The organism is Desulfovibrio diazotrophicus (genome assembly GCF_902498985.2).
Classification (GTDB): Bacteria; Desulfobacterota; Desulfovibrionia; order Desulfovibrionales; family Desulfovibrionaceae; genus Desulfovibrio; species Desulfovibrio legallii.
In genome coordinates, this window is record NZ_OX346397.1 from 679560 (window position 1) to 737230 (window position 57671).

At 62.7% G+C, this 57671-nt stretch carries 47 protein-coding genes and 2 tRNA genes (2 of these 49 cut by a window edge); 13 read left to right on the forward strand and 36 right to left on the reverse strand.

What is annotated here, in order from left to right; all coding sequences use genetic code 11:
- The 5 genes from mutS to xerD all read right to left on the reverse strand — a co-directional run.
- Positions 1-150, reverse strand: the 5' end (the start) of a protein-coding gene (gene mutS, locus J7I12_RS02990) for a DNA mismatch repair protein MutS (protein WP_208360916.1). The gene continues 2637 nt to the left of window position 1, outside the view; the window shows 150 of its 2787 coding nt (coding positions 1-150); its start codon is at positions 148-150; the stop codon falls past the left edge of the window.
- Between the two features lie 208 nt (positions 151-358).
- On the reverse strand, positions 359-823 hold the full coding sequence (locus J7I12_RS02995; protein WP_118228926.1) for a LapA family protein: 465 nt from the start codon (positions 821-823) through the stop codon (positions 359-361).
- Positions 824-1189: 366 nt separating this feature from the next.
- Positions 1190-1705 carry an HIT family protein gene (locus tag J7I12_RS03000; protein WP_118228927.1) on the reverse strand — a complete coding sequence of 172 codons (516 nt, stop codon included), beginning with the start codon at positions 1703-1705 and terminating at the stop codon, positions 1190-1192.
- A gap of 20 nt (positions 1706-1725) precedes the next feature.
- Positions 1726-4404: a CBS domain-containing protein gene (locus J7I12_RS03005; protein WP_417038542.1), complete on the reverse strand. Its 2679-nt coding sequence runs from the start codon at positions 4402-4404 to the stop codon at positions 1726-1728.
- Entirely contained in the window at positions 4401-5327 is a 927-nt protein-coding gene (xerD, locus tag J7I12_RS03010; protein WP_118228928.1) for a site-specific tyrosine recombinase XerD, read from the reverse strand. Before xerD ends, J7I12_RS03005 begins: the two co-directional genes overlap by 4 nt.
- 166 nt (positions 5328-5493) lie before the next feature.
- On the opposite strand from xerD, the gene folK reads away from it, so the two are divergent.
- Together folK and J7I12_RS03020 are read left to right on the forward strand one after the other, a co-directional pair.
- Positions 5494-6009 (forward strand): 2-amino-4-hydroxy-6-hydroxymethyldihydropteridine diphosphokinase, encoded by a 516-nt coding sequence (gene folK / locus J7I12_RS03015; protein ID WP_208360912.1) that lies wholly within the window; start codon positions 5494-5496, stop codon positions 6007-6009.
- Between the two features lie 116 nt (positions 6010-6125).
- Positions 6126-6434 carry a transcriptional regulator gene (locus J7I12_RS03020; protein ID WP_118228930.1) on the forward strand — a complete coding sequence of 103 codons (309 nt, stop codon included), beginning with the start codon at positions 6126-6128 and terminating at the stop codon, positions 6432-6434.
- Positions 6435-6834: 400 nt separating this feature from the next.
- Here J7I12_RS03020 and J7I12_RS03025 read toward each other — a convergent pair whose 3' ends face one another.
- The 5 genes from J7I12_RS03025 to J7I12_RS03045 form a co-directional block, all read right to left on the reverse strand.
- A complete protein-coding gene (locus J7I12_RS03025) occupies positions 6835-7992 on the reverse strand; it encodes an NAD(P)H-dependent flavin oxidoreductase (protein ID WP_118228931.1) in 1158 nt (385 codons plus the stop codon).
- 518 nt (positions 7993-8510) lie between these two features.
- The gene (locus tag J7I12_RS03030) at positions 8511-11576 is read right to left on the reverse strand and encodes a PD-(D/E)XK nuclease family protein (protein WP_208360910.1); all 3066 of its coding nucleotides are present in this window, start codon (positions 11574-11576) and stop codon (positions 8511-8513) included.
- Entirely contained in the window at positions 11573-14986 is a 3414-nt protein-coding gene (locus J7I12_RS03035; protein WP_236031485.1) for a UvrD-helicase domain-containing protein, read from the reverse strand. Before J7I12_RS03035 ends, J7I12_RS03030 begins: the two co-directional genes overlap by 4 nt.
- Positions 14986-16299 carry an ATP-dependent 6-phosphofructokinase gene (locus J7I12_RS03040; protein WP_208360908.1) on the reverse strand — a complete coding sequence of 438 codons (1314 nt, stop codon included), beginning with the start codon at positions 16297-16299 and terminating at the stop codon, positions 14986-14988. The genes J7I12_RS03035 and J7I12_RS03040 overlap by 1 nt, the downstream gene beginning before the upstream one ends.
- Positions 16296-16865, reverse strand: a complete 570-nt coding sequence (locus tag J7I12_RS03045; protein WP_118228934.1) for an HD domain-containing protein — start codon at positions 16863-16865, stop codon at positions 16296-16298. The genes J7I12_RS03040 and J7I12_RS03045 overlap by 4 nt, the downstream gene beginning before the upstream one ends.
- A gap of 148 nt (positions 16866-17013) precedes the next feature.
- Between J7I12_RS03045 and J7I12_RS03050 the strand changes: the two genes are divergently transcribed.
- Positions 17014-18075, forward strand: coding sequence for a PSP1 domain-containing protein (locus J7I12_RS03050; RefSeq protein ID WP_118228935.1), 1062 nt, complete (start codon positions 17014-17016; stop codon positions 18073-18075).
- 23 nt (positions 18076-18098) lie between these two features.
- Positions 18099-20090: a methionine--tRNA ligase gene (gene metG / locus J7I12_RS03055; RefSeq protein WP_208360906.1), complete on the forward strand. Its 1992-nt coding sequence runs from the start codon at positions 18099-18101 to the stop codon at positions 20088-20090.
- Between the two features lie 211 nt (positions 20091-20301).
- Here the strand turns inward: metG and J7I12_RS03060 are convergent, their stop codons facing one another.
- Entirely contained in the window at positions 20302-20493 is a 192-nt protein-coding gene (locus J7I12_RS03060) for a hypothetical protein (protein WP_118228937.1), read from the reverse strand.
- Positions 20494-20625: 132 nt separating this feature from the next.
- Between J7I12_RS03060 and J7I12_RS03065 the strand changes: the two genes are divergently transcribed.
- Complete coding sequence (locus J7I12_RS03065; RefSeq protein WP_118228938.1) at positions 20626-21423, forward strand: undecaprenyl-diphosphate phosphatase; 798 nt, start codon at positions 20626-20628, stop codon at positions 21421-21423.
- Positions 21424-21500: 77 nt separating this feature from the next.
- Positions 21501-21577, forward strand: a tRNA-Met gene (locus J7I12_RS03070).
- A 340-nt stretch (positions 21578-21917) separates the two neighbouring features.
- On the opposite strand, the gene J7I12_RS03075 is transcribed toward J7I12_RS03070, so the two are convergent.
- A tRNA-Sec gene (locus J7I12_RS03075) sits at positions 21918-22011 on the reverse strand.
- A 305-nt stretch (positions 22012-22316) separates the two neighbouring features.
- Here J7I12_RS03075 and ftsH point away from each other — a divergent pair.
- The 5 genes from ftsH to glmM all read left to right on the forward strand — a co-directional run bounded on the left by ftsH (position 22317) and on the right by glmM (position 28343).
- Positions 22317-24323: an ATP-dependent zinc metalloprotease FtsH gene (ftsH, locus tag J7I12_RS03080; RefSeq protein ID WP_208360925.1), complete on the forward strand. Its 2007-nt coding sequence runs from the start codon at positions 22317-22319 to the stop codon at positions 24321-24323.
- Positions 24310-25188 (forward strand): dihydropteroate synthase, encoded by an 879-nt coding sequence (folP, locus tag J7I12_RS03085; RefSeq protein WP_118228939.1) that lies wholly within the window; start codon positions 24310-24312, stop codon positions 25186-25188. The genes ftsH and folP overlap by 14 nt, the downstream gene beginning before the upstream one ends.
- A gap of 106 nt (positions 25189-25294) precedes the next feature.
- Positions 25295-26032, forward strand: a complete 738-nt coding sequence (gene cdaA / locus J7I12_RS03090; RefSeq protein ID WP_118228940.1) for a diadenylate cyclase CdaA — start codon at positions 25295-25297, stop codon at positions 26030-26032.
- Positions 26019-26969, forward strand: coding sequence for a CdaR family protein (locus tag J7I12_RS03095; RefSeq protein ID WP_118228941.1), 951 nt, complete (start codon positions 26019-26021; stop codon positions 26967-26969). Before cdaA ends, J7I12_RS03095 begins: the two co-directional genes overlap by 14 nt.
- 21 nt (positions 26970-26990) lie before the next feature.
- On the forward strand, positions 26991-28343 hold the full coding sequence (glmM, locus tag J7I12_RS03100) for a phosphoglucosamine mutase (protein WP_118228942.1): 1353 nt from the start codon (positions 26991-26993) through the stop codon (positions 28341-28343).
- Between the two features lie 104 nt (positions 28344-28447).
- On the opposite strand, the gene J7I12_RS03105 is transcribed toward glmM, so the two are convergent.
- The 5 genes from J7I12_RS03105 to rdgC are packed head-to-tail and all read right to left on the reverse strand — an operon-like array spanning position 28448 to position 33165.
- A complete protein-coding gene (locus tag J7I12_RS03105) occupies positions 28448-30055 on the reverse strand; it encodes a DNA repair protein RecN (protein ID WP_208360904.1) in 1608 nt (535 codons plus the stop codon).
- Positions 30056-30115: 60 nt separating this feature from the next.
- On the reverse strand, positions 30116-30952 hold the full coding sequence (locus J7I12_RS03110) for an ABC transporter permease (RefSeq protein WP_118228944.1): 837 nt from the start codon (positions 30950-30952) through the stop codon (positions 30116-30118).
- Between the two features lies 1 nt (position 30953).
- The gene (locus J7I12_RS03115) at positions 30954-31991 is read right to left on the reverse strand and encodes an ABC transporter permease (protein WP_118228945.1); all 1038 of its coding nucleotides are present in this window, start codon (positions 31989-31991) and stop codon (positions 30954-30956) included.
- 9 nt (positions 31992-32000) lie between these two features.
- On the reverse strand, positions 32001-32528 hold the full coding sequence (locus J7I12_RS03120) for a hypothetical protein (protein ID WP_118228946.1): 528 nt from the start codon (positions 32526-32528) through the stop codon (positions 32001-32003).
- Between the two features lie 13 nt (positions 32529-32541).
- A complete protein-coding gene (gene rdgC / locus J7I12_RS03125) occupies positions 32542-33165 on the reverse strand; it encodes a recombination-associated protein RdgC (RefSeq protein WP_118228947.1) in 624 nt (207 codons plus the stop codon).
- 1303 nt (positions 33166-34468) lie between these two features.
- Here rdgC and J7I12_RS03130 point away from each other — a divergent pair.
- Complete coding sequence (locus J7I12_RS03130; RefSeq protein ID WP_118229070.1) at positions 34469-35215, forward strand: pseudouridine synthase; 747 nt, start codon at positions 34469-34471, stop codon at positions 35213-35215.
- Positions 35216-35247: 32 nt separating this feature from the next.
- On the opposite strand, the gene J7I12_RS03135 is transcribed toward J7I12_RS03130, so the two are convergent.
- The 7 genes from J7I12_RS03135 to efp all read right to left on the reverse strand — a co-directional run bounded on the left by J7I12_RS03135 (position 35248) and on the right by efp (position 45473).
- The gene (locus J7I12_RS03135; protein ID WP_208360902.1) at positions 35248-36897 is read right to left on the reverse strand and encodes a phosphoglucomutase; all 1650 of its coding nucleotides are present in this window, start codon (positions 36895-36897) and stop codon (positions 35248-35250) included.
- Between the two features lie 82 nt (positions 36898-36979).
- Positions 36980-37924, reverse strand: a complete 945-nt coding sequence (locus tag J7I12_RS03140; RefSeq protein WP_165450851.1) for a glycosyltransferase family protein — start codon at positions 37922-37924, stop codon at positions 36980-36982.
- Positions 37925-38475: 551 nt separating this feature from the next.
- Positions 38476-39903, reverse strand: coding sequence for a DegQ family serine endoprotease (locus tag J7I12_RS03145; RefSeq protein WP_118228950.1), 1428 nt, complete (start codon positions 39901-39903; stop codon positions 38476-38478).
- Between the two features lie 13 nt (positions 39904-39916).
- The gene (locus tag J7I12_RS03150; protein WP_208360898.1) at positions 39917-41401 is read right to left on the reverse strand and encodes a 30S ribosomal protein S1; all 1485 of its coding nucleotides are present in this window, start codon (positions 41399-41401) and stop codon (positions 39917-39919) included.
- Between the two features lie 211 nt (positions 41402-41612).
- Positions 41613-42284, reverse strand: coding sequence for an outer membrane lipoprotein periplasmic chaperone LolA (lolA, locus tag J7I12_RS03155; protein ID WP_208360896.1), 672 nt, complete (start codon positions 42282-42284; stop codon positions 41613-41615).
- Positions 42285-42381: 97 nt separating this feature from the next.
- Entirely contained in the window at positions 42382-44850 is a 2469-nt protein-coding gene (locus J7I12_RS03160; RefSeq protein WP_236031516.1) for a DNA translocase FtsK, read from the reverse strand.
- Positions 44851-44915: 65 nt separating this feature from the next.
- On the reverse strand, positions 44916-45473 hold the full coding sequence (gene efp, locus J7I12_RS03165; RefSeq protein ID WP_118228954.1) for an elongation factor P: 558 nt from the start codon (positions 45471-45473) through the stop codon (positions 44916-44918).
- Positions 45474-45710: 237 nt separating this feature from the next.
- Between efp and yihA the strand changes: the two genes are divergently transcribed.
- Positions 45711-46343, forward strand: coding sequence for a ribosome biogenesis GTP-binding protein YihA/YsxC (yihA, locus tag J7I12_RS03170; protein WP_208360894.1), 633 nt, complete (start codon positions 45711-45713; stop codon positions 46341-46343).
- Between the two features lie 527 nt (positions 46344-46870).
- Here yihA and J7I12_RS03175 read toward each other — a convergent pair.
- From J7I12_RS03175 to J7I12_RS03230, 12 genes are all read right to left on the reverse strand, one after another.
- Entirely contained in the window at positions 46871-48337 is a 1467-nt protein-coding gene (locus tag J7I12_RS03175) for a cation-efflux pump (protein WP_118228956.1), read from the reverse strand.
- Positions 48338-48481: 144 nt separating this feature from the next.
- On the reverse strand, positions 48482-49213 hold the full coding sequence (locus tag J7I12_RS03180; protein WP_118228957.1) for an outer membrane protein assembly factor BamD: 732 nt from the start codon (positions 49211-49213) through the stop codon (positions 48482-48484).
- The gene (gene trxB / locus J7I12_RS03185; protein ID WP_118228958.1) at positions 49206-50132 is read right to left on the reverse strand and encodes a thioredoxin-disulfide reductase; all 927 of its coding nucleotides are present in this window, start codon (positions 50130-50132) and stop codon (positions 49206-49208) included. Before trxB ends, J7I12_RS03180 begins: the two co-directional genes overlap by 8 nt.
- On the reverse strand, positions 50129-50452 hold the full coding sequence (gene trxA, locus J7I12_RS03190; RefSeq protein ID WP_118228959.1) for a thioredoxin: 324 nt from the start codon (positions 50450-50452) through the stop codon (positions 50129-50131). Before trxA ends, trxB begins: the two co-directional genes overlap by 4 nt.
- Positions 50453-50674: 222 nt before the next feature.
- A complete protein-coding gene (gene tsaD / locus J7I12_RS03195; protein WP_130957707.1) occupies positions 50675-51751 on the reverse strand; it encodes a tRNA (adenosine(37)-N6)-threonylcarbamoyltransferase complex transferase subunit TsaD in 1077 nt (358 codons plus the stop codon).
- Between the two features lie 276 nt (positions 51752-52027).
- On the reverse strand, positions 52028-53035 hold the full coding sequence (gene fbp / locus J7I12_RS03200) for a class 1 fructose-bisphosphatase (protein WP_118228961.1): 1008 nt from the start codon (positions 53033-53035) through the stop codon (positions 52028-52030).
- A 178-nt stretch (positions 53036-53213) separates the two neighbouring features.
- On the reverse strand, positions 53214-54755 hold the full coding sequence (locus J7I12_RS03205) for a hypothetical protein (RefSeq protein ID WP_208360893.1): 1542 nt from the start codon (positions 54753-54755) through the stop codon (positions 53214-53216).
- A gap of 149 nt (positions 54756-54904) precedes the next feature.
- Positions 54905-55972 (reverse strand): tetratricopeptide repeat protein, encoded by a 1068-nt coding sequence (locus J7I12_RS03210; RefSeq protein ID WP_208360891.1) that lies wholly within the window; start codon positions 55970-55972, stop codon positions 54905-54907.
- Complete coding sequence (locus J7I12_RS03215; RefSeq protein ID WP_118228964.1) at positions 55969-56280, reverse strand: FtsB family cell division protein; 312 nt, start codon at positions 56278-56280, stop codon at positions 55969-55971. The genes J7I12_RS03210 and J7I12_RS03215 overlap by 4 nt, the downstream gene beginning before the upstream one ends.
- A complete protein-coding gene (locus J7I12_RS03220) occupies positions 56277-56531 on the reverse strand; it encodes a hypothetical protein (RefSeq protein ID WP_118228965.1) in 255 nt (84 codons plus the stop codon). The genes J7I12_RS03215 and J7I12_RS03220 overlap by 4 nt, the downstream gene beginning before the upstream one ends.
- On the reverse strand, positions 56528-57091 hold the full coding sequence (gene pgsA, locus J7I12_RS03225) for a CDP-diacylglycerol--glycerol-3-phosphate 3-phosphatidyltransferase (RefSeq protein ID WP_118228966.1): 564 nt from the start codon (positions 57089-57091) through the stop codon (positions 56528-56530). Before pgsA ends, J7I12_RS03220 begins: the two co-directional genes overlap by 4 nt.
- 180 nt (positions 57092-57271) lie before the next feature.
- Positions 57272-57671 carry the end of an Mrp/NBP35 family ATP-binding protein gene (locus J7I12_RS03230; RefSeq protein WP_118228967.1) on the reverse strand. Its footprint extends 488 nt past the window's final position, so the window shows 400 of its 888 coding nt (coding positions 489-888); its start codon lies beyond the right edge, outside the window; it ends in the stop codon at positions 57272-57274.

Sequence of the window (57671 nt, forward strand, 5' to 3'; positions counted from 1 at the left end):
GCGCAGTTCGCGGGCGGCCGTGCGGGCGTCGTCAAAAAAAAGTTCGTAAAAATCCCCCATGCGGTAAAAGAGCAGGGCATCAGGATGTTCGGCCTTGATGCGCAGGTACTGCTCGAACATGGGGGTCATTTTTACCGGGGCTTCAGGCATGGCTCAAAGGGTAAAAGGTGCAGAAAGACGCGCCCGCAACAGGCGTGGACGCGGCAAACAATGTGAACACGCTGCGCGCCCTGCAGCGCCATAGAACGGCGCAGACACGGAACGCGGCCGACAACTGCGTGCGGGACGTGGCCGCAGACGGCCCGGAGCGCGTGGCGCGTGTTGCCCGTGAGCGCACGGTCAGCACGCAGCGGGGAAATTACGGCCGGTCTGGGTCCGGGGCCAGAGCCGCGCCTTCTGCGGTCAGATCTGCCCCCTGGGGCGCACAGGCAGCTGCATCGGCCTTGCCGCCGGTTTTGGCTTCCAGCGCGGCGGCTTTGTCGGCCTTGCGCAGGAAGGTGGCGCGCGCGGTTTCACTGCCCAGCTTTTTGCGGAGCTTTTCCACTTCGCGCTCCAGACTGCTGATCTGCCACTTGTGCTTCAGCAACCGTGCGGAAAGATTGACCTTGTCCCAGACCAGGAAGCAGAGCGTGAAGAGCGCGCCCAGAGCAAAGGCCGCCACCACCAGGAAATAGAACGGCAGTGGGATGGAGGACATGGGCGGAATGAAAAAGAGGTTGAGCGTAAGAACCAGTTGCTGGGAAAGGGAGGCCTGGTTCTGAAAAAAGAAAACCAGGGACAGAAAAAACACCACGGCAAGCAGCAGAACCTTGACATACCGCATGGGCACACTCCTCACAGGCTAAAAAACGCTGAAATAAACTGTACGCTGCATGGGCTCTTGCGGATGTCGCTTCCCGCCCTGTAGGCGGGTGCGCCTCCCGCCGAGGATTGCCCGGTCCCCGGCCTTGGCGGTCCCGGCGTCGGCGGACCGCCTGACGCGGCATGCGGCACGCGTCGCAAAAAAGTTTGGCTGTCCGCCGTGGTTTGTCGGGGCGGGCAGGGCCTGCGGCCGCACCGGCAAAGGGCACGATGGGGGTCGCGCGGCCGAAAAATTCTTTGGCCGGGTCGCACCAGCGGCGTTCCGGCCGACGTATCCTGCAGTTGCTGCGGCACGCCGCAGCACAGTCGGCACTGCGGGCAGGGGGCGTCAGTCCGTCAGGGCAGCCAGGCGCACGGCCACGGCCTGAGGCGCAAAGTAGGGCCGCAGGGCCGCATAGCTGCAGCTGAGGTGCTGCGGCATGGTGCGTACCTCGTCAAATACGGCCATAAAGGAGGAATCCCCGTTCCAGCGCGGCACCAGATGAAAGTGCAGATGCTCCCGAATGCCGGCGCCCGCGGCCTCGCCTTGGTTCAGGCCGATATTGATGCCCGGACAGGTAAAGTGTTCCTTTAATATAGTGGCGCAGACCTGCAAAAGGTCCATAATTTCATGCGCTTCTCGGCGTGAAAGCTCGGCCAGCAGCATGACGTGGCGGTAGGGGCAGACCATGATGTGCCCGTTATTATACGGGTATTTGTTCATGATCACAAAGCAATGTTCCCCGCGGTAGAGCACGAGCCGCTCCGCGTCTTCTTCCGTGCCTTGGGGCAGGCAGAACACGCAGGTATCGGGTTTCGGGCCCAGAATGTAGTCTATACGCCAAGGCGCCCACAATTGTTTCATAATGTTGAGCTATACACCGCTTAGGGCCGACGGGCAAGGGGGGCCCCGCCGGACGTGCGGCCGTTTTTTGCCAGCAGGCTTTTGACCAGGGCCAGCTGGCTTTCGGCATTGGGAGCCTGGCCGTCCAGCTTGGCGCGCAGCACGGCCGCCAGAATCCGGCTGTAGGCCGGACCGGGGAGAAGCCCCAGGCGCTGCAGATCCTGGCCGGTGATGTCTGCCTTTTCTCTTCGCCATTGGGTAATGTAGCGCGAAATGTTTTTTTGCAGGGGCGCATCGCTGGTTCTGGCCATGAGGTAGAGCAAAAACTCCAGGCGCAAGGGCCGGAGCAGGGCGCAGAGTTCGCTGGGCCGGGCCGATGTTTCTTGCCAGTTGGTCAGCTGGCTGCCCAGGGCGCGCAGACGTTCTCGTTGGGCCAGCACTGTGGCGCGCAGGGCTTCGGGCAGGCCCAGGCGGCGGTAGTGTTCCAGCGTAAGGGCATAATTCAGACCATGGTTGAGGCCCAGAAAATAGACCAGCCAGGGCAGGGGCTGTTCCTCAAAATAGAGCAAACGGTACCAGCCGAGAATTTCCTGCAGCCCCTGCAACAGGGCCTTGCGTGCGGGGATCAGGGCCAGTTGGGGGGCTATGGTCTCCCAGATGCCCAGCTGGTCCATGCGCGTGAAGCAGGCCAGGGGGGCTTCTTCATCACAAATGTGCTTGAATTCGCTGAACAGGCGCTGGGGCGAAAGGCGGTCCATGAGCTTGAGCGACAAGGCGTTTTTGACCAATTTTTCCGTGCCCTGGCCCAGATGGAAGCCGTAACGCTGCTCAAAGCGCACAGCGCGCAGGCAACGGGTGGGGTCTTCCACAAAGCTCAGGGTGTGCAGCACGCGGATGACCTTGTCCTTAATGTCCCGTTGCCCGCCGAAAAAATCCACCAGCAGGCCAAAGGGGTCATCCAGACGCACGGCCAGGGCGTTGATGGAAAAATCTCGCCGGAAGAGGTCCATTTTGAGGGATGAAAGCTCTACTGTGGGCAGGGCGGCCGGGTGTTCGTAGTATTCCAGCCGGGCTGTGGCCACGTCCAGGCGTTGTTCCTGCCCCTGGGCGTCGGGAAAAATGACCATGGAAGTAAGAAATTTGCGGTGCTCCCGCACGCGGCCGCCCAGTTCACGGGCCAGTTCGCGGGCCAGGGCCAGGCCGTCGCCTTCCACCACCAGGTCGATATCCTGATTGGGCCGCTGCAGCAGCAGGTCGCGCACAAAACCGCCCACGGCGTAGACCGGCAGACCGCGGGCCGCGCCCAGACGCCCGGCCAGGTGGAGCAGATCCCGCGTGGACGCGGGCAGGCGGTCCTGGATGAGTTTGGCCAGGGAGCGTTCCTTGCCGCCGCCTTTGTGCTCCGGCAGATGGCCGGAGGCGTTGGCAAAGACGTTGATGAGGTCTGTGCGGGTGACCACGCCCACAACTTTGTTGTCCTCCACAATGGGCGCCAGCCGTTGCCGTCCGCCCACAATGACGTCCGTAAGATCCTGCAGGCTCGCGTGCGGCGGCAGGGTGCGCACATGGCGGGTCATGTATTCCTCTACCCTGGCCACGGCCAGGCCGTGGGCCACGGCGCGCGAGGCCGTCTGCGCGTCCAGCAGCCCCACGCAGGCGCGGCTGCCCGGCGCAAACACGGGCACGGCCTTGAGCCCGAAGTGGAGCATAAGCTCGTCCGCCTCGCGGATGCTGGCCCCGGCCTCAATGCCCACGGCCGGCACAGACATATAATCCCTGGCCGTTTTGTCCGGATGCGCCTGGGCGTAGAGCTCCCGCAATATGGTTTCGCGCACTTCGTGCAGGGTCATGGAACGGATGGAGGCCGAAGCGGCGTAAGCATGCCCGCCGCCGCCCAGCGCAGCGCAGACGTCGCCCACGTTGACCGCCTCGCTGCGGCTGCGGGCCACCACCTGGATGCGGTCTTCCATCCTGCCGACGGCAAAGAGCACCGTGAATTTTTCCATTTCCATCAGGCGGTGCGCCAGGTAGGCAAAATCGCCCAGATAGTGCTCCATGGAGGCCTCGGCCAGAGCCACGCTCACGTCGTTGATGACGTAGGTCTGCACAGACTCCAGCAGACTGTTGAGGGCCTGAACGTGCAGGCTGGTGAGCTGGTGGGCGGCCAAGTCATCTATGCGGTTCACGTCCATGCCCTGACTGAGCAGCCAGGACGCGGCCTGAAAGTCCTCTTCCGTCGTGGAGGAATAGGTGAAGGAACCCGTATCGCCGTAAATGCCCAGGCCCAGCAAGGTGGCTTCTTCCGGGGTAAGGGCAATGCCGCGCTCACGCAGGTGGCGCACCATCAGGCTGGTCAGCGCGCCCACGCGGGCCGTGTAGGCCGCGTCCGCCGTCACGTCGTCGGCAGCGTCGGGGTGGTGGTCCCAGACTTCCAGCCGCAAACCTGGGCGGTCCAGCAGGGGAGCCACATGCCGCACGCGGCCGCGCTGACGGGTGTCTACCAGCACCAGACGGTCAAAGGCGGCCCAGTCCAGGCTGTCGGCGGTGACGAAGTCGTAGGTCTGGGCGTCCAGGCGGGCATAAAGTTTTTGCAGGCCGCGTTCCTGCGTGCCGGGAAAGAGCAGCACGCAGGGAGCATAAAGCCGACGGGCCGCCAGCATGGCCGCAAAAGCGTCGAAATCCGCGTTGGCGTGGCAGGTGACGAGGGTGGCGGGGCTCACACGCGGCTCCGGGGGTGAAACTGGTGGTGCAGGGCGCGCAACCGCTCGGCCTGCACATGGGTGTAGATTTCTGTGGCGCTGATGTCCGCGTGGCCCAGGAGCAGCTGCACGGAGCGCAGATCCGCGCCGCCTTCCAGAAGGTGTGTGGCAAAGGAATGGCGGAAGGTGTGCGGTGAAATGGCGCGGCGGATGCCGGCCTGCAGGGCGTAGTTTTTGACCATCTTCCAGACGTATTGGCGGCTCAGAGCCCGGCCCGAACGGTTGACGAAGAGCTGCCCGCCCGTGGGGCTGAAGGCGGGCCGCCAGTCCTTAAGATAGGTGGCAAGCATCTGCTGCATGGCGTCGTGCAAAGGGACAAGGCGTTCCTTGGCGCCCTTGCCGAAAACGCGCACCAGCCCCCGCTGCAGGTCCAGATCCAGAACGTCCAGATTGCACAGCTCGGAGACGCGCAGCCCCGCCGCGTACAGCATCTCCAGCATACAGCGGTCGCGCGCGCCTGTTTTAACGCCGCAGTCTGGCTGGGCCAGCAAAGCCTCCATTTCATCCTTGCGCAACACCTCCGGCAAATGCAGGGGGAGCTTGGGATTTTCCAGCAGCAGAGCGGGGTTTTTGGTCACCGCGCCCGCGTCCAGGGCAAAGGCAAAAAAAGCCCGCAAGGCCGAAAGCCGCCGCGCCAGGGTGCGCCCCGTGTTCTGGTGCGCCCGCAGCCAGGAGAGGTAGAGGAAAATTTCCTGCTCGTCCGGCGTGGCCGGAAGGCGGCCGCCGCTCAGGGCCAGTTCTTCCTGAAACAGAAAAAAATTTTCCAGGTCTTGGCGGTAGGCCTCCACGGTACGGACGGCCAAACCGCGCTCGGCCAGCAGATGGTCGCACCACTGCGGCAGCAGCGGCGCCAGAGGCGAAGAAAAGGGCGGGCTTTGCGTCATGGGCTCCATGCTAGCCGTCTTGCCTCCGGGGGGCAAGGGGCGGGGATGGCCGCGGCTTTTCCGTCGGGCAAAGCTGTGCTATGCCGTGTCGGCGGCACACGTTCAAGCGCGGTTTTGTTGCAGTGCCCTGCAATTCTGCTGCCGGAAATCCGCAGAAGGAGGCGTTATGCGGTCTGACGAGGCTTTACGGGCCTATGTGGGGCTGGGATCCAACGCGGCCGGGGCTGCGGAGCATCTGGAGCAGGCGCTTGCGGCTTTGGCGGCCCTGCCGGATATGCGGCTGGGCGCGGTTTCGTCCGTCTACGCCACGGAGCCGCAGGACTATGCGGACCAGCCCTGGTTTCTGAACCGGGCGGCGGAGCTCTTGCCCGGAGCGGACTGGGAACCCCACGCCCTGATGGATGCGCTGCTGCAGATTGAGGCGGCCCAGGGACGGGTGCGCAGCCCGGACCCGGCCCTGCGCTACGGACCGCGCGTCATTGACCTGGATTTGCTGCTTTTTGGAGATGTGCAGAGCACACACCCACACTGTCTTTTGCCCCATCCGCGCCTGACGCGGCGGGCCTTTGTACTGGTGCCCCTGCTGGAGGTGGCCCCGCAGATCCGCATCTGCGGTCTGCCTGGCCGCCAGTGGCTGGCGCGTTTGCCCTGGCGGCTGGAAGGGCACAGAATTTTTCAGTGACGGGGCGCGGCCCCTGTGCTACAAATGCTCGGCAGCGGCCAGCGCGCCGCGCGTCATTTTTTGTCAAGCCCCCGGCGCGGTCCCTGCGGCCGCAGTTTGGGTTGGAGGAGCGTTGCATGTGGAAATGGCTGATTCTTATTGTGGCGGGCTATGTGCTGTACCGCCTGTTTGCCAATGACCTGCTCAAAAAGAAAAAAGAACACAAAGAAGACAGCGCCGCCGAAGTAGAGCGTAAAGTGGCCGCCGGCGAGATGGTCAAAGACCCGGAATGCGGGGCCTATGTTTCTACCGAGGGCAATATCTCCGTGCGGGATGGCGAAAAGATTTACCGTTTTTGCAGTTACGAGTGTCGAGACAAATTTTTGCAGCGCCTGCAGGAAGGGGGCCGCGAACTGCCGCCCAGGGATAAGGATACAGAAGAATAGGGCGGCCATACGCGCCGGGACGGCAAGGACCAGCCCCTGGCGCACAGGACGCCATATCTTCGCGGTCGCGGCAGGTCACGGGAAAAAACAGCCCTTGGCGCGTGGGCATGGATAGGCTTGCAGCAGGCTGTGGACGCGCAGGCGGCCGCTCGTCGCAAAGGAACAGGCGTCGTTTGCTCCTTATTGGCCCGTTTGCGACGAGGGACGTTACGGGCAAAGACAGCAGCGCTGGTTACGGAGCAACGTCAGTGGTGCGGATGCGCGGTGCAGCGCTGGAGCGGGCAACCTGCGCAGCCGTACATAGAGAAATTTACGAATACGCAGTTTCGAAAAACGTAACAAATCCCCCTTGGCTATGCAGATCGGCCAAGGGGGATTTTTTCGGCAGTCGGGATCGCGCTTATTTCATGCCGGCCACGCGGCCCAGCATACTCTGAACGTTCTGCACGCTTTTGCTGAGGCTGCTTTTGGCCTCGTCAAATTCTTTCTGCAGGCTGTCCATGAGCTCGCGTACGGAAATAATAGCGTTGACGCGCGCCACATTGGCCCCACAGAAGGCGAAGCCGCGTTCCAGATTGCCGCGCATGGCGTTGATCAGGGCCTGAGCGATGCAGTAGGGCGTTTTTTCCTGCTCGCAGGTTTTGACGCAGTGGAAGATGCATTTGAAGGGCTTTTTGTTGCCCGCGCGGGATTCCTGGATAAATTCGTTTTCCAGAGCGCGTCCGGGCATGCCCACCGGGCTTTTGATAATGGTCACGTCTTCGGGGCGGGCCGCCAGGTAGGACTGTTTGAAGCGTTCGTCGGCATCGCATTCGTGGGTGGCCACAAAGCGGGTGCCCATCTGCACGCCGGAAGCGCCGAGGTTCAGAAACTTCATGATGTCCGCGCCGGAATAGACGCCGCCTGCGGCGATGACGGGCACGGACCGGCCGCACTTGTCTTCCATGGGTTTGACGGCGTCCACCACCTGGGGCACCAGCACTTCCAGGGCGTGGGCGGGGTCGTGCAGCTCTTCCGGCTTAAAACCCAGGTGGCCGCCGGCCTTGGGGCCTTCCACCACAAAGGCGTCCGGGGTGTAGCCGAAATGGGTCACCCATTTTTTGGCAATGACCGTGGCTGCCCTGGCCGAAGACACGATGGGCACCAGCTTGGTCTTGAATTCTTCTTTCTTTTCTTCACACATCTGGAGCAGGTGCCGGGGCATATCCAAAGGCAGTCCTGCGCCGGAAAAGATGATGTCCGCCCTGTTTTCAATGGCCGTACGCACCATCTGCGTAAAAGTGGTGAGAGCCACCATGAGGTTGACGCCGATGATGCCGTCCGTCATCTGGCGGGCTTTGAGTATTTCAGTGCTCAGGGCGCGCAGGTTGGCGGTGAGCGGGTCTTTGGCCACATCGGGTTCTTTCATGCCGATCATGGCTCCGGCAATGACGCCGATGCCGCCCTGATTGGCCACGGCCGACGCCAGACCGGAAAGTGAGATGCCCACGCCCATGCCGCCCTGAATAACAGGGATGCGGGCCGTGAGATTACCTATGCGAAGCGCGGGGAAAGGCATGACAAGACCTCCGTCCTGACGGAAACGGGAAAGCGGGCAGGGCCGCGGATTGACGACCAGATCGTTCCCCGGTGATTTTTGGAATAAATATAAGCGCATTTCTTACGGGGCGCAACAGGGAATTGTTGTCAGAACGCCAACCGGGCGCGGGTATTCAGATTTTTTATGATACGGCAGCCGGGCAGGGCGGTCAGAACCGTATTCGTCTTATGTTATGCTGCTGCCGGAGATGCCGGACGAAAAAAGAAATTTCACGGGGCCATGCCCCTGAACCGCCAAAGGCTTCTGCCGCAACAACCAATGTCCGGGCCAGAGCATTGCAACGTTACAGGGCCCTGGCGCTTGTGTAAGCAGACGTCCGCTGTGGAGGCGCAAGCGTAGCTGCAGCCGTAACGACGCAGAAAGTTACGGGCAAAGACAGCAGCGCTGGCTACAGATACAGACAGCACCGCCTCTGTATTTGCGCGGGTAAGCGACGCAACGGGCATGCCGTAGCTGTTAAAAATACATTTTCTTATCTAAACGGTGCAGAGGCCTGCGTAAGGGCAGTAGCGACAGTGCTTGTCGGGCCGGGCCGCAAAGTGCGGGGCGCGCGTCAGGTGCAGGAGAGTGAGCTCCAGGGCCGTGCGGCAGTAGCCCAGGGCGGCCTGCACGTCCTCACCCACAAGGCCGCCGAACAGGGGGGCCTCCCGGCCCGTGTCGCCAAGGTCCACCAGGGCCGCGTCGCCAAGGGGGCCCAGGCCCGCGGCCTGGGCCATGAGCAGATAGACGGGCAGCTGCAGGCTGCGGAGCCGCTCGCAAAGTCGGCAGAACAGGGCGTCCAGATCCTCCAGGGCTTCCGCAGGGGAGGCGGCTTCGCCGGTCTGGCCATTCAGGCGGTCACAAAGCTGCCCGGCCTGACGGAAAAAGCGTACGTCTGTCCATAGGTCGCCATCTGGCAGTTTGATGCGGCCGGTCTTGTAGTCCAGCACATGGAGCAGGCCGTCCCGTCGGTCCAGACGGTCGCAGACGCCCTTAAAGGCATAGTCGGCCCCGGCCAGGCGTAAAGTGGCGTCCAGAGGCGTTTCCAGAGCGTCGATCAGGGTGGTTTCGGGCTGGTTGTCCAGAAAGCGCTGCAGCCGCATGGGCACGGCTTCCTTAAGAATAAGCAGACTGTCCGGCGGCAGTTGCGCTTCCAGCCCGGAAGAGGCGAGAGCCTGAACAAAGGCGGCCTGTACGGCGGCGGGGCCCAAAGCGCTGCGCCGGACGCTGCGCTGCAGGTACGGGGCATACAGCGCGCGCAGGGTTTCATGAACGCAAATGCCCACCGCAGCCGGGTCGTCGCCCTCGTTGACCTCCTGCGGCGGTTCCAGGGCGCAAAGATACTGGCGGACAAAGCGCAAGGGACATTCCAGATAGACGTCCAACAGAGTGGCGGAAAGGGGACGGCGTAAAAGTCGCCTCAAAGCCGTATCCAGCCCGCCCTGACGTGGCAGGCTTTGGGGGTGCGCGGCAAAGGCGCGCAGGGTGCAGCGGGCCGCCGTGAGCGGCCCCTGGCCGGGTTCGAGCAGGGCCCCCCGACTTTGCTCCTCCTCCCAAAGCAGTTGTTCCACAAAACGGCTGCGACTTTTCTTCCCATCAAAAAGTTCGGAGCGGGTGATGCCCTCCTGCCAGAAAAAACGTACTTCCCGCGCCCCGGCGCAAAGGCGGTAAAGGGTATAGGCGGCGGCCTTTTCGCGCCCACGGGCGTCGGGCAGGCCCAACACGCGGCGCAGGGCATCGGGCAGCAGCGGGTCCGGGGCGGGCGCGCCCGGCAGCTTGTCGTCCGTGGCGTCCACAATGAGCACACGGTCAAAGTGCAGCAGGCGGGTTTCCAGCATGCCCAAGACCTGCAGGCCCGTGAGCGGTTCAGCCTCAAAGGGCACGCGCTCCTGCTCCAGCATGCCACGCAGTACCGCGTGCAACACCGCAGGCTGCAAGGGGGTCTGCGCCAGGCAATTGTCGCGCAGCCGCGGGGCCACATGACGGCTCAGGCGGTAGAGGGCTTCGGCGTCCAGCGGAAAGCGCCGCCAGATGTCCCCGCCGTGCAGCAGCAGAAAGTCACAGATCCGCAACAGACCGCGGGCGGTGTCTTCCAGAGTGGTAGCCGTGCCGAAGCCTGTGGTGCACAGGGTCAGGGTTTCGTGCAGCAGAGCCGCCTGATCTGCGGGGATCTCGGCGGCGCAGGCCGGGACCATGGCAGACAAGTCCACAAAGCGCGCGCCCGTGCGGATGTGGTGCTCCAGACGGCGCAGGGCCTCGCGCAGGGGCGGCCCCGCGACCGCCACAGGAGCGCCATCGCCCCCGACAGCGGCGTCAGGGCCAGCTTGCGGCGTGCGGGGGGCGGCGCGCAGCAGATTAAGGTAAGGGTGGCGCAGACACCGCAGCAGGGCTCGCCAGTAGTAGCGGCCATCCGCATCGCGGGTTTCCTGCAGGCGCAGCAGGGCATCCAGCAAGCGGTAGAGGGGGGAGCGCTCCAGCGGATAGCCCATGGAGACGTTCACATCCTTGTGCGGCAAGTGGTGCAGCACCGGCATAAGCAGGGCGCTGTCCGTCAGTACCACGGCCGTGGCGGCGTCTGTGGCAACAGCCTGCTCCGGACTGGGGGGCGGGTCCGGCGCGTTTGTTAAAACTTCACGCAGTTCTTTAAGTTGTGAATGCAGGTCGTACCCGGCAAAAAAATGATAGTCCGGGCGCGGGGACGGACAGGCCGTGTCCTGATCAGCGGCCTGCGGCAAATTCTGTGCGGCAAAACGCGGCGTTGCCGGAAGGGCCGTGGCGCGCCAGCGGCGGATCCAGGCAGCCAGAGGCTCACAGGACCAGTGGGGCGTGCCCCCTTGCGCCAGGGCCGGGTCCGCGTGCAGGCAGACCTGCGCCCCGGCCTCCCACAGCCGCCGCAGCACGGCTTCCTCCCCGCGCGTCAGCAGAGAAAAGCCCGCAAGCAGTACGGGGCGGCGTTCTGTGGGGCGGAACAGGACCGGGATGTCTGTGGCGTCTGCAGCCACGCTGGCCGTATCCAGGCCCGGCGTAGTCCAGCCTCTGGCCCGCAGTTCCGCCGCATAGGCCGTGCCGATGCGCCCCAGTGCGCCCAGCAGGGCCGCAGCCGGTGCGGCCACCTCCTGCTCCATGTGGGTCAGATCCACGGCCGCCACCTGCTGCTGGAACATGTCTTCAAAAACCTGGGCCAGGCGCAGGCCCCAGGGCAAAAAGCGGCCTACGTCCATATGGGCGAAGCGCGCGGCCAGGGCGCTGTCTTCCTGGGCAACGGCAGCCACAGCCTGCTGCAATGCCGCCACACGGTCCAGGTCGCCCGCCGTGTACAAAGGGACCTGAGCCAGGCGCGCCCGCCATTGGGCCGTCAGATCCGTGAGGGGCAGAACGCGCGGCAGGGGCCCCACATGGCCGGAAGCCGCATAAAGCCGCGCCAGGTAGCGCCAGGGCCGGTGGTGGGGCACCACCACCAGGGCCTGGCCAGGCATATCGCCGCAGAGCCGGTCCAGGTGGGCCTTGAGGTCCGCCAAAAAGGGACGTTGCCAGGGAAAAACCAGAAAGGGCGCGCCGCTCATGCCAAGGCATCCTCCGGGGGCAACAGGCCGTCGCAGTGTTCCTGCAAAGGGGAAACGACCGTATCCGTGACCAGGCGGAAGCGGCGCAGATCCAGATAGACCAGCAGCGCGCGCGCTTCCCGGCTTGTTGTCCCCGGCGCGTGCAGACAGCGCAGATAGGTGCGCACCTGCGCCACGTGCTCTTCCCTGGCCTGACCGCTTTTGTAGTCGAGGACCAGGCTGCCCCAGGCTTCGGGCACCAGCAGGTCCACACGCAGCAGGTTGCCCTGGCCGTCCAGCAGAGAATGCTCCGGCAGACCGTGCGCAAGCCAGCTCGCAGCCTGCGGTTGCGCTGCCAGCCAGGCCAGAGAGGCGGCAAGCTCCTCCCGAAAGCCCGCGTCCTGGGGCACGGGCAGGGCGTACTGGCGCAGGCCGTATTCCAGGGCCGCGCGAGCGTCCGCCTCCGGCTGCCCCGTGGGGCGCAGACGCTCCAGGCAGGCGTGCAGCAAGGTGCCCCGGTCTTCCGCACGAAAGGCCATGCCCGCCAGCGGGTTGCGGTAAATCTTCAGGCGCGGCAGCCACTGCATGGGCCGCCAGGGCGCGGCGTCGGGATCCGCGCTGTGCGAAGCCGCAGGCTGTGCGGCGGGTACGGATGGGTCCTTGCCCGCAGCAAATCTGTCCATTGCGGGCCCGTCCTTTGCACCGGCGCCGGCGCGGGGCCTGTGGTCCACCGCGTCTGCCTCCGAGTCGGACGTGGGGGAGGACGCTGTTGCCTGCGCGTAGCCCCCTGCAGTGGGGGCCACATCGGCCGTTGTCATGTCGGTCTGGGCGGCTACGGGTGCGTCGACAAGGGGCTCCGGCAGTGCGCCCAGGGTATAGGGGGGCTGCAGACCGGCCGCCTCCCAAAGCACGTCCAGGGCGTCGCAGGCGGATTTCTGGCCGCCCACGGGGGCGCCGCGAAACACGTACAGAGCATCCCGCGCGCGGGTAAAGGCCACATAGAGCAGATGCAGGCATTCGCGGGCCTGGCGGACCAGCTCTGCAAAATAAGGAGCGTTGAGGGCCCTGGCGTTGCCCACCACATAGCGCAGGCCGCCAAGGGTGACGGTGCGGGGGTCGGGGTGGACCCGCAGGCGGAAGTCCGTCCAGGGCACCACCACCACGGGGGCTTCCAGACCCTTGGATTTGTGGATGGTCATGATGCGCACGGCGTCCATTTGTTCGGGCATGGGCACCCGCTCGGCGTCGCCTTTATCCCGCCAGTGCTCCAGAAAGGTAGGCAGGGTGGAGAGGCCTTTTTCTTCGGCACTGTGCAGCACTTCCATAAAACGACGCAAAAAGGCTTCGGCTTCGGGGAAGCGTCGGGCCGCCTCCAGGCGGGAGAACCATTCCTGGGTCAGGTCGTAAGGAGTCATGAGCCCGGACTGGTTAAAAAAGGGCTCCAGCAAGGCCTGCCAGACCTGCGGCCAGCGCTGGCGGAACAGGCGGTACAAAGGCCCGCCTCGCGGCCCGCCCGCGCACCAGCCGTGCAGATCTTCCTCCGCCAGGGGCGCGGCCTCAGGGTGGTCGTGAAACAGCACGCCGGTGACAACAGTAAGGAAGGCAATATCGTCTTCGGGATTGTCCAGAAAGCTGAGCAGGGCCGCAGTCTGCGCCACCAGGGGATGCCCGGCGAGGCGCAGGCTGTTTTCCGTAATGACCGGGATGCCCCGGCCCAGCAGGGTATCCGCCACAATGGCGGCCATGCGGTTGGAGCGTACCAGCACCAGCACGTCCGACCAAGGGCGCGTCGGGCCGATGTCTTCTTCCAGCAGGTTGCCCAGGCGTTCCAGGGTCGCGGCTGTGAGGGCCTCAACGTTTTCTGCCTCCAGCACGTCCACTTGCACCAGCCCGCCGGGCTTGCCCTGGGGCGGGCTTTGCTGCGCCGCGCCCGCAAAAGCCTGGGCCAGTTTGGCGGCGGCCTGCGGCAGCCCCTCGGTGGGCGCGGTGCCGGGCAACAGGGCCGTGAGCACGCGCAGGGCCGTTTCGCGGTTTTCCAGAGGGGTGAACAACAGGTTATTGTGCTGCACCACCTCCCGCCGACTGCGCCAGTTGTGGGGCAGGGTGACGCGTTCCCCCTCTGGGACCAGGGCGGTCAGGGACGCATCGCCAAGCACGGCGTCGAACAGGTCCGGGTCGCCCCCGCGCCAGCCGTAGATGGACTGCTTTACGTCGCCCACCCAGGTCAGCGAACCGCCGCGCGAGAGCGCCTCCAGCACCAAGGGGCGCAGGGCGCGCCACTGCTCGGCGCTGGTGTCCTGAAATTCGTCCACCAAAAAATGGGTGAGCCGCGCGCCCAGGCGGCAGAGGGCGTCCGGCACGCCGTGCTCGGCGCGCAGCAGGTCCGCCGCCAGATGGGGGATAAGCAGACCGGGCAGATGGCCTTCTTCAGCCTGATTACTGCGAAAGGCCTCGGCCAAGGTACGGGCCAGTTCCACGGCCGGGGCGTAGCGCAGGCCCAGCTGCAGCAAAGGGGCCTCCTCCAGCCATGTTCCGGCGGCGGCCGCGCAGCGGGTAAAGGATGCCGCCACGGCGGCGGGAACGGTCTGATGTTTGGTGAACAGATCGGCGGCTTCAGGCTTTTTAAAAAAAGCCGAATCCTTCACAGTGCCTGCGGCCATGCTTTCCACAGCGGCATAGGCCTGTTTTTTCCAGGTCAGACTTGCGGCCTCGGCCGCCTCCAGAAGGGCCTGTCCGGCGGAGCGCGCCGCCAGCAGGAGGGTGGTCCAGCGCTGTTCCAGCGCGGCCGGTGGAGAAACGTCCTCCAGCTCGCCCAAAAGCGCTTTATCCATAAAGGGACGCAGTTGCCCCAGGATTTTTTCTCCAGCCAGAAAACCCCGGCTGTTGCCGTGCCAGACCAGGGCGTGACAGACCTGCCGCAGCAGCTCAAGCATGGCCGGGTTCTGCCGCCGGGCTTCTTCCAGCAGTAGGTCCAGGTAGGGCGTCAGAGCCTCCTCGCTGGCGAACACGGGCTGAAACTCCGGGTGCAGGCCCAGGTCCAGAGCCGCCGCGCGGACAATGCTGTGCAGCAGGCTGTCGATAGTGCGTATCTGCAGCGCGCCCATGTCCCGCATGATGGCTGTGACCCAGCGGCCGGCCTCGTCCGCGGCCAGGGGCAGACCTTCGGGCGGATGGCCCAGGGCGGCGTTTTTTAACTGGCGCACCACGCGCTCGCGCATTTCGGCGGCGGCGGCGTTGGTGAAGGTGACGGCCAGGACGTCGCCCCAGCCAGTGGGGCCGGCCGCACTCAGGGCGCAGACGCCCGTGGCGGGTGCGGGCGCGCCGCAGGCCACCACGTGCTGCAAAAAGCAGCGCGTCAGCTCAAAGGTTTTGCCGGACCCGGCCGAAGCCTTGATCTGGCGTAACTGCCGCGAACGGGGCCGAACGTCCATTACAGGGGCGGCAGCATGCCCGCCAACGTGCCTTGCCCGGTGGATTCCAGCACGGCCCGCCAGAGATCGGAATAAATGTTGAGTTTGCGCCGCTTGCGGGTGACCAGCTCCAGCGGCAGATGCACATAGCGGTCCTGAATTTTGCCCACCACCATGTCTGTGCGGCCGGCCATGGCCGCGTGCACGGCGTACTGGCCCAAAAAGCCGCAGTAGACCTTGTCGTTGGCGTTGGCCGGCACGGAGCGGATAATGTAGCTGGGGTCAATGTATTTGATGGAGTGCTCCAGGCCGCGCGCGTTCAGGTATTTGGTCATGGCGCCGCGCAGCAGGGTGGCCACGTCGCCCAGCACGGGGTTGCCCGAGGCGTCTGTGCCGGACTGCTGGTCCAGCAGGTGCTGCCCGGCCCCTTCGGCGGCCACAATGACGGCGTGGCCGCGCCGACGCAGGCGTTCTTCCAGCGCGGGCAGCAGGCCGCCTTGTCCTTCAAGGGCAAAGGGAGCTTCAGGGATGAGGACGAAGTTTACTTCCTTCAGGGCAAGGGCCGCGCGTGCGGCGATGAAGCCCGACTCCCGCCCCATGAGTTTGACCAGACCAATGCCGTTGGGCACGCCGCAGGCTTCAGTATGGGCGCATTCAATGGCCTCTGTGGCCTTGAAGGCGGCGGTTTCAAAGCCAAAGGACTGGGGGATGAAGTTAATGTCGTTGTCAATGGTTTTGGGGATGCCGATGACGGCAATTCTGAGGCCGCGGGTCTGCACTTCGGCGCTGATGGCCTGGGCGGCCTTCATGGTGCCGTCGCCGCCGATGACAAACAATGCGTTGACGTTGCTGCGTTCCAGAGTGTCCACGATTTCTTCGGGCGCCTGCGGCCCGCGCGAAGACCCCAGCATAGTGCCGCCAAAACGGTGAATGTCCGCCACAACGGCGGGGGTCAGCTCCAGGGGAGTGTGGCCGTAGTTAGGGATAAAGCCCTCCAGCCCGTAGGGAATGCCCAGCACCGAGGGCACATGGTAGGCGTGAAAAGCCTCCATAACAATGGCCCGGATGACGTCGTTGATGCCCGGACAGAGACCGCCGCAGGTGACGATGGCGCATTTTGCCCTGGTGGGGTCAAAGTAGAGCTTTTTGCGCGGGCCTGCGGCCTCCAGACAGACGCCGAAAGGGGTCGCGGCTTCATCGGAAAGTTCCTCATCCACAAAAATCCGCACGATTTTGTCGTCGGCCCAGGTGCGGTAGGGTAAGGCGGAATCCAGTTTGCAGGGGCCCAGGGTGCGGATTTCCGTCTGCAGGGCGGCGGCTTCAGGGGACGTCATGGGCGCACCTCCTTGACCAGGCCCAGCTGCGGGGCAATGCCGCGCATGGCTTCAATAGCCAGGCTCAAAAAAGCGTCCAGTTCCAGCCCGGCTTCGGCGCACTGGCGGATGTTGTCACGGCTGACGCTGGCGGCAAAGGCTTTGTCTTTCATCTTTTTTTTGATGCTCTTGGGTTCCATGCCTTCCAGCCCCGTGGGTCGCATGAGCGCCGCGGCGCTGATAAGCCCGGTGACCGTTTCGCCGCAGCGCAGGGCGTAGTCAAAGCGGCTTTGGGGGGCGACGCCGTTCATCTCGCCGTTATGGGCGCGAATAGCTGCAAGGGCGGGTTCGGGCAGGCTGTGGCGCAAGAGCTCCGCGCTGTCCAGACCGTGCCGTTCGGGGGTTTCAACCGTGGCGGGGTAGTCCAGATCGTGGAGCAGACCGGTGAGGCCCCAGAGCTCTTCGTCTTCCCCAAAATGTCGCGCCAGGGCCCGCAAAATGGCCTCCGAGGCCAGGGCGTGCTGCAGCAGGGCGGGCGGGGTGCGGTGTTCCTCCAGCAAGTGCAGGGCAGAATCGCGTGTGATCATGGCTATACCTTCCTCTCCTGCCAGTGTACGGCAGGGGCGGGGTGAAGGCAAGGCGCGGCCCGCGCCGTGAGGGCGGAGTTGACAGCGGGGCGGTAATGGCCGAAAAGAATTGTTTTGGAAATCTTTTAATAAAAGGTGTGCCGTGCCCATGTCCTCGCCCGTGTATGGCGTCCGCTCCCGCCCTTTGGGGCAGACCAGTTACTATCAGGGGCCGTTTGAGCTCAAGGCGGGAGACTACGTGCTTGTTGCTGCGGAACAGGGTTCAGCTCTGGGCCGCGTGGTTTCCGGCCCGGCAGAACTGCCGGAAGGGCGGAGCGACGAAGATCTGCCGCAGATTCTGCGTCAAGCCAGCCCGGAAGATATCTGCCAGGGGGAGGAGAATGACCGTCTGGCCGCTGAAGCCACGGCCTTTTGCCGCCGCTGTATCCGTGAACGCCGCATGGATATGAAGCTGGTAGATGTGGAAGTTTTTTTTGACCGCAGCAAGCTGATTTTTTACTTCACCGCGCCCGCCCGCATTGACTTCCGCGACCTGGTCAAGGATCTGGTGCGCGAATACCGGGCGCGTATTGAGCTGCGCCAGATCGGCGTGCGCCACGAAACCCAGATGGTGGGGGCCGTGGGCAACTGCGGCATGGTCTGCTGCTGCCGCCGCTACCTGCGCAAGTTCGCCCCTGTGACTATCCGTATGGCCAAGGAACAAAACCTTTTTCTGAACCCCGCAAAAATTTCCGGGATCTGCGGTCGCCTGCTCTGCTGCCTGGCCTATGAGCAGGAAAATTACGACAATTTCCATCGCCATTGTCCCCGTCTGGGCAAACGCTATCAGACGGATAAGGGCCCCATGAAGGTCTTGCGGGCCAACCTGTTCCGCAATTCCATAGCGGTGCTGACAGAAAGCGGCGAGGAGCAGGAAATTCATCTGGATGAATGGCAGGCCCTTTCTCCTTTCCGTCCCGAAGCGCCGCAGAATGCCGCCGCGCAGGGGCGACAGCCCGCCAGGCCGCCGCAGGGCGACGGTTTGCTGGTGGTTTCCGTTTCTCCGGAAACTGTGGACAGCGTGGACCATGACTTTGCGCCTGAAGGAGCGGAGTGCGCCCCTGCCGCAACGGGCGACACAAGCGCTGCAGGCGATCCGGCCCAGGCCGGGGTCGGCAAGCCGCGTCGCAAACGCCGCCGCAAACCGCAAACCTCTGAAGCAGATCAATGACGTCACAAGCAACGGAGCCCCCCGTGAACAGCTATTTCATCACCACGCCCATTTACTACGTCAATGCCCGCCCCCATCTGGGGCACGCCTATACCACGGTGGTGGCCGACGCCATGGCCCGCTACCACAAACTGCTGGGCGAGGACACGCTCTTTCTTACCGGCACAGACGAGCACGGCGACAAGATCGTGCAGGCGGCGGAAAAGCTGGGCAAAACGCCCAAGGAGTTTGTAGACGACATCAGCGGCCGCTTCCAGGCCCTCTGGCCCCACCTGGATATAGCCAACGACCGCTTTGTGCGCACCACAGACCCGCAGCACATGGCTGCGGTACAGACCTTTCTGCAACGGGTTTACGACCGGGGCGACATTTACTTCGGCGAGTTCGGCGGGCACTACTGCTACGGCTGCGAACGCTTTTATACGGAAAAAGAGCTGGAAAACGGCCTCTGTCCTCAGCATTTGACCAAGCCGGAATACATCAGCGAAAAAAATTATTTTTTCCGCATGTCCAAGTATCTGCCCTGGCTCAAACAGCACATTGAGGAGAACCCCTCCTTTATCCGGCCGGAGCGCTACCGCTCTGAAGTGCTGGCCATGCTGGAATCAGGCGCACTGGAAGACCTTTGCATCTCGCGGCCCAAATCGCGCCTGACCTGGGGCATAGAGCTGCCCTTTGACAAGGACTACGTCTGTTACGTCTGGTTTGACGCCCTGCTCAACTACATCAGCGCTCTGGGCTGGCCCGACGGCGCAGACTACCCCCGCTACTGGCCCGGCGAACATCTGGTGGCCAAGGATATTCTCAAACCCCACGCCGTGTTCTGGCCCACCATGCTCAAGGCCGCCGGCCTGCCTCTCTACCGCCACCTCAACGTGCACGGTTATTGGCTGGTGCGCGACACCAAGATGTCAAAATCCCTGGGCAATGTGGTGGAGCCGGAGGCCATGAGCGCACGCTTCGGCGCAGACGCTTTCCGCTACTTTCTGCTGCGTGAAATGCACTTCGGTTCCGACGCCAGCTTCAGCGAAGAGGCCCTTACAGGCCGTATCAATGCAGACCTGGCCAACGACCTGGGCAACCTCTTCAGCCGGGTGCTGTCCATGAGCGGCAAATATTTTGGCAGCGTCGTGCCCCGCCCCGCGGCTTTTCAGGAGGCGGATCTGGCCGTTGTGGAGCTCTGCGCCACGGCCATGCGGAATTTTACGCAGCTTTTCGGCAACGTGCAGTTTGCGCAGGGGCTGGAATCCTTGTGGGAACTGGTGCGCGCCTTGAACAAATATGTAGATGTTCAGGCCCCCTGGACTCTGTACAAGCAGGATAATATGGAGCGGCTCGGTACGGTGATGTATGTGCTGCTTTCGGCCATGCGCAAGACGGCCCTCTGCCTCTGGCCGGTCATGCCCACGGCTGCGGCCCGCATGCTGGAGCAGCTGGGGCAGACGGTGCCGCCCAAAGCGCCTCCCGTGCCCCGGCTGGAAGACGAGGTGGACACTTTTGACGGGCTCGCTCCGGGCACAACCCTGGCGGCGACCTCCAACCTCTTTCCGCGCATCGAGGTCAAAAAGGACGTGGTGCAAGCGCCTGCCGACAAAAAAAGTACAGCCAAAGCCGTGCAGGAGACTAAAAAGCCTGCCGACAAAAAAACTCCGGCCACTGTGGCGACCGGAACGGACGGGGCGGGAAAAGAGCTGGTGGAATTCAGCCGGTTTCAGGCTCTGGACCTGCGGGTAGGCACGGTGCTGCGGGCGGAAAAACACCCCAACGCCGACCGCATCCTGAAACTGGAAATAGACTTCGGCGAAGCCGAGCCCCGGCAGATACTCTCCGGCCTGGCGGCGCATTATGCGCCTGAAGCCCTGGTGGGCCGTCAGGTCTGCGCCATCCTCAATCTGCCGCCGCGCACCATCCGTGGGCTGGTTTCTCAGGGAATGGTGCTGACGGCTGGAGACGACGCGACGCTGGCCCTGCTCAGCGTGGATAAGCCCGTGCCCAACGGCGGGCGGATTGCGTAAGGCCTGTGCGCCCGGTGCGAACCTGCCGCGACCGGGCGCCGTTTACGGCCAATAAATGGAGTGCGCCGGAGCCTGACGGGCATTGCCGAAGGCGGCCTCGGCTGTACGGATTCCAAAGGGAGCAGGCCCGGCGATCCGACCTATACTATGCCAACCAGGCCCAGTCTGACCAGGGCCGGGCTTTACATAAGCCCGGTGGAAGCGGCCGTTGCTACCTTTTGTCCTGACAGGACTGGCGAAAGAGCCGCTCCAGGGCGGCGGCGTCCAGCGGGGTGAGGTTGAAACGCATGCCCGCCTCATCCAGAAGCGTGGCCAGGCTTTTGCCGGGATGTGCGGCCCGTTGCTCCGCCAGGTAGGCGGCGGCTTTGCGAACCAGTTCGCCTTGTGGCATGATGCTGCTCATGGAACACTTCCTTTTTCCCCTGACTATAGCCGCCGCAGCGGGATTTGGCAATGCCGATTCCCGGTTGCGGTCTTTTTGCTAAACCGCTGAACCGTGTCGCGCCGCCCTCTGGCGCGACCAGGGAAAATATATATGGACAACCTGCTTACAGCGCTGATTCTGAGTATTGTGGAAGGCATTACGGAATTTTTACCCGTGTCCTCTTCCGGGCATCTCATTCTGGTGGGAAATCTGCTCAATTTTGTGGGCGAAAGGGCCGCTACCTTTGAGGTGGTCATCCAGTTGGGGGCCATTCTGGCTGTAGCGGTGCTGTACCGGCAGCGCTTCTGGGGGCTGCTGCGGCCACAGCCCTACATGCGCTTCGCCGGCATGCGCGGCATTGCTCTACTGATGCTCACTTCGCTGCCCGCCTGCGTCATGGGGCTGCTTGTGCACGATTATATCAAGGAATACCTGTTCCGTCCGGGCACCGTGCTGCTGGCCTTGGTGGTGGGCGCGTTCTGCATGATCTTGGTGGAAAGGCGCAAGTTTCGGCCTACCTGCATCACCCTGGACGATATGACGCCGCGCCTGGCGCTGGGCATCGGCTGCTTCCAGTGTCTGGCCCTGTGGCCGGGCTTTTCACGCTCGGCGGCCACCATCATGGGCGGCATGATGCTGGGGGCCAAGCGGCCGTTGGCGGCGGAGTATTCGTTCATCGCGGCCGTACCCATCATGGTGGCGGCCACGGGCTACGATCTGCTCAAAAGCTGGAGCCTGTTTTCCGCGGCAGACCTGCCTTTTTTTGCTGTGGGCATGATCGGTTCGTTTCTTTCCGCCCTGGTGGCCGTAAAGGCCTTTGTGGCCCTGGTGGGGCGCATGACCCTCATCCCCTTTGCCGTATACCGGCTGGTGCTGGCCCCGCTGGTTTATTTTTTCATGGTCTACTGATTTCTGTAAAAAAATTCTTGCCAGCGGCACGCAAATTTTGTATTGAATGCGTCGCGCCGTTGAACAGCGGCTGACATGGCAAGGTAGCTCAGTTGGTTAGAGCATGCGGTTCATACCCGCAGTGTCGGGGGTTCAAATCCCTCCCTTGCTACCACAAATTTGTCAAAGAGCCCCAAGGTTGTCTAAAAGGCCTTGGGGCTCTTTGTTTTTTGTGCTGCCTGTAGGGGCTCTACACCAAAGACGGGGGCAAGCCGGCTCTACACCAAAGACGGCTCTACACCAAAGACGGGGGCAAGCCCCTTCAACGGGCAGTTTTTCCGACAGAGCTGCGGACCGATTTCCCCCAACCTCAAAGAGAAGCGGTCGCGCTTGTGACGGCCGACAGTGCAGCGAAAAGCGTTGCAAAGAGCGGCAATATAAAAAGCCCCCTCTGCAGCAAGGCCTCAAAGGGGTTAGCTGAAACCGTCCTGGATAATGGCGGCACTGAGCAAACTTGGCGGAGACGTATAGGGGTCGAACCTACCGCAGACGGTAAAGCCTGCCACCGGTTTTGAAGACCGGGCGCCACACCGGTGACGAAACGCCTCCGCGCTGAAGGCAACATAGGCAAAAAAAAGCTGCTGCGCAAGGGGATTAAAGACTGTGCCTGTGGCCCCAGTCGTAGAGGTAGTGCGTACCGAGGCCAAGATGCCTCAGGCCGATTTTTGCAGGATGGCACATTGCCAAACGCTGTTGCGGACTTATATAAGCCCAGGCAACGCCCCTTGGGGGCTGTTCCCCTTTAAAGATATTTGACACCGAGCGCGAACAGGTAGTATTCCGGTATGGGTGCGGGCCGTTTGTCCGGCCTTGGCCGTGCGCCCCCGCGTACGGAAAACGTTACGGAGGCAATGTTGAACCAGATAAGCCGCAACCTGATGCTCTGGGCGATTATCGTCCTGGCTATGGTCATGCTTTTCAATATGTTCCAGCAACCGCAAGGCGTCATGCAGCGGGTGCCGTACTCTGACTTTCTCAGTCAGGTGGACAACGGGCAGGTTATGTCCGTAACCATTCAAGGGCACACCCTCACTGGCAGAACTGCGGACGGCAAGACCGTGCAGACCTATGCGCCTCAGGATCTGGGCCTGGTCAACCGCCTTATTGAGAAAAAAGTTGAAGTTAAGGCTGAGCCGCCGGAAGAACAGCCCTGGTACATGACCTTGCTGGTTTCCTGGTTCCCCATGCTGCTGCTGGTGGGCGTATGGATATTCTTTATGCGTCAGATGCAGAGCGGCGGCGGCAAAGCCATGAGTTTTGGCCGCTCACGCGCCCGCATGCTCAACCAAGAAGGCGCGCGCGTCACCTTTGCCGATGTGGCGGGGGTGGATGAGGCCAAGGAAGAACTGCAGGAAGTGGTGGAGTTTCTCTCCAACCCCAAAAAATTCACGCGGCTGGGTGGTCGTATTCCCAAGGGTGTATTGCTGGTGGGCCCTCCCGGTACGGGCAAAACCCTGCTGGCCCGCGCCGTAGCGGGTGAGGCGGGCGTGCCGTTTTTTTCCATTTCCGGTTCTGATTTTGTGGAGATGTTTGTGGGCGTAGGCGCTTCGCGCGTGCGCGACCTCTTTGTTCAGGGCAAGAAAAACGCTCCGTGTCTTATTTTTATTGATGAAATTGACGCTGTGGGCCGGCAACGCGGTGCGGGCCTGGGCGGCGGCCACGACGAGCGGGAACAAACTCTGAACCAGCTGCTGGTGGAAATGGATGGGTTTGAAAGCAACGAGGGCGTCATCCTTATTGCCGCCACCAACCGCCCGGACGTGCTGGACCCGGCCCTGCTGCGGCCTGGCCGTTTTGACCGTCAGGTGGTGGTGCCCACCCCCGACCTGCGCGGCCGTCGCCGTATCCTTGAAGTGCACACCAAACGCACGCCGCTGGCCGGCGATGTGGATCTGGAAGTCCTGGCCAGGGGCACGCCGGGCTTTTCCGGCGCTGATCTGGAAAACCTGGTCAACGAGGCCGCCCTGCAGGCCGCCAAGCTCAATCAGGACCGTCTGGACATGCGCGATTTTGAGTACGCCAAGGACAAAGTACTCATGGGCCGTGAGCGCCGCAGCCTGATCCTCTCTGAAGAAGAAAAGCGCATCACCGCCTACCATGAAGGCGGCCACGCCCTGTGCGCCCGCCTGCTGCCCGGATCTGACCCGGTGCACAAGGTCACCATCATCCCGCGCGGGCGGGCTCTGGGCGTGACCATGCAGCTGCCGGAGGAAGACCGCCACGGCTATTCCCGCTCCTATTTGCGCAACAATCTTGTAGTGCTGCTGGGCGGTCGCGTAGCCGAAGAAATTATTTTTGACGACATCACCACCGGCGCTTCCAATGACATTGAGCGCGTCACCCGGCTGGCCCGCAAAATGGTCTGCGAATGGGGCATGAGCGAGGCCGTGGGCACGCTCTCCATCGGCGAGACAGGCGAAGAAGTCTTTATCGGCCGGGAATGGGTGCAGAACAAAAACTTCAGTGAAGACACCGCCCGCCTGGTGGATTCTGAAGTCAAACGGATTGTGGAAGAGGCCCATAGCCGTTGCCTTAAACTGCTGCAGGACAACGTGGAGGTGCTCCACCGCATTGCTGCGGCCCTGCTGGAACGCGAAACCATCACGGGCAGCGACCTCGACCTGCTGCTGGAAAACAAGGAGCTGCCCCCTTTGGACAGCAACGGCAAACCCGTCAAACCGACTGCGCCCGAAGGGCAGGGCGGCGACTCTGGCGCCGCCCCCGTCGCAACCGGCCCCACTGATGGCACGGGCGCCGCTGCTCCGTCCGACAAAAATGCGGACTTCACGCTGGAGCCGGATTCCGACGCTCCCGCGCGGCCGGTCGATTCCAAGGATTCACGGGATAATGACAACCACTAGCGGCGCTGCCGCCGCCACGGCTTCGGCCTGGCATATTCTGGGGGGGAGGGCGCTGACCACGCCCGCCCCCTTTGGCGTCATGGGTATCGTCAACCTCACGCCCGATTCGTTCTATGACGGCGGCAGCCACCCGGACGGGCCCCTCGGCCTGGCTCATGCGCTGCGCCTGCATGCCCAGGGGGCAGACATTCTGGACCTGGGCGCGGAATCCTCCCGTCCCGGCGCGGCCGCCTTGGACCCGCAGGCGGAGCTGGCCCGCCTGTTGCCGGTACTGGCTGGCCTGCGCCGTCAGGCCCCGGCCGCCGTGCTTTCTGTAGATACCTACCACGCCGCCACTGCGGCCGCTGTGCTCGCGCAAGGTGTGACCATCATCAATGATATTTCTGCCTGTGCCTTTGATCCGGCCCTGCTGGACGTGCTGGTGCAGTACAAGCCCGGCTATGTGCTCATGCACAGCCAGGGTCGACCAGACACCATGCAGCGCGATCCGCGTTACGACGATGTGCGGCGCGACGTAAGAGCCTTTTTTGAGCGCGAAATGAACCGCCTGGTGCGCGCCGGTCTGCCGGAAGACAGAATCGTGCTGGACCCTGGCATCGGCTTTGGCAAAACCCTGGAGCATAACCTGACCTTGCTGGCCCACCCTGAAGACTGGCTCACGCTGGGGCGGCCCGTGCTCATGGGGCTTTCCATGAAATCCGTATTCGGCGGCCTGCTGGGGCTGCAGCCTGCGGCTCGCGGCACGGCCACAGATACGGCCACAGCCCTGCTGCGGATCCGTGGCGTCTTCTGGCACCGGGTGCACCGGGTGGAAGCAGCCCGGCAGAGTCTGGCCGTGGCGGCCGTCCTGACCGGCCAGCGCTGACCCTGGCCGGCGCACTGCGTCCCAGGCCTCTGGACACGGGCCCGCAGAGCGCGTATGGCAAGCCACGGGACTTTCGGTCCCCGTACTTTTGCAGCAAGGAACATCTATGGGGTTGGAGCACATTGCCTTTGACTGGCGCGATGCCATGGACATTGCCGTGGTCAGCGTGCTGCTCTACCAGGTCATTCAGATGCTGCGCAGCTCACGTGCTCTGGCTGTACTTACGGGCCTTGGGCTGCTGACGGTCCTTTATTTTGTTTCAAATATTCTGGGTCTTTATACCCTGACTTGGCTGCTCCAGCACATTTTTAGTTCCCTGTTTATCCTTATTGTTGTTATTTTTCAGTCTGACATTCGCCAGGCATTGGGCGAAATGGGGGCCAGTCGTCTGTTCCGCAAACGGGGCCTGCAGCAGGACGCGGTGGAAGAGGTGGTAGCCGCCTGCGTGGAAATGGCGCGCCTGCGCGTAGGCGCGCTGATTGTGGTGGAGCGCAGCATGCGCCTGGGTGACATGATTGAACGCGAGGGCGTGCGGGTGGACGCCCAGCTTTCCCGCCGTCTGCTCATGAATATTTTTTACCCCAAGGCTCCGCTGCACGACGGCGCGGTCATTTTGAGCCACGGGAGGATCACAGCGGCCGCCTGCATTCTGCCCTTAGCCGTGGCCAAAGGGCAGAGCTTTGGCACACGCCACCGCGCGGCCCTGGGCATTACCAGAGAAAGCGACGCCGTGGCCATTGTGGTTTCTGAAGAGCGGGGCGAAATTTCTTTGGCCATGAAGGGCGAGCTGGTGCGCGCTCTGGACGCGGCCCGCCTGAGGCAGGTGCTCAATGAAATCGTCTGACCCTTCCCGTCGTCCGCCCCATTTGCTTTCATTTTTACTTTCCGTCCTTATTGCTGTGGGCATGTGGTATATGGTCAGCGTGCGGGACAGGCTGGAAGCCCAGTTTGACGTTAATCTGGACTATTACGGTATCCCGGCCAATCTGGTCATCACCGACGGCCTTATCACCAAGGCCACGGTGCGTCTGCGCGGGCCGGAAACGCTGCTGCGCTCCGTAACCCAACGCAAGCTCATCCAGGCCGTAAACCTCTCCAACATCAAGAAAGGCACGACTGTGGTGCCCCTCACAGCCGAACACCTGGGACCGGGCTTCCGCGCCTTTGAGCTCATCGACGTGCAGCCCCCGCGCATTGTCATCAAGGCGGACAACCTGCTGGAGCGTAGCGTACCCGTGCGGGCCATTGTGGATTCGCCCCTCAAGGGCGGCGCCCTTACAGTGGAAAACGTGAGCGTAACCCCTGCCACTGTGGTTCTGCGCGGGCCGGAAGCCGTAGTGGAAGATATTGCCAATGTGCCCCTGACCATCATGCTGGACCCCAAGGCTGCCGGCACCACCGTGCACCAGACCATCCCTCTGGATACGCCCGGCATGGTCACGGCCAATCCTTCCTCGGTACGGGTGCAGTACACCATTACCAGCGGACGTACAGTGGTGAGCCGCCGCTGCAGAATTGAAATTTCCGGAGAAAACCGTCGCGCTTACACCGTCACGCCCGACGAAGTGACCGTTATGGTGGAAGTGCCCGAAGCCCTGGCAAAAAGCAGCAAATATCTTGGACAGTTGGAGGTCAGCGTCACGCCGCCTGATCTGGATCCGGGCAAAAGCAAGGATGTGGAACTGCGCTTCCGCCTGCCTGAAGGTATGACCCTGCTTAATCCTGTCACCGAAGCGGCAACGGTGACCCGCAATAATCCCGCCGACAAGAAAAAACAGTAGACAGTAATCCAGAGGCAGAATATGGCTGAACGTCTTTTTGGCACGGATGGTCTGCGCGGTACGGTCAACACGGCCCCCATGACCGTGGACGTGGCTTTGCGCCTGGGTCTGGCCGCCGGCGTACGTTTCCGTCGTGGGGAGCATCAGCACAAGGTGGTCATCGGCAAGGATACGCGCCTTTCAGGCTATATGTTTGAGTCGGCGCTTACGGCAGGGCTGTGCGCCGCCGGCATGCATGTGATCATGACCGGTCCTCTGCCCACGCCGGCCATATCCTTTCTTACGCGCAGCATGCGTGCAGATTTGGGCGTGGTCATTTCTGCTTCGCACAATCCTTTTCAGGACAACGGCATCAAGTTCTTTGACGCAGAAGGCTACAAACTGCCCGATGAAACCGAAGACGAAATCGCCCGCATGGTGCTTGCCCCCGACTTCGCTTGGCCGTACCCCGATGCGCGTGGAGTAGGGCGGGCCAGCAAGATAGAAGATGCGGGCGGCCGCTACATCGTGTACACCAAAAGCTGCTTTCCGCCCCAGCTGACCCTCTCCGGCCTGCGTATTGTGGTGGACTGCGCCAACGGCGCCAGCTACAAAGTGGCCCCCCTGGCCCTGGAAGAGCTGGGGGCTGAGGTTTTTCGCCTGGGCACCAATCCCAACGGCACCAACATCAATGAGCACTGCGGCTCTCTGCATCCGGAATTGGTGGCGGCCAAGGTGCGCGAGGTACGCGCCGACGTGGGCCTTGCCCTGGACGGCGACGCTGACCGACTCATCGTAGTGGATGAGCACGGAACCATCCTGGACGGCGATCAGCTTATGGCCATGTGCGCCCAGGCCATGATGGCCAGGGGGGAACTGCCGGGCAACCTGCTGGTGGCCACGGCCATGAGCAATATGGCTTTGGAAATCTTTATGCGCGAGCACGGCGGCACCTTGTTGCGCACCAAGGTGGGCGACCGCTACGTCATGGAGGCCATGCGCCGCGAGGGCGCCATGCTGGGCGGCGAACAGTCCGGCCATCTGATTTTCCACCGTTACAGCACTACCGGCGACGGCCTGCTGGCCGCCCTGCAGATCCTGCGCATCATGCGCGAGAAGGAAAAGCCCCTTTCCCAGCTGGCCGGGCTGCTCACGCCCCTGCCCCAAACCCTCATCAACGTGCGGGTGGAAAAACGTCTGCCCTTTGAGGAACGTCCGGCCATCGGCGCGGCCGTAGCCCAAGTGGAACAGGATTTGGCGGGACGGGGACGGGTGCTGCTGCGTTATTCCGGCACAGAAGCGCTTTGTCGTGTCATGGTGGAGGGTGAGCATCCCGACAAGGTCCGGCAGTATGCTCAGGATCTGGCCGCAGTGGTGGAACGCGAACTGCGCTGAAGCCGTCACGCAATTTTGATGCGGTCCGCCGCAGGTCTCCATGAAGGGGCCTGCAGCGGACCGCATTTTTGCGACATGCAGCGCCATCGCAGAGTGAAGTTGTCTTATCCCGCCGCAGCTTCCAGGCTGCGGGCCAGGGCTTCCCCCTGAGGGCCGCCGCCGGCCATGCGGGCCAGCTCCGCGTGGCGGGCCGCCGGGTCCAGGGGCGCACAGAGGGTGAAGGTGGCCCCTGCGCGTACGGTTTTGACGATCTGAAAATGCTTGCGGGCCCGGACGGCCAGTTGCGGCCAGTGGGTGATCAGCAGCATTTGCCGACTGGCGGCCAGAGCAGAAAGTTTTTCCGCCAGCTTGTTGAGGGTAAGCCCGCCCACGCCCGCGTCTACTTCATCAAAAATAAAGGTGGCCCCTTCCGCCTCTTCGCCGCGCACACCGGCGAGCGCCAGCAAGAACCGGGAAAGTTCGCCGCCGGAGGCAATCTTGTCCAAGGGCTGGGGCGGTTGGCCGGGGTTGGGGGCCCAGAGGATGCGTCCGCGCTCATCATGAAGGCCGGGCCAGACCTCCTGAGGCGTAAATTCCGCCAGCACGCGCACCTGGTCGGAAAAGCCCAGACCGCGCAGCTCCTCTTCCAGCCGCCGCACCGTTGCTGCAGCGGCGGCGCGACGTGCGGGGCGCAGGCGCTCCAGCACACCGTGCAGACGTACGGCCAGAGCGGCCTCCTCCGTATCCAGACGGTGCAGATCCAGGGCACAGACATCCAGAAAGGAAAGGTTCTGGCCTATCTCATCTTGCAAGGCAAGGATTTCCGGCAAGGTCCGGTGCAACTTGCGCTTGAGCTGAGCCAGGGTAAAAAGGCGTTCCTCCACCTTATCCAGATCGGGCAGGTCATCATCCAGGGGGCCGCGTCGCAGACGTCGGGCCAGCTCCGTCAATTGTTCACGCAGGCTCGCTGCGGTTTCAGCCGTGGCCTTACAACCTGCGTCCCCTTCGGCTAGATGGTCCAGCAACTTTTCCAGCCGCACAAGCTGGTCCAGCAGACCTTCCCCTTCGTCGCCGTGGAGCAGGGCAAGGGCCCGTTCGTGGTCCTCACGCCGCCGTTCCGCCTGGCGGACCTGGGCTCGCAGCGATTCCAGGCGCTCTTCCTCGCCGGGCTCCGGAGCCACCTTGGCGATTTCCTGCTGCTGCATCTCCAGCAGTTCGCGACGCTCGGCCAGGCCGGCCTGTTTTTGGCGCAGGGCTTCCCGTTGCGTGGCCAAGCGGCGCAGGTCTTCCAAAAGGGCGTCCCTTTGGGTGGGCAGGGTGGGGTCGGCAAGGCCGTGTTCCAACAGGCGGGCCTGCACGGCCGGCTGCAAAAGTTTTTGCTGGGCGTGCTGGCTGGTGTGGCTGACCAGACGGTCGCGCAGGTCACGCAGGCTTTCCTGGGAGCGCAGACTGTCATTGATGTAGAGCCGACTGCGGCCGCTTTCGGCCAGAAGTTCGCGGCGCAGGATCAGATCCTGTTCCGGCTGACTGAACAGGGCTTCCACCTGGGCGCGCTCGGCCCCTGGGCGCACCATGTCCGCCGCCAATCTGTCGCCCAGCAGAAAACCCAAGGCTTTAAGAATAAAGCTCTTGCCGGCCCCGGTTTCACCAGTCAGCACGTTCATGCCGGGGGCAAATTCCAGCTCCATGTCCTCAATGAGGGCCAGGTTGCGAATGCGCAGATATTCCAGCATGGCAGGTTCCGCGGGCTTACATTTTAAAGTATAACTTTAAATTTTATACCAACAGGCTCTTCAGCGGCGCAGGCGCGGGTCGCTAAGGTCGCGCAGGCTTTCGCCCAAAAGATTATAGCCCAGTACCGTGACCAAAATAGCCAGCCCGGGATAGACGGAAAGCCAGGGCGCGGTTTCGATGACGGATTTGCCGTCCATGAGCATGTTGCCCCAGCTGGCCGTGGGCGGCTGTACGCCCAGGCCCAGAAAACTCAGACTGGATTCCACCAGGATGGCCCCGGCCACGCCCAGGGTGGCCGTGATGAGCACGGGCGCCAAGGCGTTGGGCAGGATATGCCGCAGCAATATGCGCCAGGCGGGCGTACCCGCCAGGCGGGCCGCATCCACAAACTCTCTTTGGCGCAGGCTGAGGGCCTCGGCCCGCACCAGCCTGGTGACGCCCATCCAGGAGGTGAGCCCGATAACGACCATTATATTGGTAAGGCTTGGTTCCAGAAAGGCAATGACCGCCAGGATGAGAAAAAAGGAGGGGAAGCAGAGCATAATATCCACGGCGCGCATGACCACCTCATCCACCCAGCCGCGAAAATAACCGCTCACCAGACCCAGCACCGTGCCGATGCTGACCGAAATGCCCACGGCCACAAAGCCTACCCAGAGGGAAATGCGCCCGCCGAAGAGCAGACGGGAAAAAACGTCTCGCCCCAGCCGGTCCGTGCCCAGCCAGAACAGGGCGGAAGGCGGCTCCAGAATATGGTCCAGGTGCAGGGCATCGGGATTGTAAGGGGCCAGCCAGGGGGCCAGCAGGGCGGCCAGGGACATGCCCAGCACCAAAATGAGCCCCAGCGTCAGCATGAGGTTACGGCCCAGCAGTTTTTTCAGGACGACGGGGCACATGTCAGCTGCCTTCCCCGGCGCTGCGGATGCGCGGATCGGCCAGGCCGTAACAAACGTCAGCCAGCAGATTGCCCGCCAGGGTGAGCACCGCGCCCAACACCAGGTTGCCCATGATCATGGTGTAGTCGCGGGCCATGACGGCGGCATAAAAAAGCTGGCCTAGGCCGGGCAAGGCAAAGATGGACTCGATGATGACGCTGCCGCCGATGAGCCCCGGCACGGAAAGACCCAGCAGGGTAATGACCGGCAAAAGGGCGTTGCGCAGAGCGTGGCGCAGGACCACGGCGGTTTCGCTCAGCCCTTTGGCCCTGGCGGTAAGGATGTAGTCCTGCCGCAGCACTTCCAGCATGCAGGCCCGCATATACCGGGACATGCCCGCAAGCCCGCCCACAGTATAGACCGTAATAGGCAGGGCCAGATGCCGGGCCAGGTCGCAGAAGCGCTCCCAGGGGCCCATTTGGGCGTAGTTCATGGAAGTGAGGCCGGAAATGGGCAGCCATTGCAGATCAATGCCGAAAAAGAGCATGAGCAGCAGGGCCAACCAGAAAGAGGGCATGGCGAAACCCAGAAAAACCAGAACGGTCACCGTGCGGTCCAGCAGGGAATTGCGGCGGCAGGCCGAAATAATGCCCACGGGAATGGCGATGGCCAGGGTAAGGAGCAGAGAAACCAGGTTCATGCCCACGGTAAGGGGCAGACGCTCCAGAATTCTGGTCAGCACGGGCCTGCCATCGGCGGACATGGAATTGCCGAAATCCAGGTGCAACAGGCGCACCAGCCAGTCCCAGTACTGCACGTACAGAGGGCGGTCCAGCCCGTAGAGGGCCTCCAGCCGCTGACGTGCAGCCGCGCCGGCCAGGGGGTTGAGGGTAGTTTCCATATCCGTGGGCGAACCGGGGGCCAGGTGGATGACCCAGAAGCTGATGATGGTAATGCCCCAAAGCACCAGCAACATCCAGAGGGTTTTGCGCAGGGTGTTGCGGGCCACATCGCCCCAGGCGGAACGGCTGCGGACGGGAGAGGAGGGCAGGGCGCTCATGGATCTGGATTACTCCGTGCGGGTCATCCACTGGCGCATGTCCGTCACTTCCTTGAGCCAGTCCGGAGAAAGGCGCAGGCGCAGAAAGCGGGCATAGAGCGCATCCAGCAGGCCGGTGCAGATTTCCATCAGGGCGATCTTTTCCAACAGCAGGGCGTCGGGGTCGTCGTCCGCATCACTGGTGTCGATTTTGGGCGTGCGCAGACTGTTTAAGCAAAAGTCCTCAGCCTTGAGACTGAGCTGAAAAGCCAGCTCGTCCTTTTCCAGGCGTACCAGGGCGCGGCTGACCTTCTTGCCCGTGCCCAGGCCGAAACGGGCCTCGCGCAGCGGAGAGAGCGAGCCGGAAACCGTTGCCGTTTCCCGCGCTTCGCCTTCGCCGCCTTCCACCACGATGCGCTGCTCCATAGAAACCGCAAAGGGCGCGCCCGTGGCGTCTGTAAAGCCGCCAGGGGCCGTGTCGCTCTGATACCAGAGCCAGGTCAGAAATTCCCTACCCAGGATGCTGTCTGGGGATTCGGCGGAATAGGCTGTGCTCATGTTCTGTCTTCCTTTACGCCTGTGGGGCGAACTGGGTGGCTTCAAGCTGGTCCAGGCGGATGAGGCTGTCTTCGTCCAGCAGGCTGGCCGCCAGATTATAGGGCGTAAGCTGCTCCAGGTGCAGATCAAAAGTCTTGAGGAATTCTTCCATAAACAATTCGATCATCTTGCCCTGGGTGGAGGCGAACCAGATTTCGTTTTTGTCCGTGGCCCAAAGTACGTTGAATTCCGCCGGTACAGGCAAAAAACGCTGCCGCAGGCGCAGCATGACCTGTTCCTTGAGTTCTTTTTTGCGTTCACGCGCAATAAAGGTCTTACCCTGGTCGCGGAGCCGGTTTTTTTCCTCTTTAAGGGCCAGGGCCAGGTGCTTTTTGACAACTCCGGCAGGGATGCGGCGCGTGTCCAGCCGCAGAGAAAAGACCAGGTACGCCCCCTTGTGGGGTGTGGCCGTGGTCCACTGGGTGTCCAGCATGTCTTCAAAGCTGACCCAGCCGCAAGCCTGCGGCTCCGGGATATTGTCGATATCCTGCATGGCGTACTGCTTGAGCTTGTCCGGAATCTGCGGCCAGAGCTCGGCGGGCACGGGATCCAAAATGCGGAAACGGGTAAAACTGCAGGCGCTGTTGGCAAAGCCCATGAACATACCTCGGCGTAAGACGTTGGCCTGTGTTGTACGTCAGAGCCGCGCCGTGGGCAAGCCCAGTGTGGCGCGGCCCTTGGGGTGTGGCCGTTGCCGCAGGCAGGACGGGGGGCGTATGCGCCACCAATGCGGACGGTGCCGGCAAAGGGGACGGCTGGACTGTGTTCAGAGGGCATGCGTACGACAGCATGGCTGTGTCCCGCCGCACAAAGGCTGGCACAACAACAGAGGGCTGAACCACCTGAAGCCGGGGAAAATTGTGGTGCTGCAGCGTACTTGTGTCTTGTCTGTCTTTGCGATGGCTTGCGGTACGGCGATTTTGGCTTTTGTCCAAACCCGCCGGGGTCTCTGGCGGCAAGGTATGGTCTGCGGGATGGGGCAAAGGGCAGGCTCCCCCGGCGCGGATTTAAATGTCCCATAATGATAATTATGTAAACTTTTGAGACAAAAAACCGCGTTGTCCCTGCAGTAAACGCTTTGGACGCAGCCAGGGCCGCCATCCCGCAGAGCTTGCCCCGTTGTGCCCGTCTGTACGGCCCGTGTACGCATCCGGCCAAACGCTTCAAGCGTCGGGCCTGGCGCTTTTATCCGGCTCGATTCGGCTGTCGCACAGCCTACCGAACCCACGGCGGCCCCAAATCCACGCCGTCAACATGGACTTCCGTCGAATAAACCTGCGCCGTCAAAAATCCGCGTCTTGACGCGGGCTCCCGCTTCGCGCACCATGCGCTCAAGCGGATCCCCGCGCGCAGACTTTTTATGCATGGACAGGGTTCGGTGTGGTGCTTGGGCCTCTATTCCTCTTTGGGAGATACCCCTTCTCAAAAGGTTCCACATAAGAAAAAGGGAGCGTTCTCGCACCGCTCTCCCCTCTGCATGGCGTAGTCGCATGGTTGGTAGGTCTTTTCGCGCGGCTGTCAGGGGTTTGCCGCCGCGTGGAGTGTCCGGCTTTCATACAATTAAAGTATTTCTTTAACGTATAGTAACATTAAGAAATTTACGGCACGCTCGTTTCGGCACGTAACCGCGCAAATAAAGGGCGGCGCTGCTTCATCTGTAACTAGCCCTACTGCTGTCTTTGCCCGTAACTTTTTTCGTCGTAACGGGCCAGGCTCCCGCGGCGCAACGGCTGGAGCTACGCTGGCGCCTCCGCGGCGGGCGTCTGCTTACACAACCGTCAGGGCATTCCAACGTTGCAATGCCCTGGGGTATTTTTTCAGGAGATTGGGACATGAACGGGAAGGGGCACCAGCAGCGCACGGCGCGCACACGAGTCGGCGCTACGGCCGCACAGGCAGAAATGACCGGGCCGGACGCGCCCGCAACTCAGCGGCTGAACAAGGCCATTGCGGCCAGTGGTCTGTGCTCCCGGCGCAAGGCGGACGAGCTTATTCTGGCGGGCCGGGTTTCTGTCAACGGTCTGCCGGAACCCAGCCCCGGCCGTCAGGTGAGGCCGCAGGATGTGCTGGCCGTGGACGGAAGCCCCTTGGCGGCCCCCCAGAGTTACGCCTATGTGCTGCTGCACAAACCCGTGCGGGTTGTCTGCACGGCGCACGACCCCGAAGGGCGACCCACCGTGCTGGATTGCCTGCCTGAGGCTTTGCGCGAGCTGCGGCTCTACCCGGTGGGCCGCTTGGACTATTTCTCTGAAGGATTGCTGCTGCTGACCAATGACGGCGCGCTGGCCCAGCGGCTGTGTCACCCCAGCCACCACCAGCCCAAGACCTATGAGGTGCTGGTGCGCGGCGCGGTGCCGCCCGCAGCTCTGGAAGCCATGCGCGCGGGCATGCGCCTGGCCGAAGGGGAACAGCTCGCCCCGGTGACGGTATCGGCTGTGCCTCAGGCCAGGGGTACGTTGCTGCGCATGGTGCTGCACCAAGGGCTCAACCGACAGATCCGCCGCATGTGCCGCGACCTGGCTCTGACTATCCTGCGTTTGTGCCGCGTGGCCCAAGGGCCTCTGGCCTTGGGAGATCTGCCCGCCGGTGTGGCCAGAGCTCTGACCAGCCGCGAGGTGGAAGCCCTGCGGCGCAGTGTGGGGCTTTGAGGCTTCCCCTCGGCTCTGCAAAAGTTTTTTCCCTACGCGCCCCTTTTGAGCAGACGCTCCAGAAAGCCCAGCGCATCCTTCTGCAGAGCGCAGAGGTGCTCCTCTCCTTTAAAACTTTCGGTGTAGACCTTGCAAATGGGCTCGGTGCCCGAAGGACGCACGGCAAACCAGCCATCTTCACTTACCACTTTAACGCCGCCCATGGGCGCATCGTTGCCCGGCGCGCGGGTCAGCACTGCGGTTACGGGCGATCCGCCCAGGCTGCGCAAGGGCACATCCTCCGGCCTGACAGCGGCCAGAGCGGCGCGCACATCGTCGTCCGCAGGCGCGTCCAGGCGCTGATAAACGGGGCGGCCCAGGCGCTCGGCCAGTCGTTCGTAAAGTTCAGAAGGCGAAGCCTGCTCCACGGCCATCATTTCGGCGGCCAGCAGGCACATGAGGGGACCGTCCTTGTCCGTGCTCCAGGGGCTGCCGTCAAAGCAAAGAAAGGAGGCCCCGGCGCTCTCTTCGCAGGCCAGGCCGCAGCTGCCGTCGCGCAAATAGGGCACAAACCACTTGAAACCCACGGGCACCTCCAGCACAGGACGCCCCAGGCTCTGCCCCACCCTGTCCAGCATGGCGCTGGTCACCAGCGTTTTGCCGATGCCGCTGTGCGCGGGCCACTGCCGCCGGGTGCGGAACAAATACCAGGCCGCTACGCTGAGGTAGTGGTTGGGCGGCATGAGCTCTTCGCGCGTGACAATGCCGTGCCGGTCTGAATCGGGGTCGCAGGCAAAAGCCAGGTCAAAACGCCCGCGCATTTCCAGCAGACGGCTCATGGCGTAAGGCGACGAGCAGTCCATGCGGATTTTGCCGTCCTTATCGCAGGGCACAAAGCGAAAGGTGGGGTCCACCACCTTGTTGACCACCGCAATGTCCAGGCCGTAAGTTTCGGCAATGGGTTCCCACAGGGGCAGGCTGGCCCCGCCCAAGGGGTCCGCGCCCAGCTTGAGGCCAGAGGCGGCGATGGCCTTCATGTCCAGCACCAGGGCCAGGTCATCCACATACTGACGAATAAAGTCGTATTCCTCCACCAGGGGCGAGGCCAAGGCCGTACGCAGGGACACAAGTCGCACGCTGCGGTTGCCGCTTTCAAGGCAGGCATTGGCCAGACTTTGGATCTGCCTGGTGACCGCCGCCTCGGCCGGGCCGCCGTGGGGCGGATTATACTTGAAGCCGCCGTCGCGCGGAGGATTATGGGAAGGCGTGATGACGATGCCGTCCGCAAGGCCCGTGGCGCGCCCCGCATTCCAGCGCAAAATGGCGTGAGAAACGGCCGGGGTAGGCGTGTACGCCCCATGGCGCGGCACACGCACCGCCACGTTGTTGGCCGTCAGCACTTCCAGAGCTGAGCGGAAGGCCGCTTCGGAGAGGGCGTGGGTGTCGCCGCCCAGAAAAAGCGGGCCGTCAATGCCCTGCGCCTTACGGTAGTCGCACACGGCCTGGGTGATGGCGTAGATGTGCTCTTCATTAAAACTGCACAACAGGGATGTGCCCCGGTGCCCGGACGTGCCGAAGGCCACCCGCTGCTCCGGTCGGCCGGGATCGGGAACTTCGGTATAGTACGCGCTCATGAGCGCGGGGATATTTTCCAGCTTTTCCGGGGGGGCAAGCTGCCCCGCATCCGTATGGACCACAGGCATGACAATCTCCCTTGTTGTGTGGCGGGCTGCCGCTGCTCCTGCCCTGACTCATACGCCGGAACGGGCCGGGCGGCAATGCCGCTCACGCGCCGCAGGCGACGCGGGCAAAAAATTCGCGATAGGAGCCCCAGTCCGGCCCGACCAGCTCCCCGGCCAGCATGCCGAAGGCCGTATGCACCGCCCGTCGGCGGACTTCATGTTCCGCTTGAAGGCGCGTTTGCCACTGTTCTGTAGTTCGCACCCAGCGCAGCAATCCCACCAGGGTGCGGGCCCGGACCAGGGCGGTGTGCCTTGCGGCGACCAGGGCTTGCCCCGCCGCGGCCACTGCGGCCAGCCCCACAGGGTCGGCCAGGGCAGTCGCGGCCGCAGCGGCTGCGGCGTCGGCGTCGTTACGGGGATAGGGGGGCAAAATATTTTCACCGGGGCAGAACAGCTCCGTCAGGCCATTGGCGCACTGTTCCATAAGTAATGCCGCGCCCCAGGCCATGGCTTCAAAAACGCGGAAATTCAGTTCGGAAAAAGCCGTCTGGTTAAGCACAATGCGACTGCGCGCAAACAGGGGGCGGTAGTCGCCGCTGCGGCAGACAAGGGGGTGGCGACGCTTGAAGCCTTGTAGAAAGGGCTGCCGATCCGGATTGTTTTTGTGCCCCAGGGTGCCCACAAAAACTACAGGCACATCCCTGCTCTCCCAAAGCGGCATTGAAGGCGGCTCTCCGGGATAGAACAGGGGCAGCCAACGACAGGACTGGCCTTCACCCATGAACAGCTGGAGGTGGTCCTTCTGCGCCGCCAGAGCCAAGTCAAAGCCGCGGGCATAGGGGATGTGCCAGGGATTGCAATACGTGTCTATGGAGTAGAAGGCACTGGGGCACGGGACGTCTTCCGGATTCAGCAGCAGGGGCAGGTTGCCGTTGTCGGCATAAAAGAAGGCATCCGGAAGAAAACCGCGGGCGGCCAGCAACTGCCAGAGCCGCGCCGCAGTGACCGGATGTTCCAGCACCAGGCCCTGGTGTGCCCCGGGGCCCATATGAAGCACCTGGAATCCCAGTTTTTTCAAGGCGTCGCAGAGGTATGTACCCCCAAACACCAGAATGCGCTCGTCCACGTCCCTGCCCCACTGCCATGGTCTTTCCGCACACTCAGAACCGTCCGCCCGTCGTAAGCGGATTTCCTTCGGAATTTCGTTCATCCCTCAAAGAGAAGCAAAAACTGCACCTGTGCGCACGTAACTGGCACGGTAGCTGGGGTCGCAACTCCCTTCAATGCAAGTGAGCCAGACTAGAGTATTTAACACTTGAAATGCTCGCTTACGGCAGGCAAAAGCCTGCCTTCTCGCATTTCGTGGCAAGGATTTTCAAGAAAATCCTTGCAGAGCAATTAACTCATTTCATTCGTAAACTGCTCTAACGCCCATGCTCTTGTGCGGCATATGGGTGCAGTCGCCAAGGCAGTGCCGGGCTGCTCTGTCTTGGAAGTGTTTTTACCAATAACGTTGCAAAATAGTAAAAAAAACGGGGCGTCCCGTCAATGGGACGCCCCGGAAATGCGGTGCGGACCACCCCGCTGCCGCTGCTCGTGCTATTTGCCCAATGTCACCGTGCGGAAGTAAACGTCTCCGCGCCGGGAAATCTGCAGCATGACGGCGCCGCGTTTGACGCCCTCGTCGTTGACGATCCGGGAAAGATCCTGGGCGCTGCTGACGGGCTTGAGGTTGGCTTTGAGAATCACGTCGCCAGGACGCAGGTCCGCTTCAGCAGCGGGTTTGTTCTGGTCCACATCCACAATGAGCAGGCCTTCGTTGGCGTCCAGCTTCAGTTCACGGCGTTCCTCTGGGGTAAGGGGACGCACGGCGATGCCGAGCTGCCCTTCATTCTGTCCGTGTTTGCCGGCCTTGCCGCCATTGAAGCCCGTAAGGGAGGACTTACGTTCGCCCAGGGTTACGGTGAGGTCACGGGTTTTGCCGTCCCGCCAGACGGTGATGGCAGCCTTGGAGGCGGGGGCTTTGTCCGCAATGGCCCGCAGCAGGGCTGCGGCGTCGGCAATGTTTTTGCCGTCCACGCTCAGGATGATGTCGCCGTCCTTCATGCCCGCCTTGGCGGCGGGTTCGCCTTCCATGACGCTGCCCACCAGGGCGCCCTTGGCTTCGCCCAGACCCAGGGCCTTGGCCGTGCCTTCATCCACGTCCTGAATGGTCACGCCGATCCAGCCGCGGCTGACTTTTTTGCCGCTTTTGATCTGGGTAATGATGCTGGAGGCCATATTGCTGGGGATGGCAAAACCAATGCCCTGCCCGCTGGCGATAATGGCCGTGTTAATGCCGATAACCTGCCCCTGAAGGTTGAGCAGAGGGCCACCGCTGTTGCCAGGGTTGATGGAGGCGTCGGTCTGCAAAAAGTTGTCAAAAGGCCCGGCGTGGATATTCCGGTTTTTGGCCGACAAGATGCCCGCCGTTACCGTGTGGTCCAGACCAAAAGGATTGCCGATGGCCAGCACCCAATTACCCACCTGCAGGGCTGCGGAATCACCAAAACTGAGGAAGGGCAGCGGCTTTTTCACGTCCACTTTGAGCAGGGCCAGGTCCGTCTCTTCGTCCGCACCGATGAGCTTGGCCGGGATGGCTTCGCTCTTGCCCGTGCTCTGGTCCAGGGTCACCCGGATAACGTCCGCGTCGGCCACCACATGGTTGTTGGTGACGATGTAGCCGTCTTCAGAGATGATAAAGCCGGACCCCAGGGATTTTTGGCGCATCTGCGGGCGTTTGCCGCCGCGCATGCCGAACTGGTCAAAGAATTTTTCAAAACCGGGAGGCATGTTGCGGAACATCTCACCGAAGATGTCGTCCTGGTCGCCGCCACTGGCCTTGCGCTCTGTATTAATATTGACCACGGCGGGGCCGCATTTGGCGGCCAGATCGCTGAAATCGGGCAGTCCGGCGGCCCCGGCGCTCTGCCAGGAAAGCAGCAACGCCAGAGCCACCAAAGCGGAAAGGTATTTGCGCACAGTCATGGAAAGCTCCTTGCTATTTTTTCTGCAAAGCCTTCTGCAAAGCCTGTGCCATAATACTTGTTCCCATGCTGCCGCCATTGCTTCCGGCGCCGTGGCCGGCTGCGGCTTTGGCATGTTGCCGCCAGGCCTTATCCTCGGCCATTTCTGCGGCTTCGGTGCCTTCGGGAGCCAGGCTGATGCGTCGGGCCGCAGGGTCCATATTTTGCACCACCAGGGTCACGGCGTCGCCTTTGTCCAATTTGCTGAACTGGGCGGCGTTTTTGGCGCTTTTGAGCACCCCGGCGGGCAACAGACCGGTGATGCCGGGAGCAAGCGTAACAAACAGGCCGTACTGGCTGCGGCTTTCCACCGTGCCGTCAACGCTGGCGCCCACGGGGAAGCGTTGGGCCGCGTCCTGCCAGGGGTCGCCTTCGGCTTCACGCAGGCTCAAAGATATGCGGCGGGTTTCAGGATTGATGTCCCTGATTTTTACGGATACGGCATCGCCAGGCTGCACCACGTCCTCGGCCTTGAGCACCCGCCGTTCCCAGGACATTTCAGAAATGTGCACCAGCCCTTCCACACCGGGCAGAATTTCCACAAAAGCGCCGAAGGGCGCCAGGCGCACCACCTTGCCAGGCACCACTTCGCCGGGGGTAAGGCGCTGGGAAACTTCCTGCCAGGGGTCGCCCTGGGCCTGCTTGCGCGAAAGGGCTATGCGCACCTGCCCTTTTTTGTCCTTTTCCAGGCTGAGCACCTTGGCGCGCACCACGTCGCCGAGGCTCACGGCCTCATCCGGGGCGCTGACTCTGGACCAGGAAAGCTCGGAAATATGGATCATGCCCTCCACGGCCGGGGCCAGTTCCACAAAAGCGCCAAAGGGGGCCAGGCGGCTGACCGTGCCTTCCACCGTATCGCCCACCTTGAGGGTCTGGAGCAAAGCGTCCAGATTTTCCTGCCGCTCACGATCCAGCAGGGCGCGGCGCGAAACCACAATGTTGCGCCCACGATTTTCTACCCGTGTGACCAGGAACTGCAGGGTGCGGCCCACCAGGCCTTCGGCTTCCGCCGTGGACGCGCCGATCTGGCTGCCGGGGCAGAACGCAGTTTTGCCCAGTACTTCAACGGTGTAGCCGCCCTTGCAGATGGCTGCCACCCGACCTTCCACGGGCACGCCGCTGTCGCGGGCTTCTTCTATGGCCGCCACGCCGCTACCGCTCATGGAACGGGAAAGGCGGATTTCCTGCGGAGAAACGCCGATGACCCAGGCTTCCAGCTTATCGTCGGGCTTGACGGTTTCGTTGCCCTCAGCGTCCAGAATGTCCTTGCGGTCTAGGATGCCGTCCACCTTGATGCCCACATCCACAAAGACATTGTCGCCGCTGATGGCGATGACCGTGCCTTCCACCTTCTGGCCGGGCTGCAGACGCCCTGCTGTGGCCTCGTGGGCCGCCAGCAGCGCGGCAAAATCTTCAACGCCTTCCTCCGGCGCGACGGCCGGGGTTTTCTCCTCGATCATCTTTCCTGCTCCTTCACAAGCGGATTTCATACTTGAGTTATAAATTCTATGCTATCTCTGGTAGAAAAACAATGCGGCCCGGCAGGGTTCCGCAGCGACGCTGCGCCTGTTTGTCGGCAAAAGTGGGTGACTTTTACGCAGCTGGGTATTTTTTACCCGCTGCCCGGCCGTACGCGACAGGCGGCACAAGCGGCCGCAGGCGCCGAAAAAATTATTTGAACAGTTCCCGTTCGGGAACCTTATGGTCAATGCGGTCTTCCACCTCTATGCCCTTGGGCGGCGTAAAGCTGAAGGCCCCGGCCTCCAGACGGGCGTCGGGCGTAAAGCTGGTGAGGCGCACGTCGTTGCCGTTGCCGTAAAAATCCGTGATGGCGGCCCGACGGATATAGCCCGTATTCCGCTCCACCCAGATGACGGCCTCCACCATCTGCGGCGAAGGGTCTTTGGGGTAGAGCCGCAGCCTGACCAGACCATCGTCCTGTCCTTCATTCTTGATTTCAAAGTCTTTGGTAAGGGCGGCCTGACCGGTGATGACCTGGATAATGCTGCGTGAATCCTGCACCAGGCTCGGCGGGTAGCGATAGGCCACTTCTTCGTCGGGCAGATAGTCCCAGATCTCCCTGTCCGTGACCACCAGCGTTTCTTCATGGGGCCGTGCCGTCTGCCAGCGGATGCGCAGGGGCTTTTGGAACAGCAGCGTGCCCTGCCGTTGCTCCACCGAGCCGCTCTCCTTGTGGCTGAGGGTCTGGGTGAAGCCGGCGGAAAAAGCCTGCAGTTTTTCGTAGCGGGCCTGAATGGTCTGCGTCAGAGGGTCGGCAGCGCTCGCCGCCGGGGCGGGAGCGCACAGGGCCAGGGCCAGAAATGCCAGGACAAGAGCGCGCATACTTCCTCCGCGGCCGAAGCCGCCTTTTCCGACGGCGCGCAGCCGGGCGTCGCCGAAAGTTGTCTGGTCCGGCGTCCGGGCCGCCGCGGGGCGAGGGTTACTTCACCACCGCCCTGGGTTTGCTGCCGTCGGCCGGGCCGATGATGCCGTCCTGCTCCAGTTGCTCTACCAGGCGGGCGGCGCGGTTGAAACCGATTTTGAAACGCCGTTGCACCAGGGATATGGAGGCCCTGCCCTGCTCGCTTACAAAAACCTGCACTTCGCCATACAGAGGATCCTGGGCCGCATCGCCGCCGCCACCGCCGCCGGAACCACCGTTGGCCGCTTCCGGGCTCCACTGCGCAAAATCCACCTTATAGGAAGGCCGCAGGTGGCGCTTCCAGTGGGCCACCACGCGCTGCACCTCCTCGTCGCTCAGGAAGGGGCCGTGCAGGCGCAGCAGACGGCCACCGCTGGGCTTGAAGAGCATGTCGCCCCGGCCCAGCAGGTGTTCCGCGCCCACCTGGTCCAGAATGGTGCGCGAATCGTGCTTGGAAGTGACCTGGAAGGAAATGCGGCAGGGGAAGTTGGCCTTGATCAGCCCCGTGACCACATCCACGCTGGGGCGCTGGGTGGCCAGAATCATGTGGATGCCCGCCGCGCGGGCCAGCTGGGCCAGACGCACAATGCTGGTTTCCACCTCGCGGGCGGCGGTCATCATAAGGTCCGCCAGCTCGTCGATGACAATGACCAGATAAGGCAAAGGCTCCAGGTCGGCAAAGTCGGACGGCAGGTCGTTTTTGTAGGCGGCCAGCTTCTGGTTAAAGCCGGCCACGTTGCGCACGCCCAGCCGGGCCATGGCCTCGTAGCGGCGGTCCATCTCGTGCACGGCCCAGTCCAGGGCGTTTTTGGCCTCGCTCATTTCCGTGACCACGGGGTGCACCAGGTGCGGTTCGTCGGCATACACGGCCATTTCAATGCGCTTGGGGTCCACCAGCAAAAGCTGCAGGTCTTCCGGCTGCGTGCGGTAAAGCAGGCTGATGAGGATGCCGTTGAGGCAGACGCTTTTGCCCGCGCCAGTAGCCCCGGCCACCAGCAGGTGCGGCATGCGGGTCAGATCGGCCATGTAGGGCTGCCCGGCAATGTCCTTGCCGAGGATCATGGTCAGAGGGCCGCAGCCCTTGCGGAAGGCCTCGCAGGCCGCCAGCTCGCGAAAATTGACGGTTTCACGGTTCTCATTGGGGATCTCTATGCCGACGGTGTCCGTGCCGGGTATGGGGGCCTGGATGCGTACGGCAATGGCTTTGAGGGCCAAGGAAAGGTCGTCGCTCAGATTGGCGATGCGGCTCACCCGGATGCCGGGCGCCGGGCGCACTTCATACATGGTGACCACGGGGCCGGGTGTAATGCGCACCAGCTCGCCCTGAATGTCAAAATCCTTGAGGCAGGCGATAAGGGCCTTGCCCCTGGCCTCCCGGTCTTCCCGGGCCGGACCGCCCGCCGTTTTGGTCGGGGGGGCCAGCAGGTCCAGGCCAGGCAGAGGAATGGGGGCCTTTTTGCCCAGCAGGGGGGCCAGAGCGGCCCGCACCCCACCGCCGCGCGGGGCTTTCTCCTCAGGGGCGGGAGCGGCAGGCGCTTCTTCAGGAGCGGGTTGCGGCTTTGCCGCGTCGGCAGGCGCGACAGGCGTAGAAGGCGTCGCAGGCCCGAAGGCTTCAGCCCGGGGGAAGGGGTCATCGTCAAGCGCAAAGCCCGATGCCGTGCCCGGAGCCACGGAATCCGCCCCTTTAACGGGTGGGGCGTCCGCGTCAGGCTGCTCCGTGCCGGAGTCAGCTGCCCCCAAACTGCCCGACCCAGGCGCATCTATGGGGTTACCGTCCTCATAGACCCTGGGCAGCCGCCCTGCCGTGGGCCGGATGTCGCCCAGTTTATCCAGCAGCCTGGTCCAGAGATCACGCGCGGGCAGGCGCCAACGGGCCAGCAGACGATCCAGCACGGGAGTCTCTTCCGCGCCTGCTGCCGCAGGTTCCGGCTCGGCAAAGCTGACAGCTTCGGAAGCGGACGCTTTTTCTTTTTGCGCGGCCTTTTCCCGCCAGGTCAGCCAGCGGGCGTGCAGCCAGCGCCCCAGCCGGCCGGCCAGGGTAAACCAGGAGATATTGCCCGCCAGCTGCGTGCCCACCAGGGCCACAAACAGCCAGAGCAGGGCTGAACCGCCGGGGCTGAGATAGTGGCTGGCGTTATTGTGCAGGGCGCTGCCCACCATGCCGCCGCCCCAGAGGTCGCCCACGGAAAAATCCCCTGCCGCCGCCAGCACCAGCAGGCAGAGCGTCATAAGGAAAAAGCCGCACCAGCGCAGCCAATGCAGACTGTAAGCGGGAGAAATGCACGCAGCGCCCAGCGCCCCAAAAGCCAGCGGGCAAAGCAGGGCCACCACGCCAAACACGTCGTTAAGAAAACCTGCAGCGTAAGCGCCGAACAGCCCCGCTTTGTTGTGCACCACTGCCGCGCCGCTGACCACATGGTTGAGGCTGGGGTCATTGGCGTCAAAACTGCCCAGGCTGAGCAGAAGCAGTAAAGCCCAGAACAGCAGAAAAAGGCCGAAAAGCTCGCGACTGAACTTGTGGGAATCCGTAGGGCTACCCTCCCTGGACAGGACTATTCCCGACCCAGGTATTCCTTGGTACGGGTGTCCACCTTGATGCGGTCGCCCTCATTGACGAAAATGGGCACCTGAACCGAGATGCCGGTTTCCAGCTTGGCGGCCTTGGTGACGTTGCTCACCGTATCGCCCTTGGCGCCGGGTTCGGTTTCCACCACTTCCAGCACCAGGCTCAGGGGAATATCCACATCCAGCGGATTGCCCTTGTAGAACAGCACGCGACATTCCTGCCCATCCTTAAGGAAGCCTTCCTTGCCGTCCGTGGCGTTGATGTGCATCTGCATCTGTTCGTAGGAGGTCATATCCATGAAAATGAGATTATCGTCTTCGCGATAAAGAAACTGCATGTCGCGGGTTTCCAGATCGGGCTTCTCCACCTTTTCACCGGAACGAAAGGTGATGTCCTGCATACGGCCAGTGAGGATGTTGCGCAGCTTGGTGCGCACCATCGCGCCGCCCTTGCCGGGCTTGAAGTGCTGAAACTCCACAATTTCGTAAGGGGTGCCCTCCACTTCAATCTTCAGGCCCTTGCGGAAATCCGTGGTTGAATACATGGGTTTTCCTCCATAAAAGCGGATTCGGGATGGTGCATCGCGCACACTCCCGGCGCGCGACCGGGCCCATTCGGACCCTGCGCCGCCGGGCAGCCGGGTCAGCCGGCATTTGCCAAGGGGAGCGAGAGCGGCTACCGTAAAGAGCGCTTGCCGCAGGGCAGCGCTGTGAATCCATACTTCTTATCCAACATCAGGCGCTTGTCAAGGCACAGCCTTCAAGCAACACATGAGGTTTGTATGCGCCCTACCCTTGCTCTGGAAGCCACGGTCTACACTCCCGATCAGCTCATGGACCGTCCCGAGGCGCAGATCGCTTTGGCCGGCCGCTCCAATGTGGGCAAATCCTCCCTGCTCAACGCCCTGGCCGGTCGTCGCAAGCTGGCCAAGGTCAGCGCCACGCCGGGCAAGACACGTTCCATCAATTTTTACCGCGTGGAGCCGACGGGCTTTTACCTGGTGGATCTGCCGGGCTACGGCTATGCCCGCGCCAGCCATGCTGAACGAGAAAAGTGGGCCCGCCTCATGGAAAAATACTTTCTGGGCTGCCAGGCCCTGCGTGCTCTGGCCCTGTTGCTGGACTGCCGCCTGCCCCCGCAGCAGCTGGACAAAAACCTGGTGGATTTTGCCCGCACCCACGGCCTGCCCCTGCTGCCCATATTGACCAAGGCCGACAAATGCAACCAGCGCGAACGCGCCGCCCGCCAAAAGGAATGGGAAGCCCTGCTGCCCCGCCGCCCGCTGCTGACGGCCGCCTCCACAGGCCTGGGGCTGGACGAACTGTGGCGCAGCCTTGGTGCGGCGGCAGGCATATCCCCGGCGGACGGCTCTGCAGCTGTGGAAAAAGAGAGCAGACAAGCCTGTCTGGAATAACGCAGTGAGCGCTATCCGCACTGCACGGAGCAGGCCCACCAGGGAATGCTTTCCGCCGGAAACGCCCGCCACGGGGATGCCGGCCCACGTCAGTTGCGCAGCGTCGCGACCAAACCGCAGAGACGCGGCTTTTCTTTGCACAATCCCCATCGCGGCATTGCAACGTTAACATGCTCTGGCGGTTGCGTAAGCAGACGACCGCCGCCTGCCCGCCGTGGCGCGCAAGCGTAGCTGCAGCCGTTGTGCGACGCAGGAGCTTGGCCCATTACAACAAAGGAAGTTACGGGCAAAGACAGCAGCGCTATGTATTTGCTCGGGTAAGCGCCGGAACGAGCGTGCCGTAACCTTTGAGAATACACATTCTCAAAGGCAATCTTCTCTAGAGTATTTAAACACTTGAAATGCTCGCTTACGGCAGGCAAAAGCCTGCCTTCTCGCATTTCGTGGCAAGGATTTTCAAGAAAATCCTTGCAGAGCAATTAACTCATTTCATTCGTAAACTGCTCTAGATGCCAAACTTCCCGGCTTCAGGCCCGGACTCCTCCGGCAGGGGCTTCCGGCTCCATGTGGATGACGATGCGCCCCACCAAGGGCACCGCCGCACGGATGCGCTGCTCCAGACGGTTGCAGACCGTATGGGCCTCTTCTACGCTGAGAGTGCCATTGACGCCGCAGTGAAAGGAAAGACAGACGCCCTGCTCTGGCAGGGTGTAGGTGGCAAAGCGGTGTGGGTTGCTGACCAGCGGCTCCTGTGCCGTGGCCTTGCGGATTTCCTCCCAGGCCATGTCCGCCAGAGGCACGGACACGGCGGCCCCGGCTTCCTGTGCGGCAACGGGATTTTCCGGCTCCAGGTGGCTCAGCACTTCCACGCCGGGCAAGGCTTTGCCTAGGCCCGCTTCAAAGTTCCCCACGCGGGCGTAGGCCTGGGCATAGGGCGTGTCGCCCGGCAACTCCACATGCAGCTCAATGCGTGCGCCCGTATCTGCGTGCAGAATGTGCACATTGTGCACGGCAAGGCCATGCTCTGAGGCCAGCCGCTGCACCAGGGCAAAAGGATCGCCAGCACCCCGCACCTTGGCGGGTTCCACATGTACGGTGACGTCCGCGCCGGGCAGCACCCCAGCCACGGCCACTTCCGCCTCGTGGGCCAGACGGTGCCCATCGGACACACGCAGGCCGGGCGCAACCCCCACGGTAAGGTCCACAAAACTCTGCGGGCCGCTCACGCGCACCCGCGCGCGACGCACTTCAGCTATGCCCGGCACGGCCTGTACGGCCCGGATCACGCCCTGCTGCGCTTCGGCTGAACCGGAATCCATGAGCGTGTTTACCGCCGTGGCGGCCATGTGCAGGCTGGCGCGGAAAATAATGACCGCCACCAGAAGCGCGGCCACGGTGTCGGCCTGCGCCAGCATCCGGTGCAGGGGCTCTGGCAGGCGCAGCGCCGCCGCCAGCCAGACGGCCAGAACGCCGGCCAGCACCACGGCCGAGGACAGAATATCCGTGGAAAAATGCAGGGCGTCGGCCTCCAGGGCCTGACTTTTATAGCGGCGGGCCACCCGGCGCAGGATGCGCACGCGGTTGATATCCACGGCCATGGAAACGGCCATGACGCCCACGCCCCAAAGTGAGGGCGTCACAGGGCTGGCCCCGGCGAGCAGACGCGTCACGCCTTCATGCACCACCCAGACGCAGGTCAGAAAAAGCAGCAAGGTCTGACCCAAAGCAGAGAGGTTTTCCACCTTGCCGTGGCCGTAGGGGTGCCCCTGGTCCGCGGGTTTGGCGGCAATACGCACGGCCAGCAGGGTCATAGCTGCGGCCAGGAGATCCAGGCCGCTGTGCAAGGCCTCGGAAAGAATGCCCAGGCTGTTGGTGGTCAGTCCCACGGCCAGTTTGAGCAGGGTAAGCCCCAACGCGGCCAGCAGGGAAACCACTGCGGCTTTTTGTTTTTCGTTGCTTTCTGATGTGGGTACAGGGGCTGGTGCGGTTGCCATGCCGCTCTCGTACTGTTCCGGTCCGTGTGCAGGCCCGGTTGCGCGACCACCTTTTCCCGGCGGGCACACCCAGCCGGGAAAAGGTGGTCGGATTTTCAGACGCGCCCCACAAGCCACGACCGTGCGTGCCGGGGTGCTAAAACGCTACAGCCAGGTGAACCATTCTTTCCAGGAGCCCTGGCGTTTTTCCCGCGTGAGTCTGGCCTGGTCTTCACGATAGTTGTGGTAGGCGGCCAAACTTTTTTCCTTGGCGTGCTCGGCTACTTCCGGAACATCTTTGAAGCTGTTGACGATGTAGTCGTAGCGACGCCAGGCAGGACCATATTTCTTCATGTGCCAGAACACGTCCGCAATATACAGCTCGTGTTCGGCCATGAGCTTGCGGCAGGCAATCATGTTCTCCTGCGCACTCTTGACGTACGGCGAGTCGGGGAAGGTCTGACACAGTCGGTTGAAGTATTCGTAGGCGGCTTCCAGCTCTGTGGTGGCCCGATCGATGGAATGGAACTGCTTCATAAGGGACATGCCCGTCTGGTAGAGCACATAGGGTATGGCCTCATGCCGGGGGTGCAACGATTCGAAATCCTTGTACGTTTCTGACGCGAGCGCATACTCCTCGTCCAGATAGTAGGCGTCTGCCAATGAAAGCTCAGCGTCTACAGTATAGGGACTAAAGGGGTAGTTATCGCGCAGTTTGTTGTACAGTTCCACGGCGCGCACATAGTTTTTTTCACTCATGGCGTCGTTGGCGGCTTCAAAAATCTCCTGCGCGGTGTCTTCAGCCGGCGGCAGATAGATGAGGTCTATGATGCCGCAACCTGAAACGGCGAACATGCAGACAGCCAACACAAAAGAGCGGAGCAGTTTTTTAGGCATGGAGTTGTTCCATGAGAACAAACGCCGCCTGGGCGGCCGTTGCACCGTCACCGGCGGCGGTGATCACCTGACGGCAAAGTTTGGAACGGATGTCGCCCGCCGCGAAAATACCAGGAATATTGGTGCGCATTTCTGTATCGGTGATGATGAAGCCCTGCTCGTCCTTGGCCAGATCTGCCGGCAAAAAGCCTGTGGACGGGGAAAAACCCACATACACAAACAGGCCGTTCACGGGCAGCAGGGTTTCTTCGCCGCTTTTGAGATTTTTAACCGTCAGGCCGGTAAGCTCTTTTTCGCCGTGCAGGGCGGTGACCACACTGCTGCGCAAGAGGGTGATCTTGTCGCTTTGTTCGGTCAGCTTGTCCTGATAAATTTTACGCGCCCGGAATTCGTCGCGCCGGTGGATGAGATAGAGCTTGCTCACCAGTTTGGACAGATACAGGGATTCTTCCAGCGCGGCATTGCCGCCGCCCACCACGGCTACAGTCTGGTTGCGAAAGAAGTTGCCGTCGCACAACGCGCAGTAGGAAACCCCACGCCCGCGCAAGCGGTCCTCGCCTTCCAGGCCCAGCTTCCGGTGGTGTGCGCCGGAGCAGACGACAACGGTTCTGGCCCCGTATTCCACACCGCCCGCCCGCACCACAAACTGCCCTGCCGATCCACTGACGGATTCCACCGCAGCGGCGGGCCGGTCAATGGCCAGGCCTTCGAGATGTGCGGCAAACAGGTCCGCCAGCTCGTAGCCCTTGATGCCCTTGGGAAAGCCGGGATAATTGTCCATGGCTTCCGTCTGCAGAATCTGACCGCCGGGGGCCAGCTGCTCCGGCATGAGCACGGAGCAGCCGGACCGCGCCAGATACATGGCCGCAGTTATGCCGGCGGGACCACCGCCGATGACAACGGCGTCGTAAGACTTCATGCCAGAGCCTTTGTATCCAGCAGATCCTTCATGGCGGCCTTGGTGACGGCCCCGGTGATCTGCTCCAGCGTCTCGCCGTTTTTGAAAAGGACCAGCGTGGGGATGGCCCGGATGCCGAACTTGGTGGGCGTGGCGGGATTTTCGTCCACATTCATCTTAACGATGCGCACCTTGCCGGCGTATTCCCCAGCGAGTTCATCAATGATGGGCCCTACCGCACGGCAGGGGCCGCACCAGGGAGCCCAAAAATCCAACAGCACGGGCAGGTCGGATTTAAGAACAACGCTTTCAAAGGTGGCGTCAGTGACCTGTTCAGCCATAACATTCTCCTTACGTTGTTTTTTGGCGCATGGCGCCAGAAGCGCCCGTTCGCCGGTCGGAGCCCCGGAAACTTTGGGGGCGCTTTTGTACTGAGTGAGAGTAGATATCAACGTGCCACCTGTCAAGCCAATCTCACAGAACCGCACAACAGGACGACAACCATTTCGGAGTGTTCGACTCGTCTATAGGCGGGACGCCCCTCCCCTGCCGGCTGCCCCGCCCTACTGCGGACACGCGCCCCACGCCGTCTGCAACATATCGTCGGGCAGGGCCTTGCCCCGAGGAATGGCCTCCATGCGCAGGTCGTGATAAAAGCCTTCCCGGCCCAACAGCCAGCCCGCATGGGCAATCATGGCGGCGTTGTCCGTGCAGAGCTGCGGCCCCGGCACAAGCGCCCTGCCCCCTCGCCGCTGCATCAGCGCGCACACCCGCTCCCGCAGCAGACTGTTGGCCGCCACACCGCCGGCCAGCACCAGGGTGCGCAGATCGGGCTGACGGTCCAGGGCGCGCTCGGCCTTGGCGCAGAGCGTGTCCACCACCGCAAGATTGAAGGAAGCGCAGCAGTCCTTGAGCGCCTGTGGCGCGTCCTCCGTGCGCGTTAACGGACGCGGCCAGACCATGCCTGCCAGATGCGCTGCCGCGTGGACGGCCACGGCCGTCTTCAGCCCGCTGAAACTGAAATCAAGGTTGTCGTTGTCCAGATACGGCCGGGGAAAAAGCCGCGGATCAGCCCTGCCCTCGCGGGCCAGGGCGTCCAGCAGCCGCCCGCCGGGATAGGACAGGCCCAAGACTTTGCCTACCTTGTCAAAGGCTTCGCCGGCGGCGTCGTCCAACGTGCGCCCCAGCAGACGCAGCCGCCACGGGGCCTCCATGCGGTATAAATGGGTATGCCCGCCAGAAACCAGAAGCCCCAGAGCAGGGAAGGCTATTGCCTCTTCCAGTCCCGCTGCCAGCAGGTGGGCATGCAGATGGTTGACGCCCAAAAAACGCGAACCCAAGCCCAGCGCCAACCCCTTGGCAAAGGCCACCCCCACCAACAGGCTGCCCAGAAGCCCCGGTCCCCGCGCCACGGCCACCAGATCCAGGTCTGCGGCCTGCCGTCCGCTGCGGCGCAGCAACACATCCAGCAAAGGCCCCATGTACCGGCAGTGCTCCCGCGAGGCCAGTTCCGGCACCACGCCCCCGAACAGGGCGTGCACGTCCGCTTGGCTGGCCAGCACTGCGTCCAACAGTCGGCCGTCCTCCACCAAGGCTAGAGCGGTTTCGTCACACGAGCTCTCTATGCCAAGACACAACATGCAGCCTCCACAGGCGACAGACAAAATGAAGGGCGCGTTTTTCTCAGGGAAAGAACTTTTAGGGCGCTGCTGCCGTTGCCCATACCATCCTTTGCCGTAACGGGCGAGGCTGGCCAAAAGTTCCCGTCCCTTCACGCCCCCTTTACTATGCTTTTTTTTGCAATTCCACGGCTGGCGCACACAGAACACGGCAGAGCCTGCACCGCACAGGCCAGTTTATTGGCGTGACCAAGCGCCCCTGGGCGGGGCGCTTGTCTGCCTTGGGAAAGGCCTTTGCTACCCCTGGGCGTACCGGGCGTAGATGCGCTCCACGGCGGTGACGTCGTTGGCGGAACCGATGAAGAGCGGCGTGCGCGCGTGCAGCCGGTCGGGCTGTTTTTCCAGAATGCGCCCCTTGCCGTCACTGGCCTTGCCTCCGGCCTGTTCCGCCAGAAAAGCCAGCGGATTTGCCTCACACATGAGGCGCAGCTTGCCTTGCGGTTTTTTGTGGTCAGAAGGATAGAGGTAGATGCCGCCATAGATCAGCGTGCGGTGAAAATCCGCCACCAGTGCGCCCACATAACGCGCGGAATAGGAGGTGCCGTCCGGGGTTTCGCAGTTGTGGAACCACTGCAGCACCTCGCGAGTGGGTTCATCCCAATTCTTCCAGTTGCCTTCGTTGACAGAATAAATGCGACCCTGTTCGGGAATGCGCATATTGGGATGAGAAAGCAGAAATTCGCCCACGCCGGGGTCCAGGGTAAAGCCGTGCACGCCCTGCCCCGTGCTGAGCACCAGCATGGTAGAGGGACCGTACAGAATATAGCCCGCCCCCACCTGCTGACAACCGGGCTGCAGCACTTCTTCAAGCGTCACTTCACCAGTGTGCCCTTCGGGCCTGCGCAGGATGGAAAAAATGGTGCCCACATTGATGTTGACGTCGATATTGGACGAACCATCCAGGGGATCGAATATCAAAATATAGTCCCCGCGCGGAAACTCCGGGCTCACGCGGACCAGCTCCGCTTCTTCCTCGGAACTCATGGCGCAGAGCGCGCCGCAGCGCTCCATGCGGTAGAGCATAATGCGGTTGGCGATGGCGTCCATTTTTTGCACGTTTTCGCCCTGCACGTTCACTTCGCCCGTGCCGCCCAGAATATCCAGCAGCCCGGCCTTATTAATGCGGCGAGAAATGCTCTTGCCGGAAAGGATCAGGTCGTAAAGCAGGCCCGTAAACTGGCCCGTGGCCTGCGGGCTGCGCTTCTGGTGCAGCAGCAGATGCTCGGTAACCGTAATATCGGCCATAAAGGACTCCTTTTTCTCACAGCCGTGGAAGACACGGGCAGAGAATGATCGGAGAAAAAATTTGCAGTGGGCCGCGCCCAACCTGCGTCAGGAATTTGCCTTTCCGCAACAAAGGCGAAATGGATTTCCCAACCGGCCCCGCCCCACCAATCGGTGCTCGTGGGACGGGGCCGCGGGATCAGTTCTTAGGACCAAAGGGGCTGGGACGTCCACCCGGCAAGATAGCCGGCGACTCCTGGCCGGCGGAAGCATCGTTTTCGGGGGCGGTTTCCGCCTGCTTGGCCGGAGCCTGCGGTGCGGCAGAAGTTGCCGAAGCCGCTTTCTGCGTTGCGGTCGCCGGGCTTGCGGGGGCCGCACTGTCAGCCGGTGGCGTGGTCGTGCCGCCTTGCGGCGCCGCTTTTGCGGATGCTGCGGCCGGGGCGGCGTCCTGACCTGCAGGCGTTGCGCTTGTGGCCGCCGGACTGGCCTCGCCGGGCTGCGGTGCGTCGTCATGCGGGCCAAAGGGGCTGGGGCGTCCGCCGGGCAGTGTGGGCATCTCCAGGTCTTCATCCAGGTTCAGGCCCTTGGCTGGCGGCAGCTTGGGTTGGGGCTTGGGCGCGGGCCGCACTCTGGGCCGCTCCACCCGTTCCACAGGCGTATTCTCGCCTTCCAGCTGCCGCTCGCGCACCTTGGCTTTTTCTGCCTGGCGCTGTTTTTTGAGCAGCACGCTGTCGTGGCTGCCGGGCTGAATATCATTGGTATTGGCGGGCTGGCCCTTGGGCGCGCCTTCGGGCTGGGCGGCCGGTTCACCGTCCGGAGCGGGCTGGGCGGCGCTGGGCAAAGCCAAGCTCTGGCTCAGGTCCGTTTTATTTTTACGTTCCGGCATGGGCGGGGGCGGCAGTTTCTCCCGCTCCTTGGGGAAGAAGGCCAAGCCCTGCCCCACATCACCGGAACCCTTGGGGAAATTGCCTGACTGGGGCACGGCAAACACCAAAGGCACGTTCCCCAGGTAGCGGACCATGTAATAGAAGACGCCCGTGGCGTTGGTGCAGGTGCCGGAAGAGCTTTTGGTGACCACTTCATCCCAGTTGACGCTGGCCAGGGGGGTGGCGGCAAAATCGTATTTGCCGGGCCAGAGCAGCGCCTGCGGCGAGAGGATGACCATGTCTTCCGGGCTTTGCGAGTATTGCAGGAGGGTGCGCATGTCGAAATAGGCTGCCACCACGCCCAGAAAATCCGTACCGTCGTACAGGGGGGCCGCCAGCAGCACTTCCGGTCCCAGCGGGGTGTTCTGCACATCAGCCCGCAGGGCTCTGGTGCTCTGCTTCTTGTCTTCATACAGAAGAGGGATGAAATCCACCTGCTTCAGCGGCGTGGCCGGTTCCTGTCCCAGGATGGTGCCGTCGTATTTGACGCCGGCAAAGCCGTCCAGCCAGGGGAAAGAAGCAAAAAGGTTGTTCACCCATTCCCGCGTGGGGGGCTTGTCGGCATTCATCATGACCCGCTCCAACTTGGAAAGCTCCAGGTCCAGCCCCATCATGCTGTGGGTCAGGGCCAGAGCCTGAGGCGAAAGCGTGCCTTTTTCACTATAATCCACCGAAGCCGGCGGGCTCACATAGGTATTCCAAAAGCCCTTGGTGCTTTTCCAGATATTCTTGGTAGGCTGGTATGAGCTGCACCCGGTGAGGTACAGAACCGCCACCAGCAGCAGCGAAAAATACCGCGCGTAGGATTTCAACACCGTGTTTACTCCCAGGTAAGAACAGATGACGCACGGGCCAACGCAAAGACGCGGACCCGAGGCGCGATGGTCACCTCGCGCTGGTTGTGTGCGTAGTGCAACACGTCAGACCGCCACGCAAAAGGGTCGGCCCTCGCGGCAACAGCCTTTCAGCCGTGCGCCCGGGCTTCCACCCGCCCGGCCAGGGCCTCAAGCATGGTGATAAGTTTCTCTTTACCGCCGGCGCTCGGAGCCGGATCAGCTGCCGGCGCGGACGCTGTGGGGCCGCCGCCCAGGCGCGCGCTGAGCGTGGATATGCGCTGGCGCAGGTCGGCGATTTCCTCCGGGTCCACAGCCGCAGCGGCCAATTCGTGATAAATGTCCAGCGCGCCCTTGATGTCGCCCTGTTCGGCCAGCACTTCGGCCATGGAACGGGTGCGCAGCGAAAAAGCCTCTTCACCGCCGGCAGTCTGCTCCACGGTGGGCCCGGGAGCGACCGGAGGCCGGGGGGCTGCGGCGTCGGAATCCGTTGCCGCGGCCTCGGGCGCAGATGCGGCAGAAGGAAGCGCGGCGGCCTCAAGGGTATCGAGGCCCGGCAGTTCGCTTTCGTCCGCCATGGCCGCATCCGGGTCAAAACGGGCAAAGCTGTCATCTTCCAACGGCACCGGCGCGCTGATGTCCTCGGCTACGGCCGCTGCTGTGGGGGTGACGGTCGGACTGGGCACGCACTCCGACATCCGGGATGCGGTGGGGGAAGGCCCGGCAGCGGCCTTCGCCGTAGAAGAAACGGCCGGAGCCGTGGGCCTGGCGGTGGAAGGCTGGTCCGCCTCGGCCCAGTAGCTGGCCACCCCGCGCTCCACCACCAGGTGCAGCGGCACGGGGCCGCGCGCAAAATAGAGCGCCAGAAACTGCAGAGCGGCCGCCGTATCCGGGGCGGCCTCACGGGTAGCTGCGCAGGCCGCGAAAGCCCGCCAAAAGCCCGCATGGGCGGAAAACACCTGGCCCAGACGGTCCAGTTGCGCCGTGCAGGCCGTGTCCTGCCCGAGCTGATGCAGAAGCTCCACCAAAAAAAGGCGCGCTTCAAGAAATTCTTCATGCCGGGCAAGTCCCTGCTCCAGGGTGGCCACGGCCTCGTCCGTGCGCCCGGCTTCGGCCAGCAGGCGGGACAAAGGATAAAAGACCTTGGAGTTGGGCTCCAGTTCCAAGACTTCTTTATACCAATCGATTTTTTCCGTCATGGCTTGGGCTCCTGCTCCGGCCTGTCCGCGCCGTCAAAAAGGTAGAGCACTTCATTGTCACGCACGTAGTGCAGGCGTTGGCGGATGACCTTTTCCACATACTGGTTGTCCGCCTGCAACAGGCGTATTTCACGGCTGATGGCCATGTTTCCGGCATCCAGATCAGCGATGCGCCTTTCCATATCCGCATACTGGCGCTTCAGTTCGCGGTATTCCAGAAGCCCTGTGGGGCCCCAGACCATACGGCCGAAAAGCACCAGATTGATAAGCGCCAGGACCACAAGAATAACAGTGCGCCAGAAGGTCATTGCAGTATCCTTCCGTTTCTGGGCGGGCAGCGGCGGGTGCGGCGCAACTCCGCCAGCAGGGTTGTGGTGGCGGTTTCCAGGCGGCGCACGTCATCCTCGGCCAGGTCCATCTGGTCTACCTGCCGCAGATATTGACGCAAGGTGCGCAGCTCTGCGTCGAAGCAGCGCCCCCAGCGGCCCGAGCGCATATCCGGCTCCAACTCCAGGATAGTTTGCAGGCAATTTTTAAGACGCAGCTGCAAAGTGCTCATAGACGTGTTTCATCGGCCTGCCCGGCACAGGCCCGGCGGTAAAAATTGTAACAGTAATTGAAGCCGGAGCCCACAGCCAGCAACATGGCCGCGTACAGCAGGACAAGCCCCACCATGTGCAGATCATAGCCCCAGAGCGGATAGTGCAGCGTCAACGGCACCACGGCCAGAATCTGCAGCACGGTCTTGACCTTGCCCAGATAGTCCGCCGCCAGCACTATGCCTTCGTCAATGGCAATGGCCCGAAGGCCGGTGACCACCAGCTCGCGGCAGACAATAACGATGACCACCCAGGCCGGCGCCCAAGCCAGCTTCACAAACATGATCAGTATGGAACAGATAAGCACCTTGTCTGCCAGCGGATCCAGAAACTTGCCCATACTGGTGACCGTATTGGAGCGCCGGGCAATATAGCCGTCGGCCCAGTCGGTGATCGAGGCAAAAATAAAAGCCAAGGCCGCCAGTATGCAGGTGACCGGGCCTTCAAAATAAAGCAAGATGACCACCAGAGGGGCCATGAGGATTCGTAACAGCGTGATTTTGTTTGCGAGGTTAAGCATCATTCCTCGAATTCGGTCCAAACAGATTTTTTACTGGGTAGCACAAAACGGGGCGCGAGAAAAGAAGAAAAAAATGCCCCCGCGGGCTGGACGTCCGTCGGGGGCGTGCAAGGAATGCTGCGACAATGCGTCTGCCCACTGCCGGGGGCTCACAACGGCAACTGCGCAGATCGCCGGGCGCTACTTGGCGTCGGCCGCAGCGGCAATGGCGTCGGCCAGGTGAGCAAAGGCGGTTTTGGCGGCGCATTCGCCTTCCAGAGAAACCACGGGCACACCCCTGTCCGCAGAGACCACCGAGGCCGGGTCCAGAGGAATGGCCCCCAGAAAACGGAGCCCGTAGCGCTTGGCCAGTTCCTCCCCGCCGCCCTTTTTGAACAGGTCAATTTCCTGATGGCAGTGGGGGCAGATAAGGCCGCTCATGTTTTCCACCACGCCCAGCACCGTGGCGTTGGCATACTGCAAAAAATTGATGGCCTTGCGCACGTCGGCCAGCGAAATCTCCTGCGGGGTGGTAACCACCACGCAGAGCGCATCCGGAATGGACTGCAGCACGGTCATGTGCTCGTCGCCGGTGCCTGGG

What these genes read in the sequence shown, in the direction of transcription:
- J7I12_RS02995 (WP_118228926.1), bottom strand. Translation starts at nt 823, where the DNA reads ATGCGGTATGTCAAGGTTCTGCTGCTTGCCGTGGTGTTTTTTCTGTCC.
- J7I12_RS03000 (WP_118228927.1), bottom strand. Translation starts at nt 1,705, where the DNA reads ATGAAACAATTGTGGGCGCCTTGGCGTATAGACTACATTCTGGGCCCG.
- xerD (WP_118228928.1), bottom strand. Translation starts at nt 5,327, where the DNA reads ATGACGCAAAGCCCGCCCTTTTCTTCGCCTCTGGCGCCGCTGCTGCCG.
- folK (WP_208360912.1), top strand. Translation starts at nt 5,494, where the DNA reads ATGCGGTCTGACGAGGCTTTACGGGCCTATGTGGGGCTGGGATCCAAC.
- J7I12_RS03020 (WP_118228930.1), top strand. Translation starts at nt 6,126, where the DNA reads ATGTGGAAATGGCTGATTCTTATTGTGGCGGGCTATGTGCTGTACCGC.
- J7I12_RS03025 (WP_118228931.1), bottom strand. Translation starts at nt 7,992, where the DNA reads ATGCCTTTCCCCGCGCTTCGCATAGGTAATCTCACGGCCCGCATCCCT.
- J7I12_RS03030 (WP_208360910.1), bottom strand. Translation starts at nt 11,576, where the DNA reads ATGAGCGGCGCGCCCTTTCTGGTTTTTCCCTGGCAACGTCCCTTTTTG.
- J7I12_RS03035 (WP_236031485.1), bottom strand. Translation starts at nt 14,986, where the DNA reads ATGGACGTTCGGCCCCGTTCGCGGCAGTTACGCCAGATCAAGGCTTCG.
- J7I12_RS03040 (WP_208360908.1), bottom strand. Translation starts at nt 16,299, where the DNA reads ATGACGTCCCCTGAAGCCGCCGCCCTGCAGACGGAAATCCGCACCCTG.
- J7I12_RS03045 (WP_118228934.1), bottom strand. Translation starts at nt 16,865, where the DNA reads ATGATCACACGCGATTCTGCCCTGCACTTGCTGGAGGAACACCGCACC.
- J7I12_RS03050 (WP_118228935.1), top strand. Translation starts at nt 17,014, where the DNA reads ATGTCCTCGCCCGTGTATGGCGTCCGCTCCCGCCCTTTGGGGCAGACC.
- J7I12_RS03060 (WP_118228937.1), bottom strand. Translation starts at nt 20,493, where the DNA reads ATGAGCAGCATCATGCCACAAGGCGAACTGGTTCGCAAAGCCGCCGCC.
- J7I12_RS03065 (WP_118228938.1), top strand. Translation starts at nt 20,626, where the DNA reads ATGGACAACCTGCTTACAGCGCTGATTCTGAGTATTGTGGAAGGCATT.
- folP (WP_118228939.1), top strand. Translation starts at nt 24,310, where the DNA reads ATGACAACCACTAGCGGCGCTGCCGCCGCCACGGCTTCGGCCTGGCAT.
- cdaA (WP_118228940.1), top strand. Translation starts at nt 25,295, where the DNA reads ATGGGGTTGGAGCACATTGCCTTTGACTGGCGCGATGCCATGGACATT.
- J7I12_RS03095 (WP_118228941.1), top strand. Translation starts at nt 26,019, where the DNA reads ATGAAATCGTCTGACCCTTCCCGTCGTCCGCCCCATTTGCTTTCATTT.
- glmM (WP_118228942.1), top strand. Translation starts at nt 26,991, where the DNA reads ATGGCTGAACGTCTTTTTGGCACGGATGGTCTGCGCGGTACGGTCAAC.
- J7I12_RS03105 (WP_208360904.1), bottom strand. Translation starts at nt 30,055, where the DNA reads ATGCTGGAATATCTGCGCATTCGCAACCTGGCCCTCATTGAGGACATG.
- J7I12_RS03110 (WP_118228944.1), bottom strand. Translation starts at nt 30,952, where the DNA reads ATGTGCCCCGTCGTCCTGAAAAAACTGCTGGGCCGTAACCTCATGCTG.
- J7I12_RS03115 (WP_118228945.1), bottom strand. Translation starts at nt 31,991, where the DNA reads ATGAGCGCCCTGCCCTCCTCTCCCGTCCGCAGCCGTTCCGCCTGGGGC.
- J7I12_RS03120 (WP_118228946.1), bottom strand. Translation starts at nt 32,528, where the DNA reads ATGAGCACAGCCTATTCCGCCGAATCCCCAGACAGCATCCTGGGTAGG.
- rdgC (WP_118228947.1), bottom strand. Translation starts at nt 33,165, where the DNA reads ATGGGCTTTGCCAACAGCGCCTGCAGTTTTACCCGTTTCCGCATTTTG.
- J7I12_RS03130 (WP_118229070.1), top strand. Translation starts at nt 34,469, where the DNA reads ATGACCGGGCCGGACGCGCCCGCAACTCAGCGGCTGAACAAGGCCATT.
- J7I12_RS03135 (WP_208360902.1), bottom strand. Translation starts at nt 36,897, where the DNA reads ATGCCTGTGGTCCATACGGATGCGGGGCAGCTTGCCCCCCCGGAAAAG.
- J7I12_RS03140 (WP_165450851.1), bottom strand. Translation starts at nt 37,924, where the DNA reads ATGGGCCCCGGGGCACACCAGGGCCTGGTGCTGGAACATCCGGTCACT.
- J7I12_RS03145 (WP_118228950.1), bottom strand. Translation starts at nt 39,903, where the DNA reads ATGACTGTGCGCAAATACCTTTCCGCTTTGGTGGCTCTGGCGTTGCTG.
- J7I12_RS03150 (WP_208360898.1), bottom strand. Translation starts at nt 41,401, where the DNA reads ATGATCGAGGAGAAAACCCCGGCCGTCGCGCCGGAGGAAGGCGTTGAA.
- lolA (WP_208360896.1), bottom strand. Translation starts at nt 42,284, where the DNA reads ATGCGCGCTCTTGTCCTGGCATTTCTGGCCCTGGCCCTGTGCGCTCCC.
- efp (WP_118228954.1), bottom strand. Translation starts at nt 45,473, where the DNA reads ATGTATTCAACCACGGATTTCCGCAAGGGCCTGAAGATTGAAGTGGAG.
- yihA (WP_208360894.1), top strand. Translation starts at nt 45,711, where the DNA reads ATGCGCCCTACCCTTGCTCTGGAAGCCACGGTCTACACTCCCGATCAG.
- J7I12_RS03175 (WP_118228956.1), bottom strand. Translation starts at nt 48,337, where the DNA reads ATGGCAACCGCACCAGCCCCTGTACCCACATCAGAAAGCAACGAAAAA.
- J7I12_RS03180 (WP_118228957.1), bottom strand. Translation starts at nt 49,213, where the DNA reads ATGCCTAAAAAACTGCTCCGCTCTTTTGTGTTGGCTGTCTGCATGTTC.
- trxB (WP_118228958.1), bottom strand. Translation starts at nt 50,132, where the DNA reads ATGAAGTCTTACGACGCCGTTGTCATCGGCGGTGGTCCCGCCGGCATA.
- trxA (WP_118228959.1), bottom strand. Translation starts at nt 50,452, where the DNA reads ATGGCTGAACAGGTCACTGACGCCACCTTTGAAAGCGTTGTTCTTAAA.
- tsaD (WP_130957707.1), bottom strand. Translation starts at nt 51,751, where the DNA reads ATGTTGTGTCTTGGCATAGAGAGCTCGTGTGACGAAACCGCTCTAGCC.
- fbp (WP_118228961.1), bottom strand. Translation starts at nt 53,035, where the DNA reads ATGGCCGATATTACGGTTACCGAGCATCTGCTGCTGCACCAGAAGCGC.
- J7I12_RS03210 (WP_208360891.1), bottom strand. Translation starts at nt 55,972, where the DNA reads ATGACGGAAAAAATCGATTGGTATAAAGAAGTCTTGGAACTGGAGCCC.
- J7I12_RS03215 (WP_118228964.1), bottom strand. Translation starts at nt 56,280, where the DNA reads ATGACCTTCTGGCGCACTGTTATTCTTGTGGTCCTGGCGCTTATCAAT.
- J7I12_RS03220 (WP_118228965.1), bottom strand. Translation starts at nt 56,531, where the DNA reads ATGAGCACTTTGCAGCTGCGTCTTAAAAATTGCCTGCAAACTATCCTG.
- pgsA (WP_118228966.1), bottom strand. Translation starts at nt 57,091, where the DNA reads ATGCTTAACCTCGCAAACAAAATCACGCTGTTACGAATCCTCATGGCC.